Source organism: Bacteroides sp. BFG-606, assembly GCF_024788145.1.
Taxonomy (GTDB): Bacteria; Bacteroidota; Bacteroidia; order Bacteroidales; family Bacteroidaceae; genus Bacteroides; species Bacteroides vicugnae.
The window spans coordinates 2,250,143-2,307,813 of the sequence record NZ_JANUIL010000001.1 but is presented as its reverse complement, the minus strand read 5'-3'; the positions used below and the strand labels follow the sequence as shown (position 1 = coordinate 2,307,813).

Annotated in this window: 39 protein-coding genes, 2 tRNA genes and 2 pseudogenes (2 of these 43 running past the window's edge); 18 read left to right on the top strand and 25 right to left on the bottom strand. The window is 43.0% G+C overall.

Going from position 1 to position 57,671, the window contains the following annotated elements:
* The 8 genes from NXV01_RS08235 to NXV01_RS08200 all read left to right on the top strand — a co-directional run.
* Positions 1-1,655 carry the 3' portion of a DUF4962 domain-containing protein gene (locus NXV01_RS08235; RefSeq protein WP_409012924.1) on the top strand. Its footprint begins 910 nt before the window's first position, so the window shows 1,655 of its 2,565 coding nt (coding positions 911-2,565); its start codon lies off the left edge, out of view; its stop codon occupies positions 1,653-1,655.
* Positions 1,656-1,670: 15 nt separating this feature from the next.
* On the top strand, positions 1,671-2,501 hold the full coding sequence (locus NXV01_RS08230; RefSeq protein ID WP_229118797.1) for a DUF1961 family protein: 831 nt from the start codon (positions 1,671-1,673) through the stop codon (positions 2,499-2,501).
* 9 nt (positions 2,502-2,510) lie between these two features.
* Entirely contained in the window at positions 2,511-3,386 is an 876-nt protein-coding gene (locus tag NXV01_RS08225; protein ID WP_259022145.1) for a YesU family protein, read from the top strand.
* 474 nt (positions 3,387-3,860) lie between these two features.
* Positions 3,861-5,054 carry a hypothetical protein gene (locus NXV01_RS08220; protein WP_259022144.1) on the top strand — a complete coding sequence of 398 codons (1,194 nt, stop codon included), beginning with the start codon at positions 3,861-3,863 and terminating at the stop codon, positions 5,052-5,054.
* Positions 5,009-6,256: a polysaccharide lyase family 8 super-sandwich domain-containing protein gene (locus NXV01_RS08215; RefSeq protein ID WP_259022143.1), complete on the top strand. Its 1,248-nt coding sequence runs from the start codon at positions 5,009-5,011 to the stop codon at positions 6,254-6,256. The genes NXV01_RS08220 and NXV01_RS08215 overlap by 46 nt, the downstream gene beginning before the upstream one ends.
* A complete protein-coding gene (locus NXV01_RS08210; RefSeq protein WP_259022142.1) occupies positions 6,249-6,776 on the top strand; it encodes a polysaccharide lyase beta-sandwich domain-containing protein in 528 nt (175 codons plus the stop codon). The genes NXV01_RS08215 and NXV01_RS08210 overlap by 8 nt, the downstream gene beginning before the upstream one ends.
* 150 nt (positions 6,777-6,926) lie before the next feature.
* Positions 6,927-8,144 (top strand): glycoside hydrolase family 88 protein, encoded by a 1,218-nt coding sequence (locus tag NXV01_RS08205; protein WP_259022141.1) that lies wholly within the window; start codon positions 6,927-6,929, stop codon positions 8,142-8,144.
* A 118-nt stretch (positions 8,145-8,262) separates the two neighbouring features.
* Positions 8,263-12,366, top strand: a complete 4,104-nt coding sequence (locus NXV01_RS08200; protein WP_259022140.1) for a hybrid sensor histidine kinase/response regulator transcription factor — start codon at positions 8,263-8,265, stop codon at positions 12,364-12,366.
* Positions 12,367-12,393: 27 nt separating this feature from the next.
* Here NXV01_RS08200 and NXV01_RS08195 read toward each other — a convergent pair whose 3' ends face one another.
* The 14 genes and pseudogenes from NXV01_RS08195 to yaaA form a co-directional block, all read right to left on the bottom strand.
* The gene (locus NXV01_RS08195; protein WP_259022139.1) at positions 12,394-15,162 is read right to left on the bottom strand and encodes a DUF4962 domain-containing protein; all 2,769 of its coding nucleotides are present in this window, start codon (positions 15,160-15,162) and stop codon (positions 12,394-12,396) included.
* A gap of 42 nt (positions 15,163-15,204) precedes the next feature.
* Positions 15,205-16,605: a sulfatase gene (locus NXV01_RS08190; protein ID WP_259022138.1), complete on the bottom strand. Its 1,401-nt coding sequence runs from the start codon at positions 16,603-16,605 to the stop codon at positions 15,205-15,207.
* 18 nt (positions 16,606-16,623) lie between these two features.
* Positions 16,624-18,033: an alpha-L-fucosidase gene (locus tag NXV01_RS08185; protein WP_217721408.1), complete on the bottom strand. Its 1,410-nt coding sequence runs from the start codon at positions 18,031-18,033 to the stop codon at positions 16,624-16,626.
* Positions 18,034-18,068: 35 nt separating this feature from the next.
* Positions 18,069-18,833: a hypothetical protein gene (locus NXV01_RS08180; protein ID WP_259022137.1), complete on the bottom strand. Its 765-nt coding sequence runs from the start codon at positions 18,831-18,833 to the stop codon at positions 18,069-18,071.
* A 158-nt stretch (positions 18,834-18,991) separates the two neighbouring features.
* Positions 18,992-21,594 (bottom strand): annotated as a pseudogene (locus NXV01_RS08175) (DUF4962 domain-containing protein).
* Between the two features lie 59 nt (positions 21,595-21,653).
* Positions 21,654-22,853, bottom strand: coding sequence for a glycoside hydrolase family 88 protein (locus NXV01_RS08170; protein ID WP_259023440.1), 1,200 nt, complete (start codon positions 22,851-22,853; stop codon positions 21,654-21,656).
* A gap of 250 nt (positions 22,854-23,103) precedes the next feature.
* Entirely contained in the window at positions 23,104-23,595 is a 492-nt protein-coding gene (locus NXV01_RS08165; RefSeq protein ID WP_195648648.1) for a DUF4488 domain-containing protein, read from the bottom strand.
* Positions 23,596-23,734: 139 nt separating this feature from the next.
* Positions 23,735-25,138, bottom strand: coding sequence for an asparagine--tRNA ligase (gene asnS, locus NXV01_RS08160; protein ID WP_148366576.1), 1,404 nt, complete (start codon positions 25,136-25,138; stop codon positions 23,735-23,737).
* A 105-nt stretch (positions 25,139-25,243) separates the two neighbouring features.
* Positions 25,244-26,721: pseudogene (locus NXV01_RS08155) on the bottom strand (pseudouridine synthase).
* Between the two features lie 74 nt (positions 26,722-26,795).
* Complete coding sequence (purB, locus tag NXV01_RS08150) at positions 26,796-28,142, bottom strand: adenylosuccinate lyase (RefSeq protein WP_195648650.1); 1,347 nt, start codon at positions 28,140-28,142, stop codon at positions 26,796-26,798.
* A 141-nt stretch (positions 28,143-28,283) separates the two neighbouring features.
* A tRNA-Val gene (locus NXV01_RS08145) sits at positions 28,284-28,358 on the bottom strand.
* Positions 28,359-28,393: 35 nt separating this feature from the next.
* Positions 28,394-28,468, bottom strand: a tRNA-Val gene (locus NXV01_RS08140).
* 187 nt (positions 28,469-28,655) lie between these two features.
* Positions 28,656-29,201, bottom strand: a complete 546-nt coding sequence (locus tag NXV01_RS08135) for a sugar O-acetyltransferase (RefSeq protein WP_148366579.1) — start codon at positions 29,199-29,201, stop codon at positions 28,656-28,658.
* 3 nt (positions 29,202-29,204) lie between these two features.
* Positions 29,205-29,978, bottom strand: coding sequence for a peroxide stress protein YaaA (gene yaaA, locus NXV01_RS08130; RefSeq protein WP_259022136.1), 774 nt, complete (start codon positions 29,976-29,978; stop codon positions 29,205-29,207).
* Positions 29,979-30,123: 145 nt separating this feature from the next.
* Here yaaA and NXV01_RS08125 point away from each other — a divergent pair, with 145 nt between their 5' ends.
* Complete coding sequence (locus tag NXV01_RS08125; RefSeq protein WP_255518787.1) at positions 30,124-30,255, top strand: hypothetical protein; 132 nt, start codon at positions 30,124-30,126, stop codon at positions 30,253-30,255.
* Between the two features lie 196 nt (positions 30,256-30,451).
* On the opposite strand, the gene carB is transcribed toward NXV01_RS08125, so the two are convergent.
* Together carB and NXV01_RS08115 are read right to left on the bottom strand one after the other, a co-directional pair.
* On the bottom strand, positions 30,452-33,673 hold the full coding sequence (carB, locus tag NXV01_RS08120) for a carbamoyl-phosphate synthase (glutamine-hydrolyzing) large subunit (protein WP_148366581.1): 3,222 nt from the start codon (positions 33,671-33,673) through the stop codon (positions 30,452-30,454).
* Between the two features lie 274 nt (positions 33,674-33,947).
* Positions 33,948-34,532, bottom strand: coding sequence for a hypothetical protein (locus NXV01_RS08115; RefSeq protein WP_259022135.1), 585 nt, complete (start codon positions 34,530-34,532; stop codon positions 33,948-33,950).
* A 198-nt stretch (positions 34,533-34,730) separates the two neighbouring features.
* Between NXV01_RS08115 and trpS the strand changes: the two genes are divergently transcribed.
* Positions 34,731-35,825: a tryptophan--tRNA ligase gene (gene trpS, locus NXV01_RS08110; protein WP_004297181.1), complete on the top strand. Its 1,095-nt coding sequence runs from the start codon at positions 34,731-34,733 to the stop codon at positions 35,823-35,825.
* Positions 35,826-35,915: 90 nt separating this feature from the next.
* Here the strand turns inward: trpS and NXV01_RS08105 are convergent, their stop codons facing one another.
* The 9 genes from NXV01_RS08105 to guaB all read right to left on the bottom strand — a co-directional run bounded on the left by NXV01_RS08105 (position 35,916) and on the right by guaB (position 49,593).
* The gene (locus NXV01_RS08105; protein WP_259022134.1) at positions 35,916-38,303 is read right to left on the bottom strand and encodes a DUF2339 domain-containing protein; all 2,388 of its coding nucleotides are present in this window, start codon (positions 38,301-38,303) and stop codon (positions 35,916-35,918) included.
* Between the two features lie 658 nt (positions 38,304-38,961).
* Positions 38,962-40,149, bottom strand: a complete 1,188-nt coding sequence (locus NXV01_RS08100; protein WP_148366583.1) for an OmpA family protein — start codon at positions 40,147-40,149, stop codon at positions 38,962-38,964.
* A 103-nt stretch (positions 40,150-40,252) separates the two neighbouring features.
* Complete coding sequence (gene mutL, locus NXV01_RS08095) at positions 40,253-42,148, bottom strand: DNA mismatch repair endonuclease MutL (protein WP_148366584.1); 1,896 nt, start codon at positions 42,146-42,148, stop codon at positions 40,253-40,255.
* Positions 42,149-42,165: 17 nt separating this feature from the next.
* Positions 42,166-42,465: a hypothetical protein gene (locus NXV01_RS08090; protein ID WP_004297174.1), complete on the bottom strand. Its 300-nt coding sequence runs from the start codon at positions 42,463-42,465 to the stop codon at positions 42,166-42,168.
* A gap of 1 nt (position 42,466) precedes the next feature.
* Positions 42,467-44,116: an OstA-like protein gene (locus tag NXV01_RS08085; protein ID WP_148366585.1), complete on the bottom strand. Its 1,650-nt coding sequence runs from the start codon at positions 44,114-44,116 to the stop codon at positions 42,467-42,469.
* Positions 44,117-44,138: 22 nt separating this feature from the next.
* Positions 44,139-45,521 carry a peptidylprolyl isomerase gene (locus tag NXV01_RS08080; RefSeq protein ID WP_122138585.1) on the bottom strand — a complete coding sequence of 461 codons (1,383 nt, stop codon included), beginning with the start codon at positions 45,519-45,521 and terminating at the stop codon, positions 44,139-44,141.
* Positions 45,522-45,530: 9 nt separating this feature from the next.
* On the bottom strand, positions 45,531-46,376 hold the full coding sequence (locus NXV01_RS08075; RefSeq protein WP_148366586.1) for a peptidyl-prolyl cis-trans isomerase: 846 nt from the start codon (positions 46,374-46,376) through the stop codon (positions 45,531-45,533).
* Between the two features lie 54 nt (positions 46,377-46,430).
* On the bottom strand, positions 46,431-47,975 hold the full coding sequence (locus tag NXV01_RS08070; protein WP_234132385.1) for a peptidylprolyl isomerase: 1,545 nt from the start codon (positions 47,973-47,975) through the stop codon (positions 46,431-46,433).
* A 139-nt stretch (positions 47,976-48,114) separates the two neighbouring features.
* On the bottom strand, positions 48,115-49,593 hold the full coding sequence (gene guaB / locus NXV01_RS08065; RefSeq protein WP_148366587.1) for an IMP dehydrogenase: 1,479 nt from the start codon (positions 49,591-49,593) through the stop codon (positions 48,115-48,117).
* 175 nt (positions 49,594-49,768) lie between these two features.
* On the opposite strand from guaB, the gene NXV01_RS08060 reads away from it, so the two are divergent.
* The 8 genes from NXV01_RS08060 to NXV01_RS08025 all read left to right on the top strand — a co-directional run.
* Entirely contained in the window at positions 49,769-51,562 is a 1,794-nt protein-coding gene (locus NXV01_RS08060; RefSeq protein WP_008771052.1) for a site-specific integrase, read from the top strand.
* A gap of 238 nt (positions 51,563-51,800) precedes the next feature.
* Complete coding sequence (locus NXV01_RS08055; RefSeq protein ID WP_138301798.1) at positions 51,801-51,980, top strand: hypothetical protein; 180 nt, start codon at positions 51,801-51,803, stop codon at positions 51,978-51,980.
* Positions 51,981-52,416: 436 nt separating this feature from the next.
* Positions 52,417-53,229: a hypothetical protein gene (locus NXV01_RS08050; RefSeq protein ID WP_008016159.1), complete on the top strand. Its 813-nt coding sequence runs from the start codon at positions 52,417-52,419 to the stop codon at positions 53,227-53,229.
* Positions 53,230-53,816: 587 nt separating this feature from the next.
* Complete coding sequence (locus NXV01_RS08045; protein ID WP_217728449.1) at positions 53,817-54,833, top strand: DUF3871 family protein; 1,017 nt, start codon at positions 53,817-53,819, stop codon at positions 54,831-54,833.
* A 290-nt stretch (positions 54,834-55,123) separates the two neighbouring features.
* Positions 55,124-55,396, top strand: a complete 273-nt coding sequence (locus tag NXV01_RS08040; RefSeq protein ID WP_151937210.1) for a hypothetical protein — start codon at positions 55,124-55,126, stop codon at positions 55,394-55,396.
* A 154-nt stretch (positions 55,397-55,550) separates the two neighbouring features.
* Positions 55,551-56,138 carry a tyrosine-type recombinase/integrase gene (locus NXV01_RS08035; RefSeq protein ID WP_195211086.1) on the top strand — a complete coding sequence of 196 codons (588 nt, stop codon included), beginning with the start codon at positions 55,551-55,553 and terminating at the stop codon, positions 56,136-56,138.
* Positions 56,139-57,170: 1,032 nt separating this feature from the next.
* Positions 57,171-57,644 (top strand): hypothetical protein, encoded by a 474-nt coding sequence (locus NXV01_RS08030; protein ID WP_004296542.1) that lies wholly within the window; start codon positions 57,171-57,173, stop codon positions 57,642-57,644.
* A gap of 24 nt (positions 57,645-57,668) precedes the next feature.
* Positions 57,669-57,671, top strand: the start of a protein-coding gene (locus NXV01_RS08025; RefSeq protein WP_004323044.1) for a hypothetical protein. It continues 327 nt past the right edge of the window; only the first 3 of its 330 coding nucleotides appear in the window; its start codon is at positions 57,669-57,671; its stop codon lies off the right edge, out of view.

The window sequence follows — 57,671 nt, the reverse complement described above, 5'->3', positions numbered from 1 at the left end:
CAAACTGCGGAAGACAGGAAAACCATATTTTCGATAACCACTTCTGGCAACACAATATGCGCATATTGTTCCAGGCTTGCTTCATCCTTTACGATAAAGCAGCCTATGCGGACGAAATTCTCCCGATGCTGGAATACTATTATGAAATATGGAGTGCCCGCGCACCGGCTTCGGGGTTCAACCGGGACGGAATATGGCATAACGGAACGGGCTATATCGCCACCAACATAAAGACACTGTATTATATTCCTTCCCTCTTCTCGCACATCACGCGAAGTGATTTCCTGAAACATCCGTGGTATCTGAACGCAGGGAAAGCACTGGTCTATACCAGTCCACCCCACTCCAAAAGCATCGGATTCGGTGACGGAAGCGAGAGCGGAGAAGAGCCGAGCCGGGTATTAGCCGCTTTTGCCGACTTTCTGGCTAAAGAGAACGCCGACCCGTATTCGGGCTGGTATGCCGGCCAATGCAAGGAGTTGGTACAGCAAGACTATGAGTTCAGGCTCTACCGCATGGTACGCACTCAAAGCTATGTCACCGAACTGCCATCGAACACTCCCAAGCTCATCTGGTATAAAGATGCGGGAGAAGTTGCCATACATACCCATCTGGCGAATCCGGAACAGGATATGGCTATCGGCTTCCGTTCCAGCACCTTTGCTTCGGGCAGCCATACGGTAGCCAATCAAAACAGTTTCAATCTCCTTTACAAAGGAGTGGATGTGTACCGCAGCAGCGGATACTACCAGAACTTCAGCGACGCGCACAACTTGATGTCTTACCGCCATACCCGCGCCCACAACACTATTTTAGTCAACGGCATCGGCCAGCCTTATTCCTTGAAAGGATACGGCAACATCACCCGTGCCATGGGCGGCGACCACATTTCCTATTGTCTCGGAGATGCCTCCCACGCTTATAGCGGCATCAGCGACGACCCGATGTGGGTGACCGCCTTTGCAGCCGCAGGCATCACCCAAACCCCGGAAAACGGATTCGGCAAAACTCCGCTTACCAAATACCTGCGCCACCTGTTGTTGCTGCATCCTTATACCGTAGTCATCTACGACGAACTGGAGGCTTCCGAAGCTGTCCGCTGGGACTGGCTCCTGCACAGCCCCACGCAATTCCAACTAGACAAGGACAGGAACATGAGTGTCACCGAAAACACGACGAAAGGATTCAAAACCGTTGTTCGGCAATTCAGCAATTCTTCTTTTGAATACTCGCAAACCGACCAGTTTGTTGTACCGCCTGCCACCCCCGCTCCTGCCCAATGGCATCTGACTGCAACCTACAGTCCTTGCGCCCAAAACCGTATCCTGACTATTATTCAGATTACGCCGGATTCGGAACAGACTCCGGCAATCGTACGTACCGGAGACAGTTTCCAATGTGACGACTGGAGCATCCAAGCCGTCCTAAGTCCCTCCCAACCGGCCGAACTGATAGTCACCAACCGGACAAACAGCGCGCTATTCAGCTATTCGGCAGACAACCCGGTCATCGACGGAAGTATGTATCTCCGGAAGTCTCCCCGTTCTTCTTTACTCTACGACCAATCGAACGGCAGATATGGCGTGACGGAACAAACGGATTATATCCCGGCTTCCACACGGGCTGTCGACTATGAACATAAAACAAATCCCTAATTGACTATTATGAATATGAAACAAGTATCTATCTTTCTAATTCTACTGTTCGCTTATTGCGGCGCTTACTCTCAAAGCTCCAAAGAAACCATATCGGCTTTTTACACTTTCGACAACGAAGAAGAAATTGCCGACTGGCTGGTGGAAGGAGAAGGCAAAGCGTATATCGAAAACGGAAAGCTGATTCTGGAACCTCTGTTCTTTCCACTTATGGAAACGTTGATGAAAGCCGGAGCTATCTCCGACGACAACCGCATGAAAGAATACGAGCCCTATCTCTATGCAGCCATGAAAGCCAAATACGGAAAGGACGTCAGAAACTATTTTCTTTTAGGAAAAGGAAAGCCCGTATTCATGGGCGGACATTTCAACGTATGGAACCGCCGCATCCGGACATCCGATAACTTTGCCATCGAATTTGATTTCACCCCGCTTTCACCCGCTCCCTTGCACATGCTGATGTTCTGCGGCTCCGGCTTGGAAGGAGAAAGCGTTTTCGATGCTTCCCTGCCCGCACGCTACGGAGTGGAAGACGAAACGATGTACGACATGGCAATGTATCGCGTCTCATTCTTCCATAAATCACGCCGGAAGGCTAACTTGCGCCGTGCCCCCGGCAAGATTATGGTTGCGCAGGGAGCAGATGTGGTGGTTTCGGAAGACTGGACGACAACCAGCCGTTGCCGGGTGGAAAGAATCGATGGGACAGTGCGATTCCTGATAAACGGAAAAGAAAGTTTCTCCTTCAAGGACGAGCAGCCGTTGAAAGGCGACAACTGGGGATTCAGACTAATGGCTTGTGCCAAAGGAGCGTATGACAATATTAAAGTACTCACAATTAAATAAGGTATCCTTATGCATATCAGACAGACATTTATATGGCTGCTTTTACTGCTCGCTTATAGCAGCATTCATGCGCAAATTCCGAAGGAAGCCGTAAATCCGAAAGAAGCCATAAATCCGAAAGAAACCGTATCCGCGACCTACACGTTCGATACGGAAGAAGAGCTTGCCGACTGGTTGGTGGAAGGAGAGGGCAAAGCATCCATAGAAAACGGGAAACTGATTTTGGAACCTCTGTATTTCCCGCTTATGGACTCTTTGATGAAAGCCGGAGTAATCTCCGAAGATAACATCATGGAAGAATACAACCCCTATCTCTATACGGCAATGAAAGCCAAATATGGAAAAGACATCGCCAGGTATTTCCTGCGGGGAAAGGAAGAAGCGATATTTACAGGCGGACACTTCAATATCTGGAACCGGAAAATCAAAACAGCCGAAAACTTCGCCATCGAATTTGATTTCACTCCCCTTTCGCCCGCCCCCTTGCACATGGTTCTGTTTTGTGCTTCCGGACTGAAAGAAGAAAGCATCTTTGCTCCTTCCCTGCCCGCACGCTACGGTCTGGGCGAAGAACTGATGTATGACATGAAAACCTACCGCCTTTCATTCTTTCATCAGTCACGCCGGAAAGCCAATTTGCGCCGGGCTCCGGGCAAAGTCATGATTGCCCAAGGAACAGATGTAGTTACTTCGGAAGACTGGCGTACAACCAGCCATTGCCGGGTGGAAAGAATCGACGGAACCATACGCTTTCTGATTAATGGAAAAGAAAGTTTCTCCTATAAAGACAAGGAACCATTGAAAGGCAACAACTGGGGATTCAGACTAATGGCTTGTGCGAAAGGAGCGTATGACAATATACGGATTATCACAATCTATCAATAGCCAACTCCAGTCGGCTATGTGGTCAAGTAGAGTTGTCTATTCAGCCAACTACTGTCAGCTATGTGGCCGACTGCATTTGGCTAACCCCATCTTACCTGTTTCCACCCGGTATTCAATCGTATTCGCTTTCTTATGTCCTTTCAGATTAAGGAAGCACCTACACTTTTGTCTTAACCGGGACTTCTTTCTTAAAAGTGTGAACAGAGTGAAGGGTGTGAAAGGCTAAAAAGAGAGCCTTAAATCACAGTATACATCTGTCATACTACAACTTACGGATTGGTGAAACTTGTGAAAAGCAAAAGTGAATTATAAAACCAGAATGAATCAGAATCAGTTTTGATTTCGTCTTTTACAGCTTATTGTCAGAAAATGAAATTCTTTAAATAGAATCTGAAAGTCATTTAATGTCCAGTTACCTATCTTTGCCCCCATGATAAGCATAATCAGCGTTAAAGAATTAAATAACACAATACCATGAAAAAAGATTTTCTACCTTTTTTAATTGCATGTTTCATCTGTTCATGCATCAGTTTTCAGGCATACGCACAGGAAAAAGTGTTTGCCACTTATTTTGATATTCCTGTCAATAGCCCGGAAGGAACGGAAGTTACCGGACGCATTCATCTGGAAAGGAATAAAGATGTACTGACTTCTCCTATCCCCAAGGGATATAAGTTCGAGATTGTCACACAGCCTGCGGAAGCACTGTTCAAGATAGAAACCCGCTACGATTTATCCCAGCGTATCATGGGAATATTGAGCGTTGACAAAAAGAAAAAGACCGGCCCCAAAGCCATCTCCTATCCCATGACAATCGCCCTGAAAGACGGGAACAGGGAAATAGAGAAATTCGATATTACGGTTCATATCGCTAAAAGCACTTTATGGACGTTATTATACGACCGCTACCTTCCCCATGCCATCGGCAACAGCCGCTTGTATGGCCGGATGAAATACTCAGACAAAGAAGTAGCGGAGATAATAGATGAATTAGAAAAGAATAACGGACGTTTCAGCGGATTCAGATGTTATACTGCCCGTCCACAGGATTATAAAGCGGAATTCAATCCTAAGAACGACCATCTCAACACAAAAACCATTGAATATGACTGGGAAAAAGTAGCCAACCGGATTGGAGGACTCGGCTATGCGTATGCCACATCGAAAGTCTATGGTCCGGAAGGTTTGCCGGAGAAAAGGAAAGAATTGCGCGATGCTTTATACAAAGCAATATTAGCCTATACCCTGTCTGTTCCAGTGGAAGGGAAAGAGGTGGAAATAAACGGGAAGCCTATCGGCAATTGCACCGGCGACGCTTTCAGCCTGCTTCAAGCCAACAAGCTGTCGGGCGTTCAGATACCGACTCATCAGTGGGTGCTGACAGACCCGTTGGTGGTGCCTGCACTCTACCTTATGCCTGACATTCTGAAAGGGATGCAGGAAAATGACGAGACCTGCCTCAAAGTGCATAATGCACTGGTACGTTATAATCAGTTATTTATGTCCATCATAAAGGGGCGCAGAGCTATTGACAACCCCAAAGAACGCTGGGGGAAATACAGGATACTCTTTATTCATCCGGAGCGTGGACAGATGCCAATCTGGGACATCGCTCGCGCACCATGTTGGCTCTCCCGCTTATCTGGGCGGACTACAACCGTCCGCTGACGTACGTACAATACTGGTATAGCGACTTCTATAAGGATAAGCCTTTCAAGAATTTCAGTTTCTCTCCCGGATGGAGTCCGCAAGGAGTGATAGCCGACGTCAGCCGATGGATGACGAAATACAATATTCCCGCACACAAGTATATCCAGTCGGGATTTCAACCGGATGGCACCATATCCCACCACATTGGCCGTGCTACTGACGCAGCTATGGTAGCCTACGGCTTTGAATGGCTGACGGATTGCAACGTGGGATACCAATATTTCAAGAACACGCCCTTCAAAGTAGCTGCCCCGCAGTATCAGTTCCAGTTAGACCATTTATTGAATGTATATCCCAAGTTAATCTATAAGCAGCACATGGACTTCCTCGTCGCCGGACGTTCTTATCTGGACGATTTGAAAGGATTTGCAACCAAGAGCTATCCCAGAGCGGTCAATGAAATGCTGAAAGCCCGAAGCAAAGATACCCAATTGAGTGGAGTGGAAGAATTGCAGACAGTAATCAAAGCAATCAAAGCGAATACTCATGAATATTCGGGTACGGATGCTTATTGGGTGAATGAATATCTCGTGCACCGCCAGGGCGAAAACGAACCTGCGTTCTATGCGTCCCTGAAACTGAAATCGGAACGTACGGTAGGAGCCGAAGATTTCAGCAAGGTACGCAAGTCCTGGCATCTGGGATATGGCATCCTGCAACTTAAAGTACGCGGAGATGAATACGCCAGCCGCGTTTTGAAGAATTATGACTGGCACGCCGTGCCGGGACTGACGGAAGAATGGCGTACCGACGCCCTGCCCGCCGAAGGTGGCGCACAGGCTTCTTTGCCCGGATTAAACAAAATATCCGGTGTACTGGCCGACGGCAAAACGGGTATGGGAATCTACCACCATCTGCCGAAAGAGAAATACAGTTCCTCAACCGCATTCAAAACGTACCATTTCATCGAGGATAAAATCATCGCACTGGGAAGCGGCATCTCCCGTCTCCGTCCGGGACAGGGAAAGGATATCACCACATTCCTCGACCAGTCTGCCTTCAACCGCGAACTGACCTGGTGCGTCAACAGTAAAGAGCAAACTGTGAATCCGGGTGAATCGGTGAATATCACCGAAAATATAGAATCTGTCTGCTGGCTTCACCAAGGAGAGAAAGGGATATATCATTCTGCCGAAAAAGAGGCTGCAACTGGTGATTAAAACCGGAAAAGAAATCAATATCACCGACCGGGCAATAGCCGACAAACAGCCTAACTTTATTATCGCCCTCAATCACGGAGTCACTCCGGGAAGCGGTCTGGATGATAGTTATGCCTATTACCTGATACCCAATATCGGCAAAGAGGGGATGAAAGCCCGCGTGGCAAACCTGCAAAAAGAGATTACGACCGTAGAAAACACGGCTTCCGCCCATGCGGTATATTCCGCTGCCGACAAGACCTGGCAATATGCTTTCTTCAAGCCCGGAACGATTTCCGCAGGAAAGACTGAAGTGACTTCCGACGATGTGGCATTAATCATGCTGCGCGATAACGGTGACAGTTGGACTTTATCTGCTTCCAATCCGATGCCGGACGGCAAAAAACAGAGACTGACTTTCCGTGTCAGCACTCCTCTGGCGGCAGGCACTTATACCTACCGGACAAAAGGTGTTTATCCGCTGGAAGGAGAAACCGTGACTGTTTCTCCGGATAAAGGGGGGTGCAAAGGTGGTGGTTGAGCTGCCGGACATCAGAGATGAGAAACAGTACAATTATCAGTCCGACTTATATGCGGCAACCCCGATTGTAGTTACTATTCCTAAATAAATCGTTTTCAATATAATACACCAGCATCATAAGAAGATGCACTTATCATCATTGGTTGAGATATGAAATCACTTCAAAAAAGAAATATACTTATTCTTCTACTCCTGACCGCCTGTTTCTGCGGAAACTCGCAGAGTTTTGCCGCCGAACCGGGAAAGAAGGTTCCGCAATGGGTTCAACACGCTTTTTCCGTGATTGAGAAACAGGCACAGAAGATGTCTGCCAAAGTAGAAAAAACATCTTGCCTTCCCCGTTCCATCCAACGGGGAATGGTAAGTCCGACCGACTGGACCAGCGGCTTTTTTCCGGGAATGTTGTGGTATGTGTACGAATATACCGGAAAAGAAGAATGGAAAGCGCGTGCCGAACGTGCCACTGCCTTACTGGAAATGGAACAGTTCAATGCTTTCGACCACGACATAGGTTTCAAAATGTATTGCAGCTACGGTAACGGATGGCGGCTGACCCGGAATCCGGACTATAGCAAAATTATTTTCCGTTCTGCCAAGACTTTAAGTTCACGCTATTCATACAAGACAGGGCTTATCATGTCTTGGGAAGAAGACAGCACACGTGACTGGCAGTTCCCGGTTATTATCGACAACATGATGAATCTGGAATTACTGATGGAAGCCTATAAATTATCCGGAGACACCACATTGCGCCACATCGCCCTTTCCCATGCCGACAAAACAATGAAATGCCAATACCGCGAAAACTATTCATGCCCCCATGTGGTAGACTATGATGCGGAAACGGGCGAAGTCCGCAAATTCGACTGGAACAACGGCTCCGATGATGTCCGTGTTTCGACCTGGGCACGCGGACAGGCATGGGGACTTTATGGGTTCACGATGATGTACAGGGAAACAAAGAACCCGAAATACCTGCGCCATGCCGAACATATCGCCGACTTTCTCATACAGCATCCCAACCTGCCGGCAGACGGAATTCCTTATTGGGACTATTCCGGCAGCCAGGTTTCAACGATACGGGATGCTTCCGCCGCTTCCGTGATGGCATCGGCGTTCATTGAGCTAAGCACCTACTCTCCCCATAAAGGCTACTTCAAAACCGGAGAAAAAATGCTGAAAAGTCTCTCTTCCGATGCGTATCTCGCCAAACCGGGAAAACATTCTTTCTTTATTATAAAGCAGGCTATCGGGAATTATCTCCGAAACAGCGAACTGGAAGGTGGATTGTCATACGCCGACTACTACTATGTGGAAGGGTTGCTGCGCTACTTAAAACAAATCAACCCATCCATGGAACAGAAGTAAAAACATCGAATAGGCTGGAAATGTGAGATGAATAATCCGAAAGTATATTTGGCTATTGAATGAAAGATGATTATCTTTACCTTACATTTGTAGTATTCACATTTATCATTCAGCACACATGAGAAACCGATATTTGCAAACAAGCCTCATCTCCGGCCTCTTCCTCTGTTTACTATCCGTTTCGTTCTGCCATGCGGCGACCGGCGGATCGGAACACATTCATTTCCGGCGTCTGTCGGTCAATAACGGAATGTCGCAAAATACGGTTCTCGCCCTCACGCAAGACCATAACGGTAAAATCTGGGTGGGAACCATGGATGGTCTGAACTGGTATGACGGATACCGTTTCGCTCTCCTCTACAAGAATCTGAACGACAGCACCAGTTTATCCAACAATCATGTTTACTCACTCTGTACCGACGCAGAAGGTACTGTATGGGTAGGCACTTTAACCGGACTATCCAGATATAACATTGTAGGAAACAACTTCACCAATTTCTACTTACCCGGAAAATTACCCATACAAATATTCGCCATAGAAGACCTGAACGACAAGAACCAGCTCTTATTGGGAACCAATAGCGGGCTTGTTGTCTTTGATAAAAAAACGGGGTACATGAACCTGCATCCCCTTCTGCGGAAAGTCAACGTTTATTCCATTTGTAAAATAAAAGATGAAGTGTTGCTTGGAACTTCATCCGGTCTCTACCATTACCATCCCCATGACAATTCTGCCGTGCAACTGCTTCCGGAATTGAAAGAAGAAGTGTTCTCGTCCATTCTCCACGACCCGAGAAAACAGGTCAGCTGGCTGGGGTCGCTGACCAACGGAGTCTATTGCATAGATGAAAAATTCCGGATAAAGAAACATTATTATGACAAAAGCCCGCAGCAACTAGCTGAAAAGGCCGTCCGCACATTGGCACAGGATGACAAGGGAAGAATCTGGATCGGTACCATAAATGCCTTATTCATATTGGAACCTGAAACCGAAAAAATACAGAGACACGCCTTCTCCCATGAGGATCAAAATTCATTGGGACATAACTCTGTACGTTCCATTCTAAAAGATAATCAGGGAGGAATGTGGGTAGGTACTTTCTATGGCGGACTGAACTATCATCATCCCATGGCTCCGGCATTCGGGACGTTAGTTTATTCAGCCTACAAAAATTCCATCAGCGACAACACGGTCAGTTGCATCGTCGAAGACCCGCATACCGGCAATCTCTGGATAGGAACCAACGATGGCGGGCTGAACGAGTATGACCGTAAGAACAACCATTTCTCGGTTTACCGGGCCAATCATCACAACGCCCGCGCATTGCAATCGGACAATATCAAATGTGTATTGCCCGACGCGGACGGCATTTATATAGGAAGCCACGGCGGTGGATTGAGTTATTTATCCGCCCGCACCAAGCAAATTGAGAACTATACTTTCCCCGAAGCTGTCTCTTTCAGCAACAGTTGTTACTCTTTACTGGACGGACAGGACGGAACACTTTGGGTAGGTTCCATCATCGGATTGTACCGTTTCGATAAAAAGACCGGGCAGCTATCCCTGCATCCTCTGGCACAAGAATATCCCCGGCTGAACTCCATCCTCATATCCGTCCTATACCGCGATTCGGCAAACCGGATATGGATTGGAACGGAAGAAAGCTTGTTCGTATATGCCAACGGCAAACTGGAAGAATGGAAAGACGGCACATCCGGCGTTCCGGCTCTGATACAGGCTTTCTGCATACAGGAAGACAGCAATCATCGTATCTGGATAGGCTCCTCCGACGGCCTGTATAAGTCGGATGACGGAAGTGTCGGACAGCAAGTCCGCTATTCTACACAGAACGGATTGCCTAACAATTTCATCTATGGCATACTGGAAGACGGACGGGGACGGCTCTGGCTCACGACCAACCGAGGTTTATCCTGTTTTGACCCTGCCGAAGAGACGTTCCTCAATTATACCGTACAAGACGGATTGAGCCACGGGCAGTTTAACACTTACGGAGCGTGTAAGACCAAGGACGGCATCTTCTTTCTGGGAAGCCTGCAAGGAATTACCTATTTCAATCCGTATGAGTTTGTAGACAATCCGTATTCTCCGAATGCTGTCATTACGGGAGCCAGCATCCAGAACCAGCCTGTGGCAAAAATAAAAGATGGCGTTTCCAAGTTTTTCCAGGCAGATGACGGGAAACTATTAGGAATGTCCTTTCCTTCCAACCGCAAGTTATTCAGCGTCCATTTCTCCGTAATCAATTATCTTTCCGGCAGACGGAATCTGTTTGCCTACAAACTGGAAGGATTTGATGAGGACTGGATTTATTCGAGGCAGATTGTTCCGTCGAGAGGTGTCGCCTATTCCAATCTGCCGCCGGGGAAATATGTATTCAAGGTAAAAGCCTGCAACAACAATGGCCGCTGGAGTATTACTCCGACCGAATTCTTTGTACATATCACTCCTATGTGGTATCAGACATGGTGGGCAAAGATGCTCTATGTCTTATTTACATTGGGCGGACTTACTTTCATCTTCTATTTCTTCATTGCCCGCGCGAAGATGAAAATGCAGATGCAGATTGAACATCTGGAACGCAATAAGATTGAAGAAATCAGCCAAGAGAAAGTACGCTTCTACATCAATATGTCCCACGAACTGCGTACTCCGTTGAGCTTAATATTGGCTCCTCTGGAAGAACTGGTAGAAGAGAAGAATAAGTTTGACGACCGGATTCAGCAGAAACTTTCGTATGTGTACAGAAACGGACGCAAATTACTTCACCTTGTCAACCAGTTACTGGATTTCAGAAGGGCAGAGTCGGGAGCGCTTCCCATTCATGTTGCCATGAATAACGTGGATGAACTGGCCGGAAATGTCTTTACGATGTTCAAGGAGAACGCGCAAAAAAGAAACATTGCCTATCAGTACCGGTCGGAACTGGATGCGAGCCTGCTCCCGATAGACAGAACATATGTGGAGATGATACTAACCAACCTACTTTCCAATGCGTTCAAATTCACTCCGGACGGTGGAGAGATAACGCTCTCTGTCTGGAAGAAAGAGAATTGTTTCGGATTCACGGTCAAAGATACCGGCGTCGGAATCGCGCCGGAGAAATTAGCACGCATCTTCGAGCGTTTCTATCAGGCGAGCGAAGGCAGGAAGGGAAGCGGAATCGGACTTTCATTAGTCAAATGCCTGGTCGAAAAGCATCACGGAAGTATCAGTGTGGAGAGTAAGCCGAACCAAGGCAGTGAATTCCGTATCGAGTTGCCGTCCGATCTGTCAGTATATGCTCCGGAAGAAATAGAGAACCCACATGAACAGCATATCCCCGAACTACAAACGGCTTCATTAGCCACTGAAACAATGGTGGAGGACGGAGAGTTCCGGGCAATAGAGCAATCTGCCGCACCGACGGAAAATGAGTCATCGGATGAGATTACAGAAACAATCCTGCTGGTGGATGATAATAAAGAGATGGTGGACTATTTGAAGAATAACTTTAAATCCAAATACATCACATTGACCGCCGGAAACGGGGAAGAGGCACTGGCCATCCTGAAAGAACAGAAAGTGGACATTGTATTGTCCGATGTCATGATGCCGGGTATTGACGGGATAAAGTTGTGCGAACTGATAAAAAAGAATATGCAGACCTGCCATATTCCTGTCATTCTCTTATCGGCCAAAGGTAGTATCGAAGCCCAGACAACCGGTATCCAGACCGGTGCGGATGACTATATCCCCAAACCTTTCTCGATGAGTCTGCTAAAAGGTAAAATCAGTAATATACTGAAAGCAAAGCAGCGGTTGAGGCACTACTATTCCAACACGATTGACATTGATACGGCGAAAATAACGTCCAATGCGCTGGATGAAGAGTTTATGAGCAAAGCGATACAGATAGTCGAGGAAAATATTGACGATGAAAATTTCACGGCGGATGATTTGGCGGAGAAACTTTGCATGAGCCGTTCTTCCTTGTACCTCAAGATGAACTCGATATCAGGGGAACCGCCGGCTAACTTTATCCGTCGTATCCGTTTTAATAAAGCCTGCAAATTATTGCTGGAAGGAAGGTATTCGATTTCCGAAATCAGTAACAAGGTCGGCTTTAGCTCGCCCTCCTATTTCTCTACCAGTTTCAAGAAACACATGGGTTGTCTGCCTTCCGACTATGTGAAAAACCAAGGAAAGAGAGAGGCTGAATAATATTCAGCCCTCTCTCCTGTTTCATTTTTAATATCCTTTCTGACAAGGTACCATCAAAGGGTAACGGTCGATTGTCTCCTGACAACCGGAAGTCTTATTAATCAATAAAGTGCTATGCGAGAACTTCCGTCCTTTCGCTTTTACTGCTCCGTTGGCAGGGCCATAAAGCAGGTATTCTCCCGTCGTCTTGTTTTCAATTTCCAGACGGGCTTCCTGACTGGTGTCCATCTGCGCTTTGATACGATAGTTGCCGATGACAATTGTGTTATCTGCATCCGGCTTCGCATCAGCAAATGACATGGAGTTGGATTCGTCTACCTGAATAACTGCCAGGAATCTCATATCCTTGCATTTACGGACGTTCTCGAATTTACCGTGATATTGATTTTTTTCAAACTCGATTGCTTTTCTTCCACGCTGCGGGTTCAGCCAGTCGAACGGTTTGACGTACGACGTATCAACCAGGGAAGTAGTCAATTCGGAACTTCCGAAAATCCGGGCAAGCACATCACAATTATCCGTATCGGCTATCAGTGAATTCCCGGCATCGCCAATCTTCATGCCTGCACGTTCAAGCCCATTAAGCTGAAAAGTCCAGGTTACTTCTTTTTCCGCTTCCAGTTCATCATATAGTACGATGATATTAGGACGCAACATCACCAAGTGACGACGGAATTTACGGACTTGCGGATTATCATTATCATCCAGTATAAAACCGTTTTCGGAGGTGTAAGCCTGTGCATTCTTCAACACAGTAGTCCAGTTGAGGGCACTTTGGTCAAAAGGTATATATGCGTTTGAAGCATCGCCCAAAGCATAGGTAATATCGTTGCCGTCCAGATAACGGGCAATCCATCCGTAACCGCTATGCGAATAGGCCTGCGTCTTTCCGTCTACGGTAATGGTATTACGCGCCCGGCTATGCTTGTGTGCCAGCAAGTAATGCTTGTCTTGTGTCGTCACTTTATATCCTGTAGGATAAAATATCGGTTTTCCTTTGTAGGACACATTGAAACTGTTTTGCTCTGCCATTCCGTGAGAACCGGATCCGAAAGGTGAACTGCGGAACGAGACAAACAGATTGTCCGAAGCATTCAGCACATCGGTATTCATGACGACGATACCGGTTTGAGGAAATACGGCAGACTGGGGAATGTTCGCCAGATTCACAGCCTCTACCTTCCGCGGACGATGCTGCAAACGATAGGTGTCAAAGTCCGTTTTCTTAAAAGCGAATGGAGCGGCAGGCGATTGGCCGGACAGCTCATAAGCGTAATGGATAGCAAACGGATTATTCAACTCTTGCCCCAGAATGTATGCAAACTCTGCCCGGAGCCGGTTTACTTCATAGACCTTGTCGCTCCCGTCACCGAAGCCGTCACCGGCAGAATGTACAGGCATCGTGTAAGCCAATGCATTGGCACAATTGGCATACCATGGATGCTTGAAGATATTCACGTTGAAAAGATTACGAAACAAGATGAAGTTATTCACCATCGATTCCATATTCACATGGATATAGCCCATGTTTCCGTTAGGCCAGACACCGTCCGACAAGAAGCCGCCGCCCGGTGAACGTGATAACCAGATGTCATAAAGCATACCGAACCACTTCTCTGCCTGTACATCATGGCCTTTCATGACGATAGCGGAAGTAAATGCGTTATAAAAGGTATGCTGAAAGAAATGGGCGCATAGTATGCCATCCGCCGACCCGACATTTTCCTGCATGGCATCGTCTATAATCAGCCCTATGACGGTCGTGATGAAGTGCTTATAATTCTTTTTCTGTTGTTCGTTCAGATAGGCATAGGCCACGTCATAGGTCATACTCAAGGCGGACATGGACTTGGCGCCCGTAAAGTCGGCAGCCGCATACATTGCAGCCGGTTCTTTTGCCGCGATGTAATCTGCCAAGGCTACAGCTTTATCGAGATATTCCTTGTTCGAAATCAGCCGATAGCCATTCAACAAATGTTCAATATCTCTATTGATTCCTTCTACTTCGTATCTCAAACGGAATTGCATGATTTGCTTTCGTTCTACTTCAGAAGCCGTTGCAGGTATGGGGTCGCCTTTCACCTTATAACTCGCCACCTCTTTATTCAAAGCCGCATTCGCAGCTCTCCGGTAAGATGCCCTTAATTGTTTCTGATCGGCTGTCAGCACTTTGCCGGATATGGCCTCTCCGAAAATACGAGGATGCTTCTCCGGTATCATATCATATGCTTCTTCGGCATTCGGTGACTGAAATTTAGGAAGATTTTCGGGGATATTCACTTCGTATACCTTCGACCAGGATTTCCCTGACACCCGATAGCGCCAATACCACGTACCCGGTTTGAGAGGCTTGTGGTTATTATAAAAGGCCAGTTTCAACCCTGTACGGGTAAGTACATCTTTATCTGAAAAGTTTCTTGTACGTCCCATTTGGAAGTCATACTGCAAACAGCGATCCGTTTTTCCGCTTACTTTTTTTACAGGAAAGACTTTAGGATACTCGTAATCAGCCATCGGCCAAGTGAAAACCGGCGGATTGGTGATAACCTCGTGCCCCTTCACCGGGTAAGGAAACTCCCGGTTTCCCTTTTGCCGGATGCATCCCATAGTCAATGGGGTAATGCCACTCTTACTATCATCCGCCTCCTCTTCATTCACCTTGAAACCGTCGGCAAACCGATGGAAACCGCTGAATACCTGCTGAACCGTTCCATCCGACTGCGCGAATACTGACTGCACGGAAACGGACATTACCGCCACCGTTGCGCCAAGCCATACTTTGATTTTATTCTTCATGATACTCTTAACTATCTATCTGCTATAAATTCTTTTTTATATTTATTGAATACATTCCGCCATCTTTACCTGAAAATCATTCATCATGGCAGCCATTTTTTGTGCTATCTCCGGATATTGCCCAACCAAATCTACAGTCTCTTCGGGGTCTTTCTCCAAATCGAAAAGCGCAAGACCGGTTTTGCCTCCCCTTGCAAGCTGCACGCCCGGCAGACCATCCTTGCCCGGTTCTGTCACGATGCGATATTCGTGAGGAGCCACACATTTCCATTTCCCGTCTCTCACCGCTTCTACTTTACCGTCATATAAGAAGTAAAACGGTTTATGACTCTGTGCTTGTCCGGTAAGTGTCATCCATACGTTCTCACCATCGAACTCGTTCATCCGCGGCATTTGTGAACCGGTCAGTTCTACAATGGTAGGGGTAATGTCCAAAGCCGACAGGAACTGCTCGGAAACTTTACCTGCCGGAATACGACCGGGCATCCGGGCTATGAACGGCACACGCTGCCCACCTTCAAAAGTGGTACCTTTTCCCTCACGAAGTCCGCCTGTAGAACCGCCGTGATTGCCGTAACTCAGCCACGGACCGTTGTCGGATGTAAACAATACCAGGGTATTATCGTCCAAACCGTTTTCTTTCAATGTTTTCATTATTTCACCTACCGACCAGTCTATCTCCATAATTACATCAGCATATAGCCCTTCTCCGGATTTTCCTTTGAACTTATCCGATACGCCCAGAGGAACATGAGGCTGTGTATAAGGAACATAAAGCAGGAAAGGTTCATTCTTATGCTTGTCAATGAATGCCGTTGCACGTTCTGTGATACGGGTAGTCATGTGATTCACTGTAGGATTATATTCCACCACGCGCTCATTGTCGTAAAGCGGCAATGCCCGGTACGGATGTCCCGGCTGAGGATGGAAAGGCCACATATCATTGGAATAAGGCAAACCGAAAAACTCATTGAAACCGTGTCGGAGCGGTAGGTGTTCGGGAAGACATCCCAAATGCCATTTGCCGAAAATGCCGGTAGCATAATTATTCTGTTTCAGGTAGTCGGCAAGGGTAAATTCATCGCTTTCCAATCCGTTTACGGACAGGTCGTCTACAACTCCCTGTAAGCCTGCCCGTTCGGCATATCGCCCTGTCAGTAAGGCGGCACGCGATGGAGTGGAGGCTGCCGCACCTGCATAAAAGTTAGTGAAACGGATACCCTCCGCCGCCAGTTGGTCCAGATTGGGAGTTTGCAAACGAGAGTTGCCGTAACACTTCATGTCTCCATAGCCTTGGTCGTCAGTCAGTATAATAACGATGTTGGGCTTTTCTGCAGCGTTGCTTCTTGAAGAAGCATTCGCTGTTTCAGATGATTTTGAGTTTGAACCGTTGCAGGCGGATAATCCTGCAACAGCCAAACATAAGACTGATAAATTATTCATAAAACTTACTGTAAACTATCATTTTTTTACTTTAAAGCTAAAGGCTAACGGTTCATTCTTCAACCCTTTGGGCAGAGTAACAGTCACCTTGCCATCCTTACAGGAATACTTCACGCTCTTGCCGTTTTGCAACAGAGTCATTCTGCCTGTCGGCTCGTTACCTTCCCACTCAATGGTGGCAGGCAATGTCTCTTTTTCGGGCAGGGCGTAGATGGCATATAATGTTTTACCGTCTTTATTGGCAGTAAACCATACTTTACCGCAGTTATAGTTTGGTGTAGTACGGGTGGCGTAGATAGCCGCACCATTCTGCTTCAACCAATCACCAACTTCTTTCAAGCGGTCGATAGCGCCTTGCTCAATCTCTCCTTCCGGAGTAGGTCCGATGTTCAATGCCAGGTTTCCGCCTTTGGCTACAATTTCAGCCAGCATATTGATTACCCATGAACAGGATTTGTATTCAGAGTCCGGACTCCAGCCCCAAGTTTTAGCCAAAGGGATACAAGTTTCCCAGGGGTTGTTTATCTGTTTTTCAGGAATGACACGTTCCGGTGTCTGGTAGTTCTCGTTACGTCCCGGCACGGTTCTGTCCGCCACGATAAGACCCGGTTGTTTCCGGCGTGCTTTGTCTACGATTTCATCCATCTTGATATCCTGTTCCGGTTTACGCACCCATCCTCCATCAAGCCACAAAATGTCGACATTGCCGTAATTGCTCATCAGTTCGTCAATCTGGTTGGCGGTAAACTTCTGGAAGTTCGCCCATTTCTTATGGTATTTCTTTACGTCATAGTTTACGTTACGTGTGGGAGTAGCCCAAAACGGATCCCAATAATCTTTGTGATGCCAATCCGGTTTGGAAAAGTAAGTACCAATCATGAAACCTTTCTGCCGGAAAGCATCGAACAGGTGCTTGGTGACATCACTGTATTTTCCATTCTTATACGGCCCTTTTGTAATGCCGTAATCCGTGTATTTAGAGTCGTACATACAGAATCCATCATGATGCTTAGTGGTGAAGACAAGGTATTTGCATCCGGCATCTGCCGCAATGTCTGCCCAACGGGAAGGTTCGAACTTGACCGGATTGAATGAATCCGCCAATCCCCAGTACCATTTTTTAAATTCGTCGTAAGGTTTGTCCGGAGCTACTCTCTCTCTGCGCTTGGTAAAGCGGTCTTCCGAACAAAGCAACCATGATTCCGTAATACCCGGCACTGAGTAAATGCCCCAGTGGTACATGATACCGAATTTCACGTCTTGCCATTTATCCAGTTTTTCCAGTACTTTCGCATCCGTAGGCCATTCATAGCTTTCCGAACTTTCGTGTATCAGTTCTCCGTCTTTCGTTCCGAAAACTTTTTTGTTTTGCGCATTCAGTGCCAGCGACAGACCGATACACGCAACGAGTGATAAAACTTTTTTCATAAATAATTCTTGTTATTGCATTAGTAATAGATATTTTAGTTCTTTGAGTCAGAAACGCTTTCTATAAAAGCAGGTTCGCCCTGCAATTGCTTCACGATATTTTCCGCTTTCTCAACTTCTGCTTTTGTGCCGCAAATTAGTAATGACACGCCACCTTCAGCACCGTCCACACCACCTTTCGCCGTGACGTGAACATCTACATCGGCAAATTCTTTCATGGCTTCGATTTCAGTATAGATATTGCCTTGCGTTACATTGAGACGCACTGTACCCTTACCGCGTTGTATATCACCATTTGTTATCTTCTGAATTTCAAACAGGTCTTGCGTTGTTTCTTTTTCGAGGCCTACCGGCACAATCCAGCGTCCTTTACCTTCATCTGTGTATTTGCGCAGCTTCGCTACAGTGCCTCCGTCGGGTGCTCCTACACATACGGCTGCCTGACGTTTGGCGTAGTTCACCATGTTAGCACCTTTAAACACGATGTCCTTCGCATTCATACGTGCTAAAGCATCGGCATAAGATATGTCAGCAGGCTTCCCTTTCATTAATACTATTTCCGACTGACGTTTCATCCCTCTAGCAAAATCTTCTTTCGAACTCGGGAAGATTCGTCCTGTGACGAAACTCCCCCGGGGAGCTGACAGTCCGGCAAGTTCTTCTGCAAGATAAGTATTAGTTGTTCCCAAAGTTATGATGACAATGCCGTTCTCCAATCTGTCCTTGACATCTTTATTTGCCGCAATACCCTTAGCTATCAGACGTTTGCTTTCACTGACCGTCAACCGTGCGGTTGTCATATACTCATATGCTTTCTGCGGAATAGTTCCCGCCGCTTCTTTTTTTCTTTAAGTTGCTGCATACAGCTACTGAATGAAAGTGCTATCGCAGTTAGTAGGATATAGTTGATTGCTTTCATATTTAATGTTTTTACCTGATATTTAATGTCTTTATCTGATTAGATTTCCAGTTCGGGTACTTTATCAACCAAGACTTTTTCAGTACCGTTTTCTTTGACAATGGTAGCTTTACCTTTATAGTCGATGCTTACGTTCTCACCTTTCTTCGTATTGCGAACGAAGAAAGAGGGAGCACCTTTAGAGGATAAATTAACCTTGATATTCCAGTCACCTATCTCAATACAGCCATCTTTCAACATTCGTGGCTGCGCGGTGGGGGTCAGTTTGGCATGAGTATCGATAATTGTAGCAAAACGATATACTTTCTGCTTGTCTGACGTAGCTGTGAAATGCCAATGATTTGCGTACGTTTTAAAATTACCTTTCTCGTCAGCAATCAGCCAATTGACGGCAGGCGTAAAGAATTGACTGGTCGTATCGGTTTTCAATACTCCGGTGGAAAAAAGGTAAGCATCAGAGATTCCTTCTTTGTTGGTAGCCTGTACGTGTACCCAATCCGGATTGCTTTTATCCACATTCATCGGATTAGTAACCGTATGCAGCAAGTAACTCCAAGTGACAGGCTGTTCAGCTTCCAATTCGTCATAGATAAAGGTAAGACCTGTTTTTCCGAGTTCCACGATATGACGGCGGTAAGTTTTCAGTCCGACTTCGTCCCAACCATTCTCAGGGGTATATTCCAGCCCGGCAACTTTGCCACGTTCTATCCAAAGCGGAGAGATTACTTTTCCATATGCATTAGACGCATCCCCTACCACATAACCTATGTTTTCACTTATATAATGACGGGGAATCCATCCGTAACCTTCGGTACCGATACGCTGTCCCATACCATTAACCAGTATCGTATTGTGAGCACGAGTTGCACGGTAACAATAAACAGAATGTTTATCAATAAAAGAAGTACCATGACCTGAGCTATAAAAGAGCGACTGTCCGCCCCAAAAGGTATTGAACGCATTCTGATTGGTCAGTGCATGGGATGTGCCACCGTAAGGACTGCTACGAAAACTAATCATGGCACTGTTTTCTGTCTGCGATAAACGGGTGGAGAATGAAGCCAGACCGGATTGCGGGAAAACGTGTCCCATAGGCAGGTCGGCAAGACCAGCCCCCACAGGCAATGGTTTGTCACACTGCAAACGGAACCATGCCAGTCCGCCTGCTTTGGACGTACTGCCTTCATTCAAAATGTTCGGCTGACGTGCCCGGATAGTACGCACATAATCAGCAGCATACGTATTGCCTGTCATCCGGGCGACAGCATCCGCATAACCGACTCTTACTCCTCTGGGCGTTAACACCTTTTCATGGGAACTACCATTTCCGCCCGATTTTGAAAATGGGGGTTGCTGATAGATAGTGTACAACACCGAACCTTGATACCAGGGATCAGAGAAGAAATCAAATCCGGTCAGCCTGCTGTAAAAATAAGGAACTTCTATCAATGTACGTGTGTTTACAGTGAAATAAGAGTCACCATTATGCCATGCACCATCCTTATTCAGACCGGGGAAACGGGCAAGCCACACGTTATAGCAGTAATCTACCCAAGTATCAGCCTCGGGCAGTTCACCGTAAACAGTGAAGGCCGCCATTGTAAGAATCCGGAGCGTCATTTGCCAGACGTGATTCTCGGCGATATGATTTTCCAGATAATTATTATAATGGTCATACATCTTGTTTCCATACTTCCGGATGCAAGCAAGCAGGTCTTTTCGGGTATCTTCATCCAGAAGGTCATAGAGAGCATCATAAGCCAATGTGCCAAGTGATACGAAAGTAGCGTCATTAAAATCGCCTTTCACATTATCACTTTCCCCCAAGTGATAATTTCCTTGATACGCTTGATGGCTTCATCGGCATAGCGACGTTCTTTAGTCAGCATATAAGCACGTATGATAACATCCAGGTTCGACTCTTCTCTGTCAACAATACGGCGACTTTCACGAGTAAGCATTGCGTTGCGCTCCATTTCGCTGTTCAAATTTGCGAGCAGCTTGGTGTTGACGTCATTGATAGACTTCATAGGTGTCTTCATCGCCTTGTTGGCAGCCGAGATATAAATCTTGCGTTCCGGAGTGGAAATGCTACGACGGATAAAGTGCTCCCACTCTTTTTTATCAAGCCAGACGCGGGGATGTTCATGCGGAACTTTGGCGAGGACTTCTTTCAGGGAAGGCGGACAGAACTTGTCAGGATTGGTTTCAACCGTAAATTGCTGAACCGTAGCCCATTTTGTCTTGCCATCCTTTACGTTGCCATATTGCCAGTACCACACGCCGGGTGTCAAGTCTTTCTCCGGATTGTAAAAAGGCCAACGGGTTTCCACCTGTACCACCCCGGTCTTGAAAGTGGGATCTTGAGAGTAGCGCAAGCTATAACGGACTTTACTCTTGTCAACCTTATGCTTAGTATCCAGCCCGTCCAGCCCGCTCTCTACCACATAAAGCCCTTCCTGCAACGGCCATTGAAAAGAAACGATACGGTCGGCAACCACTGCTTTGTCCGACGGCGAGGGAGTAGCACGCATTTCGTGCATCAAAGTGACATCTTTCAGCCGGATATTAACAGGCGACTGTTGAGCATACAGTCCGGATGCCAATAAACAAATTGTAAAAGTATATAAAGTAAGTTTCATGGTTATTTGTTATTTATAATCTAGCAGTTAAGCGTTTTTCATTCTATATTCATTCTTGTTTAGCCGAACTTCTTCAATTCTTTATATCGTCTTAATGCTTCCAGATAATAATAATCCGCATAGTTTAACGGTACATCCACCTCGCTATCATGTGGAAAACTACCCACCGAGTGTTTCAGAATGAATCCTTTATTCTCATTCTCCTTCGCCAGATAATCCGGTGAAGAAAGCTGTTTTAATATATTTTCCGCATACTCCATATAACTGTTACTTAGATTCTTATCATCTGTATATCCGCATAGTTCGAGCAAAGCGGAAGCGGTAACAGCCGCGGCGGAAGCATCATGCGGGGCGTTCGGAATATCCGGTGCATCATAATCCCAGTAAGGAATATAATCATTTTCCGAAGGACGGTTCTCCATTATAAATCGGGCAATCTTATGCGCAGCTTCCAGATAAGCGGAATTTTTCGTAAAGCGGTAACACATCGTGTAACCATACACTCCCCATGCTTGTCCGCGTGCCCAGGCGGAAGAATCGGAATATCCTTGGAAAGTTCCTTTAGACTCCACTTTCCCGCTAGGTACGGAATAGCTGACTACATGATAGGAAGTCATGTTCTCACGAAAATGATTCTTCAAGGTTTTGTCAGCGTGAGCCATCGCAATATCACGATATTTAGAATTTCCGGTTTGTTCGGATGCCCAGAAAAGCATCTCAAGATTCATCATATTATCAATAATCACCGGGTAACTCCAATCCCCAAAATCCCAGGAACGAATCAAGCCGACTTCCGGACTGAAACGTGTACAAAGGCTCTCGGAAGAATTCACCAAAACCTGTTTATCTTTCGGTTCCGGTTTCAAACGAAACGCCTGTCCGTAGCTACAATACATCATAAAGCCAATATCATGGTTTCCTGTATAATATTGAATATCTTCCAGACGGTTCGTATATTTACGGGCCTCCTTCGCCAACGCCTCATCCCCTGTCATCTCATAGGCCAGCCACATGGAACCGGGATAAAAACCACTTGTCCAGTCTTTGGCATTTTCCAGACGGTAACTTCCATCCGCCTTGGTAGAACGTGGAAAACAAACTGTGTCAGGTACATTTTTCAACTGATCCGCCATATAAAGTAACTGATGACCGGATGTTTTCACCGCAGTTTCAAACCATTCCGGCGTACCCGCTTTAGGAATATCACAAGCGGTCAGCAGACCTATTCCCAAAACCGCCATATACAACTCTCTTTTCATTTCCATATTTATAGTTTTAATGATTTATTTTAGATTTAATGTCTCATCTTTACCGATAGCAAAATTAGGGATTGCCGAAAAGAAAGGCTTTATATATCTATTTTTTCATCCTTGATTCCATATGCGTCAATGTAGATTTCGTCCAAAACACTTTTGTTTTTGTCTATTCTCATATAATCATACAAAAATTGCGCACACCTTCTTTAAAAAAGAGGATGTGCGCAATTTTGTTTCAGTCTGCGAACCTTGCTTATCTCACAATATCTTCCGGAAATTTAGCCGGCATCTCCACCCGTTTCCAAGTTTCATAATACCAGGTATTCAACTCGTTTCCATTCAAATCATTCTTGATGAAATATTTCAGACACAGATAATCATTGTCTTTTATTTCAAATTCGAGGATATTATCCTGATTATCCAACATTGGCAGATGAATATTCTTCTCGATACTTTCTTTATAAGAATCATCCGTCAGTTGTTTCCACATTCCATATCCTGTAATGATGGCATCCGAACCGGGGATAATGGTAAAGTTCACGATCCGTCCGTCATCACTCAACACTTTAAATGTATTACTGGGTTTCAATGCTCCCGGAACATCGGGAGATTCCGACACATAGTGGCAGAGCTGCCAAATACCTTTTAAATCGGCCGCTTTGAATTTTGTTTTCTTCTGGGCCATCGCACCTGTTACCGCTAACAACATCATTGAAAGCATGGTAAAGAAAAAGAGCTTTTTCATTGTCGTATGATTTTAGTTAACACTCTCGAAGGCGTATGTCCAAATATAAATATTTATTTTGAGAATATAACTATCAAAGACATAAAAAAACTCGCATAACCCAAAGATTATGCGAGTTTTACATAAATATACCGAAATATTAGAAATCAGCATTTCTCGGTGTACGCGGGAACGGTATCACGTCACGGATGTTCGCCATACCTGTAACGAATAATAACAGACGTTCAAAACCAAGTCCGAAACCGGAATGAGGACACGTACCAAACTTACGGGTATCCAGATACCACCACATATCTTTCATCGGGATGTGCATTTCTTCAATACGGGTCAGCAGCTTGTCATAGTCCGCTTCACGTTCGGAACCACCGATAATTTCACCGATCTTCGGGAAAAGAACGTCCATTGCACGTACAGTCTTACCATCTTCGTTCTGCTTCATATAGAAGGCTTTGATTTCTTTCGGATAGTCAGTCAGAATCACCGGACGTTTGAAGTGTTCTTCCACCAGGAAGCGTTCGTGTTCAGAAGCCAAATCCACGCCCCAGTAAACCGGGAACTCGAACTTATGGCCTTTCGCAACAGCTTCTTCCAGAATCTTGATACCGTCTGTATAAGGCAGACGTACGAACTCATCTTTCAATACACCTTGCAGACGTTCAATCAAGCCCTTGTCGAACATATCGTTGAGGAACTTCACATCATCCGCACAGTTATCCAACGCCCATTTCACACAATATTTGATGAACTCTTCCGCCAAGTCCATATTGTCTGTAATATCGTTGAAAGCAACTTCCGGCTCAACCATCCAGAACTCTGCCAAGTGGCGGGGAGTGTTGGAGTTTTCGGCACGGAACGTAGGACCGAATGTGTAGATAGCTCCCAAAGCAGTAGCAGCCAACTCACCTTCCAGCTGACCGGAAACGGTCAAACTTGCCTGCTTACCGAAGAAATCATCTTCATAAGAGATAGAGCCTCTCTCGTCTTTCTTCAAGTCATACAGGTTCATGGTAGTCACCTGGAACATCTGTCCGGCACCTTCACAATCGGAAGCCGTAATGATCGGTGTATGGAAATAGAAGAAGCCCTTTTCATGGAAGAACTTGTGAATAGCAATCGCCATGTTGTGACGGATGCGGAACACAGCACCAAACGTATTCGTACGCGGACGCAAGTGAGCAATCTCGCGCAGGAACTCCATAGAGTGACCTTTCTTCTGCAATGGATATGTATTATCACAAGTACCCAGCACTTCGATTTCACGAGCCTGTACTTCCACTTTCTGACCGGAACCTACTGACTCTACCATTTCTCCGTTCACGCTAATACAAGCGCCGGTAGTAATCAGTTTCAGCATCTCTTCATCGAAATTAGCCAAATCTACTACGACCTGCAAATTATTTATTGTAGAACCGTCATTCAGTGCGATAAAGTTTACTTGTTTGCTACCTCTGCGGGTGCGAACCCATCCTTTCACATTGACCATCGCGCCAATATCTGTGCGCTTCAACAGATCAACAATTTTTGTTCTACCAATCTTTTCCATTTAACTTTTTCTTTTTAGATACAAGAAGACGAGGTTTCAATTACAGGGTTCATTCTTTCCTGCTCTCTTTCCTCGTCCTCTGTCAAGTTGTTATTTATTGACTTATTATTCAAACGATCCCATACGGAGGTAGTTTACTTCTGCTTCCGACAGGTAACGCCAGTCTCCGCGACGCAGCCCTTTTTTGGTCAGTCCGGCGAAGAACACACGGTCGAGTTTCACTACTTTGTAACCCAGTGATTCGAAAATACGGCGAACGATACGATTCTTACCGGAGTGAATTTCGATACCTACCTGGTCTTTTTGAAATCATCTGTATAGCTGATTGCATCTGCATGGATTTCGCCATCTTCCAACTGGATACCAGCTGCAATCTGATCCATATCCGCTTTTGTCAGGTTCTTGTCCAGATGAACATGATATATTTTCTTCTTCAGGAATTTCGGGTGTGTCAGCTTGGAAGCCAGATCACCGTCATTCGTCAGCAAGAGTACACCAGTCGTGTTACGGTCAAGACGTCCTACGGGATAAATACGTTCGTTGCAAGCGCCTTTTACCAGATCCATTACCGTACGGCGTTCCTGCGGATCATCCGATGTAGTAACCGTATCTTTCGGCTTATTCAACAATACGTATACCTTACGTTCGATGCTTACCGGTTCATCGTGGAACTTAACCACATCCGAACGTTTGATCTTTGTACCCAATTCCGTTACTATTTCACCGTTTACAGAAACCACACCTGCCGTGATAAATTCATCAGCCTCGCGACGTGAACAAACACCGGCATTAGCCAGGAACTTATTCAGACGGATCGGTTCATTCGGATCAATAAACTGTTCCTTGTACTCGATCTGTTTCTTTACGCTATACTTAGCATTCGGATCATAATCGCCGGTACGCGGACGAGGACGATAGCCTCCTTGTGAACGGTCATTGTTGTATCTCGGACGATAGCCGCCACCACCGTTGTTGCTACGATAGCCACCACCTTCACCGTTGTTGAAACGGGGACGATACGGACGGTCACCACCTTCACGGTTGTAAGAAGGACGTTGAGGACGGTCGCTACCTTCGCCGTTATTGAAACGGGGACGGTACGGACGGTCACTACCTTCACGGTTGTAAGAAGGACGTTGAGGACGGTCACCACCTTCGCCGCTATTGAAACGGGGACGCTGGGGACGGTCATAAGAACCACCTTCACGATTGTAGGAAGGACGTTGGGGACGGTCATAAGAACCACCTTCGCGGTTGTAAGAACGTTGCGGGCGTTCGCCTCCTTCATTATTGTTATTGAAGCGAGGACGATACGGACGATCGCCACCTTCACGATTGTAAGAAGGACGTTGGGGACGATCGCCATAAGAGCGGTCACCATACGAACGCTGCGGGCGTTCGCCTCCTTCATTGTTGGCATTAAATCGCGGGCGATACGGACGATCCCCGCCTTCACGGTTGTAAGAAGGACGATACGGACGTTCTCCACCTTCTCTGTTGTAAGACCTGTTACCATCACGGCCGGCACCTGTATTCTCTTCATTGAAAGAATTTTCGCGCCATTCTTCGTTTTCTGTGCTCATTTTTTTTATTCGAATAAAATTAGACTTTGGCCTCACGGCCTATTTAAAAACACGTTTATTATATAAGTAAACAATTAAAGCCCCGTATAAGTATGGGGAGTGATTGCTCTTAACTCTTTTTTAATATCTTCGCTTACATTCAATTCTTCGATAAACTCTTTAATAGAACTTTCTGTAATAGCCTGATTGGTCCGGGTTAAAGCTTTCAAAGCTTCATACGGATGCGGATAAGCCTCACGGCGGAGAATGGTCTGAATAGCTTCTGCCACTACGCTCCAGCAGTTATCCAAGTCACGATAGATAGCCGGTTCGTTCAGCAACAGTTTACGCAATCCCTTCAAAGAACTCTGAATGGCAATCACGATATGACCGAAAGGCACACCTACATTACGCAGCACTGTCGAGTCTGTCAAGTCGCGCTGCAAACGGGAAACAGGAAGTTTCACAGCCAAGTGTTCCAGGATAGACGTTGCTATACCCAGGTTACCTTCCGCATTTTCAAAGTCAATCGGATTCACTTTATGCGGCATGGCGCTTGAGCCCACTTCTCCGGCTTTGATCTTCTGTTTAAAGTACTCCATAGAGATATACTGCCAGAAGTCACGATTCATATCGACCATAATTGTATTGATACGCTTCATGCTATCAAAAACAGCAGAGAGGTTATCATAGTTCGAAATCTGCGTAGTATATTCTTCACGTTCCAGCCCCAGTTTTTCTGCAACAAACCGATTACCGAATTGTTTCCAGTCATATTGAGGATAAGCTACATGATGCGCATTGTAATTTCCGGTAGCACCACCAAACTTAGCGGTAATCGGACATGCTTTCAACATGGCCAGCTGACGTTCGAGACGGTAAACGAATACCATCACTTCCTTGCCTAAACGAGTAGGAGAAGCCGGTTGACCGTGAGTTTTGGCAAGCATCGGAATGTTAGCCCATTCTGTTGCATAAGTTTTCAACTGCGCAATCAACTCTTCAATCAACGGATAGTAAACCTGTTCCAATGCTTCTTTGATAGAAAGAGGAACAGACGTATTGTTAATATCCTGAGAAGTCAGTCCGAAGTGGATGAATTCTTTATAGTCATCCATTCCGCCCATCTTGTCAAATTCTTCTTTCAGGAAGTATTCTACGGCCTTCACGTCGTGGTTAGTTACACTTTCGATATCTTTAATGCGCTGTGCGTCTGCTTCAGAGAAGTTACGGTAGATATTCCGTAAAGTTTCAAACACGTTGCTATCGATTCCTTTTAATTGCGGCAAAGGGAGTTCGCACAAGGTGATAAAGTATTCCACCTCTACCTGTACACGGTATTTAATCAGTGCAAATTCAGAGAAATAAGCTGCCAAAGCTTTAGTTTTGCCTCTATATCGACCATCAATCGGAGATATGGCCGTCAATACATCAAGTTCCATACGTTTTCTTAGATAATTATCAGACTGCAAAATTAACTCTTTTTCCTGAGTTATAAGGTAAAAGGAGAAAGAAAGTTTGTATAAAAGAGGTAAGAAATAAAAAAAAGTCTCACGAATTCATCCGTAAGACTTCTTTTTGTGTGGGCGTTGACGGATTCGAACCGCCGACCCTCTGCTTGTAAGGCAGATGCTCTGAACCAGCTGAGCTAAACGCCCTTGTTAATGAGCCGGAAGTGCTTCGTTTTTTTGTGTGGGCGTTGACGGATTCGAACCGCCGACCCTCTGCTTGTAAGGCAGATGCTCTGAACCAGCTGAGCTAAACGCCCTTACACTTCCGTTTCAAAAGCGATGCAAAGGTACGGCATTTTTTGAATTCTGCAAACATTTCATGTATTATTTTTCAAGAAAGTTTTTGTCTAATAAAGGAAAGCTCTGATTATCAACAAATAATACAAAAAAGTTTTTTTTCTTGCAACTTTCACTTCGTCCAGTCCTTCTAATAGATAAAGCAACCTATTTACGAATCACACGTGCCGGATTCCCGACTGCAACACTGTCGTCGGGAATATCTTTCGTCACAACGCTCCCCGCTCCTATCACACAACGATTACCGATCGTCACACCGGGACAGATAATAGCGCCGCCGCCAATCCAGCAGTCTTCACCAATCGTCACCGGATAAGCATATTCCTTAGAGCCTCTTCTTTCCTGATAATCCATTGGATGATGCGGCGTATAAATTTGCACGCAAGGGCCGACCAGTGTGTGAGCACCAATCGTGATATATCCTCCATCGAGGAAAGTGCAATTGGCATTAACAAACACATGTTCACCCAACTTAATTCCGTCTCCGTGGTCGCAATGGAAAGGCGGGCATATAATAGAAGTTTCAGGAATCCCCGGCACCAACTTTTCCAATAATTCCCTATACCCCGCATCGTATGTACTCATTCCCCGCATACGTGCCAATAGTTTTTTGGCATGTTCAAAACGTACCTGCAATTCCGGTGCAGACATATCAGCCAACTGGCTACTACGCATCTTCTCAACTTCCGTCATACTTTATACTTCTTTACCGTTAGTAAATACAAACATCTTTTCATTCGAAAGAGATTCGTTAAACTCAAATCCTTCCCAAGAGAAGCCTTTCAGATCCTCCGGATTTTCAACTCGATTCTTCAGAATGAATCGTGTCATTTCACCACGGGACATTTTGATATATATCACTATTGAAGCCAATTTTCCATTCTTCCAGACCTGAAATTCGGGAGTGATGACACGCACCTCTTTTTCTACCCGCTTCCAATCAAACAAACTCTTCATCTCGTCACTGGCCAAATTGCAAAGTATGCCGCCGGCTTTCTTTATATCTTCTATGAACACATCCGTCAGGCGAGACTGCCAATAAGAGAACATCGTCTGATTGCCCAGTTCAGGCAACACTATATCTCCTTCCAACCGATAGGAACGAATGACATCCAAAGGCCTCAACAACCCATAACAAAAGGAAGTCAGCCGCAGGTGTTCCTGTGCATATTCAAATTCTTCTTTCGAGAAATCTTTTGCATTCAGCCGTTTGAACACAATTCCGGTATAAGCCAATAAAGCTGGCAGTTCCGGTGTACCCTCTGCATGAAAAGCCTGATAACGCTTGTAATTTTCCACAGCTATCTTAGCATTCACACGCAACAGACGCTCCAGTTCGTCCACCGAAAACTGTGACATTTGCAAAGCAACCCCGGAAGCTTCTTTTTGAAATCGTGGAACCGTCTTCAAAGGAACTTTTACCTTTGAAGTTTCACTCATAGTCTTGGCACAAGATAGAAGTACTAACATTGCTAAATCTGATTTTATCTTTTCAAGAAACAAAAGTAAATAATAAAAAGCAAAAAAACATTCTACTAGAGATTTTAAATATTACAAGTTGCTGTCATCCGTCACCCAAAGCCTAATAATGCATTGACTATAAACAAGTAAGACTGTGACAGCAAGACGTGATGGCATGGTGACAGCACCATTTTCCGTCACCATGCCGTCACACTTTATCAATGCATCCTTCCGCTATAAGACTTTCATCCCTTCGGATGATGAAATCAAGGAAGCCTTAGTTTAGTTAGTTTCCAGCCACTGAAACTTTAGTTTCTCACTGGTGAAACTCCAGTTTCTCACCGATGAAACTTTAGTTTCACACCGACGAAACTCTAGTTTCACAGTGCGGAACTACCAGTAGCAAGGCACATAAAAAAGAACCCTCTCTTTGAACAAGCCAAAGAAAGAGTTCTTTTTCTTAAATAAACGACTAAAACAGTTTATTTATATTCCTGCCAGCTCTTGATCTGAATATCACCCAATTTCAATTCGCAGAATGCTTCGATAAAGGCACTTGCCAGACGAGCATTTGTAATCAATGGAATGTTGTGATCAATCGCACCGCGACGGATACGATAGCCGTTCGTCAATTCACGCTTACTATGATTCTTCGGAATGTTAACGATCAAATCAAACTTATGGTCAGCAATCATCTTCATCACGTTGTTCTCTGCACCCGGTTTTTCATCCGGCCAATAAACCGGAATTGTGTCTACTCCATGAGCGTTCAGGAAAGCTGCAGTTCCGGCAGTAGCATAAATCTGATATCCCTTAGCAAACAACATACGGCTAGCATCCAGCAAATCCACCTTCGACTTCATGGCACCGGAAGAGAACATAACCGCTTTTTCAGGAATCTTGAATCCGGTAGCAATCATCGAATTCAGTAATGCTTCAGAGAAATCGTCCCCAATACATCCAACTTCACCCGTAGAAGACATATCCACACCCAATACCGGGTCGGCATTGTGCAGACGAGAGAAAGAAAATTGAGAAGCTTTTACACCAATCCAGTCGATATCAAACGCAGATTTGTCCGGACGTGAGTACGGAGCATCCAGCATGATACGGGTAGCTGTTTCGATGAAGTTACGTTTCAGAACTTTAGACACAAACGGGAAGCTACGAGAAGCACGCAAGTTACATTCGATAACTTTCACTTCGTTGTTACGAGCCAGGAACTGGATATTGAACGGACCGGAGATATTGAGTTCTTTGGCAATCTGACGGCTGATCTTCTTGATACGGCGTGCCGTTGCAAAGTAAATCTTCTGTGCCGGGAATACCAGTGTAGCGTCACCGGAGTGAACACCGGCAAATTCCACGTGTTCGGAAATTGCGTATTCCACCACTTCACCATTCTGGGCAACAGCGTCAAATTCAATTTCTTTTGTATTTTCAAGGAATTGAGAAACAACTACCGGGTATTCTTTAGAAACTTCGGCAGCCATCTTCAGGAAGTTCTCCAATTCTTCATCATCGTAGCAAACATTCATTGCAGCTCCCGAAAGAACATAAGAAGGACGAACCAATACCGGATAGCCTACTTTTTCTACGAATCCTTTCACCTCTTCGAGACTGGTAAGTTCCATCCATGCCGGTTGGTCGATACCTAGTTGGTCGAGCATAGCGGAGAACTTGTTACGGTTTTCAGCACGGTCGATAGAGATCGGAGAAGTACCTAGTACAGGAACCGACTGGCGGTAAAGTTTCATAGCCAGGTTGTTCGGAATCTGTCCACCTACAGAGACAATCACACCGCGAGGTTGTTCAAGGTCGATTACGTCGAGTACACGTTCGAACGAAAGTTCGTCGAAGTACAGACGGTCGCACATATCATAGTCAGTAGAAACCGTTTCAGGGTTGTAGTTGATCATGATTGACTTGTAACCCAACTTGCGGGCTGTCTGAACGGCATTTACCGAACACCAGTCAAACTCAACCGAGCTACCGATGCGGTAAGCACCCGAACCCAGTACCACTACTGATTTTTCATTCTTATAATAGTTTACATCATAACCTTCTACTGCATAAGTCATATACAGGTAGTTAGTCAGTTCCGGATGTTCGGAAGCGACGGTATTGATACGTTTCACAGCCGGAAGAATACCCAAAGCTTTTCGATGAGCACGTACAGCCAAGTTTTCTTTCTCCATATTTCCAGTCGGGTTCAAGACGAAGCGGGCAATCTGGAAGTCAGAGAAACCTAAGATCTTCGCTTCACGCATCACGTCAGCCGGAATATCTTCTACCTTATTATAAGCAGACAATTTAGCTTTGTAGTCTACGATATTTTTCAGTTTGCCAAGGAACCAGGGATCGATCTTAGTCAGGTCGTGGATACGTTCGATAGTGTAACCTTCTTCCATGGCCTGTGCGATAGAGAAGATACGTAAGTCAGTCGGACAGGAAAGTTCTTTATCCAAATCGTCAAAGTGCAGTTCGTCGTTACCTACGAAACCGTGCATCCCCTGACCAATCATACGAAGTCCTTTCTGGATGATTTCTTCGAAAGAACGACCGATAGACATAATTTCACCTACCGACTTCATGCTTGAACCGATCTCACGAGATACACCGGCAAACTTAGTCAAGTCCCAACGAGGAATCTTACAGATGTAATAGTCAAGTTCAGGAGCTGAATATGCTGAATTCGGAGTACCCATTTCACCGATCTGGTCGAGTGTATAGCCGAGTGCTACTTTAGCAGCAACGAATGCCAACGGATAACCGGTAGCTTTAGACGCCAATGCAGAAGAACGGCTCAAACGGGCATTTACTTCAATCACACGGTAGTCGTCCGTATCAGAGTTGAAAGCATACTGAATGTTACACTCACCCACGATACCGAGGTGACGGATACATTTAGTAGAAAGTTCTTTCAACAGAGTCAATTCTTTATCATCCAGTGAACAGGTAGGAGCCACTACGATGGATTCACCGGTATGGATACCCAGCGGGTCAAAGTTTTCCATGCTGGCTACTGTGAAGCAATGGTCGTTAGCGTCACGGATCACTTCAAATTCGATTTCTTTCCAGCCTTTCAAAGATTCTTCTACCAGAATTTGTTTAGAGAAAGCAAAGGAACTTTCAGCCAGTTTCAGGAATTCTTCTTCGTCGGCACAGATACCGCTACCAAGACCACCCAATGCATAAGCAGAACGTACCATGACAGGATAACCTATTCTGCGTGCAGCAGCGATGGCATCTTCCATGTTTTCTACTGCCTGGCTAACCGGAGTCTTCATCTCGATTTCGTTCAGTTTCTTCACGAACAAATCACGGTCTTCTGTATACATGATAGCTTCTACCGATGTACCAAGCACCTTTACTCCGTATTTATCAAGAATACCCTGTGTGTAGAGTTCCGCACCGCAGTTCAACGCAGTCTGTCCGCCGAATGCCAGCAAGATACCATCAGGACGTTCTTTCTTGATAATTTCTTCTACAAAATAAGTATTTACGGGAAGGAAATACACTTTATCGGCAATACCTTCAGAAGTCTGAATGGTTGCGATGTTCGGGTTTACCAATACTGAGCTGATACCTTCTTCTTTCAAAGCTTTCAGTGCTTGTGAGCCTGAGTAGTCGAACTCTCCGGCTTGTCCGATTTTGAGTGCTCCAGAACCCAAAACGAGAACTTTCTTGATTTCCTTTTCCATTTCTTTTGTTGTTATAATAAGTTGTTATTTCTAAGTTCGTCCATAAAAAAAATGCGTTACCCTCAAAAAAGGATTAACGCATTACCAAAGAACTAAAATATCGTTTTTGGAGAAAAGAGAAGAAGTCTGCCGTTTCCGGGTGCAAAACATCCGAATGTAGATAATACTTACTTCTGATTTCCTGTTGATTCATTGTCGATTTCAAAATTTGTGCAAAGTAACGACATATTTTGCACATGACAAAAAGAAACGTTCACTTTTTTACTGAAATAGTTTACCGCGTCAATGAAACGGTTGTTTTTCCATTGGCTTTTTTAATGAATACTTTCTTGTATGGTTCGTCGTCGTCCGAGTAAACATGTACGCCATTATATTTCCAAGATATTATTTTTGCCCAATATTTACCGCCAACAACGTCTCTATCCGTATATTTATAGGTGATTTCCATTGCATCCTTTTCATCATTTACATAAATTGGAAAAGAATAAGTGCTCTGTCTTTCATCTCCATAAGCGCTCACTGTGCAATAGTAGAGTTTTTCCTCTTCGTCATAAAGAATCCAGTTATGGTTACCGTTATAATTGCCATGTTCCTGGAGATCTTCCGTACGTTCTATCGGATTTTCTATTTCTTCTCTCCATGATACAGGAAAAGTTTCTTTATTCTCCGGATTTATCAGACTGTTTCCATTCTCATCTATATAGTAAAATTGCACCGTGTTACCTCTCGAAAAGAAATTTCCATCCGGGATGCTATCATACCAGCCTTCTTCCTCATCAGTCATTTCATCATTACAACCTATCAGGCTGAATGTACCTAAAACGAATAGCAACATTCCTAGTAGTTTTCCCGTTTTCATAATATAAAAGTTTTTAGATACCGACAAAGATATTGAATTAATCCGGTAAACAGAATATTTTCTTTAATAATTTTCTGATAGATAGCTCATTTTCAAGACTAACAGTAGTAAGCATTAATCATGAAGTAGCTACATTTTGATGTATCTTTCAGTTTTTATCCTTATCTTTGTTGCCATTATATAATAAGGTAATAAAATATGGGAAAAGAAAAAATCATATTGACGGGCGACCGTCCTACCGGAAGACTTCATATCGGTCACTATGTAGGTTCGTTGAAACGCAGAGTTGACCTGCAAAACGCAGGTGATTATAGCAAGATGTTTATCTTCATTGCCGATTCGCAAGCATTGACAGACAATATAGACAATCCGGAAAAGGTGCGTCAGAATGTAATTGAAGTAGCCCTTGACTATCTGGCTTGTGGCATAGATCCGTCTAAAGCTACCATCTTCATACAGTCGCAAATTCCGGAATTATGCGAGCTTAGCTTCTATTATATGGACCTTGTAAGCGTATCCCGCCTGCAACGTAACCCGACTGTGAAATCGGAAATCCAGATGCGTAACTTTGAAGCTAGTATTCCCGTAGGTTTCTTCACTTATCCTATCAGCCAGGCAGCGGACATCACAGCATTCCGTGCAACAACTGTCCCTGTGGGTGAAGACCAGGAACCAATGCTCGAACAGGCTCGTGAAATCGTTCGCCGTTTCAACTATATATATGGTGAGACATTGGTAGAACCGGAAATCCTGTTGCCGGACAATGCAGCCTGCCTGCGTCTTCCGGGAACTGACGGTAAAGCTAAAATGAGTAAATCACTCGGAAACTGTATCTACCTTTCGGAAGAACCGGAAGAAATCCAGAAGAAGATTATGAGTATGTATACCGATCCGGGACATCTCCGTGTACAAGACCCGGGAAAGATTGAAGGTAACACCGTATTCACTTACCTTGACGCTTTCTGCCTTCCCGAACATTTCGAACGCTACTTACCGGATTATCCGAATCTGGCAGAATTGAAAGCACATTATCAACGCGGCGGACTGGGCGACGTAAAAGTGAAACGTTTCCTAAACTCTATTATGCAAGAAATACTCGAACCGATTCGTAATCGTCGTAAAGAGTTCAGCAAAGATATTCCGGCTATCTATGACATGCTTCAGCAAGGATGCGAAGTAGCCAGAGCTGCTGCTGCCGAGACTTTGGCAGATGTGAAAAAAGCAATGAAGATCAATTATTTCGATGACAAGGAGTTAATCGAGGAACAGGTAAAACGTTTCTCACAGGAATAAGGAAGTTTGCATAAAAACGTATCATATAAAGTAAAGGCTGCCTACTCTAAGAAAGAATGGCAGCCTTTATTATAATATACAATTTAAGATTTAGCTAACTTCATCTTCGTCATTCTTGAATAATACATCCTTTAGTTTCTGATAAAGGAATGAAAGTATCAGTAATATCAGTCCGAGAATGATGAACACAATGATTTTACCAATAGTAGGCATTGCCCACAAATCGTCAAATACAAGTTTAAGCAGAACGATTCCGAAAGTCGAAAGGCTTATCATGCGCATGACTTTCTGATGCAAACGCATCCCTAGTCCCATCTGAACAAATCCGGCAATACTTAATGAAAGCGAAAGACCGGCACTGAAATCATCCACTCCTACCTGCCAGAGGAAAGAGCGCACCATTGTCACCCAAAGAAGAGTGACCAGAATATTGAGATAAATAGTGAAACGACTCTTGATGCCGATTAATAGATAGTATTGGCGTGCCACATAATAGATATTCGCTATTACAAAGGCTGCCGTGAACCATCGCAGTACAACAGGCACAAAAGCCATGTTCTCCCATTGGTCTCCCCATATATTTATGATGTATACAAGCGAATTTACCCCAATAGCCAGCATATAGAAAGTCAGATATCGGGTGATCGGGAATCTTTTTCTGAAAGCATAACAAACACTCGAAATGGCAATGGCAGTAAACAAGAACATTGCTCCGCTCCTCGTAGCTCCCTCAAAATGCAGGTGGAACTCCATCATAAATGTATAATAGAGTATAGCTACAGAGACAAAAAGCATGAAAGGATTCCAGAAACCATATTTCAGTTGACGGGCTGTAGAGAAGAATGAGCTATAATGTCCTATCAACAAAGCAAATGCTCCGGTAGCCAGCCCTACAAACAAAGAGGTGGCAAATGAACTGTTCAGGAAAATAGTGCCGACAACATGATGTTCATACATTACTACATTATATATATCCATCAGGTAAGAAATAAAGGTGAGTCCCACCAGTATCTTTGCCGCATATTCATATACCCGGATTCTCGACTTGATATAAAGCCATAACAATAACACCATTTCTGACGCCCAAACTAATGTTATATAATTTCCATCCAACTGAATCGGAACAGTAATAGAGACAAATGTCAACACAAGTCCCAAAGTGGTATACACCAAGAATTTATAGTCCTTCCGGCTCTTCCATAACCAAAGCACCAGCCCTAAATTAACAAGAGCGATAAACAGGCTCAACAAACCGCTTGCTTTGAAAGACCATCCCATATTCCGCAAGAACAAAGCTCCCGAAAGCAAATAAATAAAATTATTCGTTATAATGACGAATACCAGTCCCCGACTCATTGTTCGCATATCTTCCCCACGAAGAATGGAGAACACCGGAAGCAGAAAGATAAAATAAAACAGAGTGGTAAACAAAAACAAGTGCCCCGAAATAACTGTAGAACTGGAGGTATAGCTAAATAAAAGAAAGATTCCCATTATCAGCCAGGTAAAGACAAATGAGATAATCGGAAGCTCACCCCACTTCTTATAAATGGAAAGTCCGAACATACCGAGATTCAGGATACTTACATAAGTGAACAGTACCAGATAACTTCCCTCTCCACTGCTTACGATGAAAGGTGCAAGAAATCCTCCGACAAGTGAAATGATAGCCAGTTCGCGCCGATTGTACACCACAGACAGAACAGACATAAATACAGTGACGCCTATCAGAATGATAAACGCCATAGTCTGCGAGAAGATATGATAATAATGGAATGCAATGGCAACCGTAAGATAGAATACAGCAAAAGCGCCACCCGCAAGTAGCGAGCTAAATGTACGATATTTCTTTTGCAACCGTTCGGCAACGGCCAGCAATACAGCTCCCGTCAGGAAACCAAGTACGGTACGGAAAGTCTCATTGATCCAATTCTTATCAATAGCATACTTCACAAAGAAACCTACACCGATGACGAATATAAGGATACCGATCTTTCCGAAGAGATTCTCACCGATGAACCTCTCGTAATTCACTTGCTTCTTTTGTCTTGAAACAGCCGGAGCAACCGGGATAACCGGAACAGTCGGAGATTTAGCAGATTCTTTTCGAACAGCCTCAATACAAACTTCTTCCAGTTCTGTTTCAACCGTCTTTTCTAGTGTCTCACGTACTGTTTCAACAACCGATTCTTGTTTTTCCGGAACAACTTTCCCTTGTTGTGCAGCCTTTATTACCGTAACATGCTCTGTCATTTGAGAGATCAAAGGGACATCTTCTGTTTCTTTTACAACTATTTCCTCTTTAGGTTTATGCTCTTCAGTAGCAGCCTTTTGCTGAAGTTTGAGATAATCGTCCATTCGTTTCTTTATCTCATTCAATTCTCTCTCTACTTTCCCGAAGCGATTATCCAACCTACTCAATAGCACAAATAGCATAACTAAAACAAGTAGCGCATATACAGTATTAAAATCGTCCATAATATTCCAGATTTGAGTTCGATATCACAAATATAGATAATAATTAATAGTCTCAATCAATTGTTATTAAATTATTTGGATTATCGCAACAATGTAAGTTTACATCAATTACACAAATCAGACTACAGATCTCAAAGTCTGAAGATAGCAATCGCCCTTTACCTTTATCCCAGGCCCCCGATGAATAAAGAGTTGGCGGGTGAATGGCGACTCTTACACCAGCTTTTTCACTTTGCTTTGCATGCAATATCATTATAGCTAATCAGAATATCATTATAGCTAACAGGAATATGCTAATAGCAAAAACAAATATGCTAATAGATTATTTTTTTCATTGGGATGATTAAAAAAAACATTGCAGTGTTTTCTCCAATTAATACAAGGATTTTAGAAAACACTGTAATGACATTTTTTCGATATGTAATGTGATGAATACAGTAATGAAAAGGACTTCCTTCACCCGCAAACAGTGTATTCATCGAGAGTTCAGAAAAAAGGTGAAGGGGATGGGAAAATTACAACTCGCATTCACATTCTCTACCAAACTAATAAAAAGGCAGCTGAAAGCGAAAATACCTTATTTCAGGATTCGCTTTCAGCCGCCTTCTCTCTTTCAGCAGGCGATCACAAAGAATCGCCGGATACTGAAATTATATGATTACTGTGCTGATTCGACCAATACTACACGGTTCAGAATCGGTTGACCGAATTTGTCAACACCACCACCGGCTGCAACTTTCAATCTATCGGCAGAGATGCCATACTTTTTAACGAGCAGGTCTTTAACAACTTGCGCACGTTCCAAGCTCAACTTCTGGTTGAAAGCCGGAGTACCTGTTGCAGAGTCTGCATATCCGTTGATTGTGTATGTAGCATTCGGAGTATCTTTTATCTTGCTGGCAAGATATGACAAGTTCATTTCTTCCTGCGGAGATAATTTATCAGAACCAATCTTGAAGAATACAGTACGCGGAGCAATGTTAGTATCTGTTATAACAACTTCTTCAGTATCTTCTACTTCAACCGGTTGTTGTGCATTTGCCAACTGCTGTTGTAATTGCATATTAGCTGCTGCCATTGCATTCATCTGATTACGCATCTGGTTCAATTCGAGTTCAGAGATAATCTGTGGAACCGGACGTTGGAATCCGCGAGTTGGGAAATAATAAGTTACACCAATAGTAGCACCTAAGATACCATCGTAATCAGGTTTACTTCCGTGTTCGCCGTCAAACTTGCCTTCCAGACCTGTTGCACTCAATTCCAAGTTCAAGTCAACAGCATTCGACAAACGGAAGCGGTTGATAATACCTGCATTGAAAGTAGCGGAGTTAGTGTGAGGACGAGAATAAGCATGAGCCCAACCAGCACCAATATAAGGGATAATTTCATATACACGGTTCGGATTGTATCCACCGAAAAGTGCGTTCAGGTTAATCATCAAATCACCATGCAAGTTCATGTAGTCCCATCTTTGTTTGTAAGAGCCATCTTCTCTCGGACCGCCAACCACATAATTAGCAGTTTCGCTGGTGGTGAATCCTTTGGCCTGTAGACCGCTGTACTGCAAACGCAATCCGAATCCCGGAGTTACCCATTTACCAACAGACACGTTGAATGTAGGAGCGACACGATCTCTGAACTTACCGATATGGTCATTGTTTCCATACAATACCTGAGCACCTCCTCCTACAGAGAAGAACCAGTTACTCCAGAAAGGATTAGTTATTACTTGATATTTATCTTGCACCTGAATCACTTCGTATTCAGTTACAGTCATTGTCTGCTGCGCAGAAGCGACAGACGCAACGCCGGCAAATGCCAGCAACATCAGAATCTTTTTCATATACCTAATAGTTAAGTGGTTATTTAAATCTTTTTCTTTGTTGAACTATTTAAATAACACGAACTGGACTAAAAGGTTTTAGGAAAAGATGAATTTATTTGTTTTATTTGAATAATCTTTCGATGTCCTCCTCCTTAATAGTTGTCAAAACGATTTTCCCGTCGGGTGTGTAATTCGGTGAGGGACAGGCAAAAAGGTTGTCTACAAGGCTTACCATTTCTTCATTACTCAACACCTGTCCGTAGACAATAGCCGCTGCCCGCGCCAATGTAATTGCCAGAATACTTTGAATCTCTTCTTTAACGTCACTTCCTTTTTCCATCGCTGTATGTAGCATATTACGCACCAGCTCGACCGGATTCAGTCCTTCAATACCCGAAGGAATACCATTAATGGCATAACTACCGCCTCCCAGATTGCTCAAATCGAAGCCGACTGCCGACAAATCATCCATAATACTTTGAAGAACAGCAGCTTCCGAAGCCGGTAATTGTAATATTTCCGGAAAAAGAACGCCCTGCGATACTCCCTGTTTCTGCTGTATCTGTATCATATAGCGATCAAAAAGCACCCGTATGTGTGCCCGGTGTTGGTCGATTAACATTAAACCGGATTTAACTGAAGTCAGAATAAACCGCCCTTTGAACTGTAAATGCTGATTCCCCTTTTCCATCACCGGTTCATTGGCATACAAAGTAGAAGAAGCAGCGGATGTCATCGTCTCTATCTTTTCTTCCACAAAGGCCGATTCGCCTCCAATAGAAGAATCCGCCCAATCCATTTCGGGTTCCGGCTGCGGATTATTCATCTTACTGGCTTTTGTCAGCCCTCCGTACAAATCCTCCCATTCTACTTTCGAACGGCTATACGATCCGCCGCCACCGGTAGAGACTTTAAACGGATTATATTCTGTATTATAATGTACCTTCGGAGGTTCGGAAGATATCTTTTCCTCAAATGCCGGAATGTCAGGCATATCCTCCGTATCAAAATCAATGGAAGGGATAGCACTGAACTTACCCAACGATTCCTTAACGGATGCTGAAAGTATCTGCCAGATGGCCTGCTCATTCTCAAACTTGATTTCGGTCTTTGTCGGATGAATATTTACGTCAATATTGGCCGGATCCACATCAAAATAGATAAAATAAGAAATCTGTTCGCCGACGGGAATCAACTGCTCATAAGCCTCCATGACTGCCTTATGGAAATAAGGATGGCGCATATAGCGTCCGTTGACAAAGAAATACTGATGGGCTCCTTTCTTACGGGCAGTCTCCGGTTTGGCTACGTATCCGGAGATTTTCACCATGGTAGTATTCACGTCTATATTCAGTAATTGCTGGTTGAGCTTCTTACCGAAAATAGCAAGAATACGCTGACGCAACTGTGATACCGGAAGATTGAAAAGTTCCGAATCATTACTATAAAGCGAAAAGGCAACTTCCGGATGCACCAAAGCGATACGCTCAAATTCGGCAAGGATGTTACTCAATTCAGTGGAATTAGCCTTTAGAAATTTACGACGGGCAGGCACATTAAAGAACAGGTTCTTTACAGAGAAGTTGCTTCCTTTAGAACAGGATATAGCCTCCTGACTCTCCACTTGAGAACCTGCAATCACCAGCTTCGTTCCCAGTTCTTCCGATTCCGGGCGCGTCTTTAGTTCTACCTGCGCCACTGCTGCGATGGATGCCAATGCTTCTCCGCGAAATCCCATGGTACGCAAAGCAAACAAGTCCGCAGCTTCCCGTATCTTGGAAGTAGCATGCCGCTCAAAAGAGAGACGGGCATCCGTTTCGGACATTCCTTTTCCATCGTCAATCACCTGAATACAGGTTTTACCCGCATCAGTCACTAACACATGTATATTTTGCGCATCTGCATCAATCGCATTCTCCACTAGCTCCTTGATAACAGATGCCGGACGTTGTATTACTTCACCGGCAGCAATCTGGTTAGCTACCGAATCAGGTAACAAATGAATGATATCGCTCATACTTCGTAAATTAACAATTAAAAACTCCAGCTTCCTGTTGCTAAATAATGCCACAGATAGAGAAGGAAGGCTATGATTATCAGTATGATTCCGAAAGAGACTGGTTTGCGGCCACTTGCTTTTCTTCTTTTCAAATGTGTAGTACCTTCGACGAATTTACCGCGAATATCTTCCGGATTAAATTCTTTCTCCGGCAGCATTCCCAAGTCACGTTTGGCGTTCTCCTCCATCTTAGCGAGCTTTTCTTTCCGCTCGTCCACATAAATGTATTGATGATTAAAGCCCCGGGGCTTTCTCATTGAGTTAAACATTCCCATACTACTTCATATTTATTAAGTTTCGCTTTTCTGTCTTTGGTCGCCGGTCGGTAGTCGGCTTCAATGTTTCTCCCGCACGCTTGCTGCGCCAGTTGAAAATATCGTCCTTATTCAGCGGACGGACATAGTCGAACCAGGCAAAAGTGGGAAGACGCAGTTTATCAGGCGGTATCTGGTCCATCGGATACATCGTTCCGTTGGATTTGCCGATAAAGAGTCCTTTTTCCATTTTCTTATCCTTCATATAAAGATGGAGCATACTACCTTCCAGACAATTAAATCCGGTCATCGTACTGTCTTTCTCTTCAGGATAAAAAGCTGTCAATACATTACCGATCACCTCAATATGGCGCATATCTCCATTAACGAAATAGGCTTTCATCTCCTTGCCGGACACTTGATTATAGTGAATAGAGTCTTTCATCTCTACTGTCAATGCCTGGTTGATAATGTGCGCCCAGTCAATCGTACTGTCATTCATATAAATCTTGATCTGCTCACCAAGCAGTTGCTGTCCGTCATTCCAAAGAATAGGGTCAGTATACATGGTCATACAGGAATCTTTCGAATTATAAACCAGTGAGTCACATACTCCCTGAACATCTGTACGATACATACGTACTTTATGGTAAGCCTTCATCAACCGATACAAAGAATCGGTATTCAGATTATAGGACACCATCTGCAAAGTATCTCCATGCAGATAAAGACTGTCTCCCTGTGAATAATCGATAGCAACAGCGCGTTTTGTTGCAAATGCGGAGTCCGTCAATTCATTATAGAAACAATAATCACCCGTCAGCATATTCTTATTAATGGAATCTGTCATCTTCACATTATCGAATGCTTCTCCGTAACCGATTATCCGGTCATAGAAGAGACTGTCGCCTACAAGTTTCTTCCCCTGATTGGTCAGGACCGAACGGTCCAACAATTCCGCTTGTTCGGTCAATGTGTTATAGAATCCCCGTTCCGAATAGATATGATTATTATCACTGACGATATTGGAAGGTCCGAGAATCACTGCTATTTTGTTCTCCGTATTATACCTCAATGTATCGGAGGTCAACACAAACTTAGGATTCACCAGCTTCACATCATGGTTGAATACCGACTGTTTCGTTGCAGGACTATATTCACCCCAGTCAGAAGTCAGTACATTCTCTTCATCCATCAAAGTTCCTCCCTCGAAATAATATCCGAGGTCGTAGAGACGGTCATAGTTCAAACTGTCCGTCAGCAAAGTAGTGTTCCGGTTAATCATCTTCACATTTTCACGAAGTTGCGCAATTTGCGTCATTCCGTCATAATAAAGATAATCACCATAGATGAACAAGGTATCTCCCTGTTCCATACGCACATTACTGAAGGCTTCTACGGAGTTGGTTTTCTCAAAAATCAGTGCACTGTCACAGTACATATACATACTGTCATGGCGCAACTTCACGTTACCAATCAACACCTGCACATCCGGACGTGCCAGCTTATCCGCCTGTCCTTCGTCAGCATGAAGCAAGTAAACTTTGGTCTTTTTATTCTCCGGTTGCTTCTTGTTGTCTTGCGCAAGACATACACCAAACAGGCATAGAAAGCCTATAAGGAGCCATCTATGCCTGTCTTGTTGTTTATTTTTCTTATTCTTTTTCAGCATATAAAGTCAAAGCAAGGTTATATCAGTCATTCTTGACCCAACCCGGATACTTGAAGTCACACTTCTGCCAGTTTTCGTTGATGCGTACATAAGTGTGTTTTTGCTTGTTCAGAATCCATTTCTGCAACACCTCTTCGCGACGCTTATCCATTACGATTTCTTTCAGATCCTGATAGTCTTCCGCGATGGTTGCTTTATGACCATTGATTTTCGTTTTCAATTTCACGATAGCGCATACTTCTTTTCCATCTTTCTCATTAATCATTGTAAAAGCTTTGGAAATCTCGCCAACATTCATCTTATCCACTACCTTAGCAACGTCTTGAGGAAGATCCTGCATCTGGAACTTAGAGGTAGTGATACCTGAATGTTCATTGATGTTCACCATGATACCATGATTGTTACGGGTATCCTTATCTTGTGAGATAACGGCAGCCGCATCATCAAATGTGAATTTGTTAGCACGAATATCATCTGCAATAGAATCCAGACGGGCACAAGCCTCGGTCAGTTCTTTTTCCGATACTTTCGGACGCAACAGGATATGGCGAGTATTAACACGGTCACCACGCTTCTCAATCAACTGGATAATATGGAAACCAAATTCCGATTCTACAATTTTGGAAACTTTCTTCGGGTCCTGCAAGCTGAATGCCACATTCGCATAAGCGGGGTCCATCATACCACGTCCCATAAATCCACATTCACCACCTTTAATGGCAGAAGCCTTGTCTTCAGAATACAAACGTGCCAATGTGGAGAAGTCGATTTCTCCTTTTGTCACACGATCCGTATAATCACGCAGTGTCTTCTTTACATCCTCGATTTCCGAAACGGGTATTTTGGGTTGCAAAGTAATAATCTGCACTTCCACCTGTGTAGGAATGTAAGGGATACTATCCTGTGGAAGGTCTTTGAAATAACGGCGTACTTCTGCCGGAGTCACTTTGATATCTCCTGCCAGTTTCTGCTGCATCTTCTGAACCGTCAATCCGTCACGTGCATTATCACGCAAAGTCTCACGAATCTGGGTGGATGTTTTATTGAAATACTCCTCCATTTTCTCTCTGGAACCGATCTGCTGGATGTACATATTGGTCATCATATCCACACGCTGAATGATTTCCGCTTCGGAAACCTCGATACTGTCCAACTTTGCCTGATGCAGGAATAACTTCTGCACAGCAATCTCTTCAGGAATTACACAATAAGGATCGCCTTCGAATCTGCGTCCATTATACAAGGCATCCATACGGGCCTCTTCTACATCTGATTTTAAAATAGCTTCGTCACCTACAACCCAAACTACTTCATCAACCACATTATCTTGTGCATAGGTTGCCACATTAGCAAATATTGCCAGGACAAGGGTAACAACAAATCTAAAGTTCACAAACTTCTTCATTCTTTGTATTTAATAATTATATATAATCTTCTTCTTACTTACCGCCTGCTGATACAAGTCGTTCTTTACCTGTTCCATAAAGCTCACCCGTTTCTGATTCACCAGTAAGTCTTTCACTTCCGACCGGGCAAATTCATACGGTTTCTCCTCACCAACTCCACGATAATCACTCACATTCAGGAAATAATAATAAGCCGTATCTTTCAATTCTACCTGACGGTGTTTGTTTACGTACTCTTCCGGTGCCTCTACTTTCAACGGAATCATGTCCAGGACATCGGTCACAGACACCCATTTATCATAGAAATATTCATATTTCACCGCATTCTGCAAACTATATTTTTCCAGACTCTCAATAGCATCCTGTTTTTCCGACTTATACCATCTGCGCACATTGTTCAACTGCGGAGCTGTCAACGGCACTTTAATAAACAATCCCTTAATCAACGGGCTTTCCAGTTTAAACAATTCCTTGTTTTTGCCGTAATACTCTGCTATCTCGTGTTCGGAAATATCATTCGTCAACTTCTGGTTAATCAACTCCTGCTGATAAGTATGCATGATCAACGCTTTCCGATAATTCTCCACCAGTTTGTCTACATCCACATTATCTGGGATATTGTTCGCAGCTTTCTCATACAATAAAATCTCTTCCGCCCAACTACGAATATAGTGCTCGGCGAAGAGAATGCTATCATCTTTTGACAATCCGACCGGAAGCACGGACATCAAATCTTCTTTATATAAAAAGTTACCGTCCACCTCTACCAAAGGAGTCTTTCCTTTGTGGTCGCGCTGTTCCTTGCACGCTCCACAACCAAGAAGGGTAATCAGTAAGAGGACTAATATTCGCATCGGCAACTAAAATCTACTTATTTAAGGTACGAAGATAGTGAATAATCGGTTACATCAGTTATTATTAACTGTTTTTAAAACCTCTTGGTTTATTTCAACCTTACCGGACTCACTCAATTCCCGCATCCAGCACGTGTCAAGATAGCTTCGATAATCCTTTCGAACCCGATCAATTACTTCCCGATAATCCTCCGGACCTTTCATTTTTTTGCCTACAACAATAGTAAAAGGATAAGACACCAAAGGGTCAAAATCACCCTTCTTAAAAACCAGTTTATCTATATATTTATTGTCTCCGTCGGCAAAAATTCCTTGTTCAACTTGTATCTTTTCCTCCCCGGATGTATTAAAAGTTTGCCGAAGCTTTTCCGCCCACTCTTTTTCCGGCACTTTCTTCAGCATTTTTTTGGCTTGCTTTGCCGTCTTTTTATCAACGCAATGAAGCACGACTCCTCTATACCGGGGACTCTCCCACCGATAATCCGACGAATGAAATTTAAAATAAGTAGCCAATCCCGCGCGGTCATTGGCTGCGGGCAAATCTATTTTCTGACGTGTTATCTCTTCCACCAAATAGTTTTCATCAGATTCCCGCAAGGCATAAGGTATTTCAGGATGCTTTTTATCGATGTTCCGGCTTTCATAATCCAGCAATGACTTGGCTATAAATCCTTCCAACTGCCGTTTGACAGCTTGAGGATGGGAAGAGGCAAAATGAGTGAACATAGTTCCGGTGTACGCTTGTCCGTCAATCGTAAACAGGGTTTGTTCTGTACGGCCTTTCGCCAGCAATTCTTCCATTGCCGCCTGATTGGGAATATACTGCCATGCTTTTTTCAATCGCTCGAGCACCGCACCTGTACCTTTGTCCAAAATTTCCTTGCGCCGTAACCGTTCCATTAATCTGACACTGACATTTTCATAAGCAGCCGTTTCCTCCCGATCGACCACTTTCAAGATATGAATCCCTTCAGGAGTGAAAAAAGGCTGGGATACCATACCTTTTGCCAAAGAGAAAGCAACATTCTCAAACTCACTCGTTGTTTCCAGACATTCAATCCATCTACTTTGCTTATCATCCGAGTATATTTCGACCAAACGGTTAAAATTCAAATCCGGCTGATTCTGTATCACCCGGTATATAGAATCCATCCGCGTTTTTTCTTCTTCTAAATGCCTGGAAGTGATTATCTGCGGCAAACGTTTGAAAATCTGCATCACCTGTACCCTGCCGCTACGTGCCTTCAGTCCCATTTTCTGATAGATAGCACGGGCACAGCTATCCATCACTTGCCTGTCTATCAGATAAGATTCCACCAATTCGGTCCGGCATTTCTCCTGTTGTTTACGAAAAACAGAAGTCGTATCAAGTCCGGCAGCCCTGGCAGCTTCCACTTTCAATTTCGATTGAGCGAAAAGTGCTGCATACTCTTTCGGTGAAAGTTCGACATTTGAACGTTCCGCATAACGGTGGTACGCATATTCAAATTCCGAACGGAGTATCTCTCTTCCGTTCACACGCATCAATACGGGATCTTCCCGCGCAAAGGCCACGACTACAAAAAGAGAAATACATCCCAACAACAGGCTTCTTTTCATCATCTATTTTATTTTCCAATCAATTAAACAACAAGCATCATGACAATAACAGATAAATAACAAACGGTGAGCAGTGAACACCCTGCTGACAACACAGCCTGTTCACCGTTCACCGTTACTAGTTCACCGTATTTATCTATTACTCCGGACGGCTATAGTTCGGCGATTCACTAGTAATCGTCACGTCGTGCGGATGACTTTCCATTACACCTGCATTGGTAATGCGGGTAAATTTAGCGTCATGAAGTTTCTCAATATTGGCAGCACCGCAGTATCCCATACCTGCACGCAAACCACCACTCAGTTGATAAACAACTTCGAAAAGCGTACCTTTATAAGGAACACGGGCAGCGATTCCTTCCGGAACAAGCTTCTTCACATCAGCAGTTCCACTCTGGAAGTAGCGGTCTTTCGAACCATTCTCCATTGCTTCCAACGAACCCATACCACGATAGGATTTGAATTTACGACCATTGAAGATAATAGTGTCACCCGGAGATTCCTCTGTTCCGGCAACTAATGATCCGATCATTACGCAATATCCTCCAGCGGCCAACGCTTTCACCACGTCGCCCGAATAACGCAAACCACCATCGGCAATCAAAGGAATACCTGTACCCTTCAACGCTTTTGCAACATCATAGACAGCAGATAACTGCGGAACACCTACACCGGCAACCACACGAGTTGTACAGATAGAACCCGGACCGATACCTACTTTCACAGCATCCGCACCAGCTTCCACCAAAGCTTTGGCAGCTTCTCCGGTAGCAATGTTACCTACCACAATATCAATATTCGGGAAGCGTTTCTTTGCTTCTTTCAGTTTTTCAATCACAAATTTAGAGTGTCCGTGAGCTGTATCAATCACGATTGCGTCCGCACCGGCATCCACCAATGCTTGCATACGCTCCAATGTATCGGCAGTAACACCTACACCGGCAGCTACACGCAGACGACCTTTGGCATCTTTACAAGCCATCGGTTTATCTTTTGCTTTTGTAATATCTTTATAAGTGACAAGACCGATCAACTTTCCATCCATTCCGACAATCGGAAGTTTCTCAATCTTATGTTTCTGAAGAATCTGTGCAGCAGATTCCAAGTCTGTAGACTGGTTGGTAGTCACCAATCTTTCTTTCGGAGTCATGACAAGATCAATATGTTTTGCCATGTCTCTTTCGAAACGCAAATCTCTGTTGGTAACAATACCCACCAGATAACCTTCATCATCTACCACAGGAATACCACCGATTTTATATTCTGCCATAATGTCCAGTGCATCCTGAACAGTAGAACCTCTTTTGATCGTTACAGGGTCATAAATCATACCATTTTCGGCACGCTTTACGATAGCAACTTGTCTTGCCTGTTCTTCGATAGACATATTTTTGTGAATCACACCGATACCACCTTCACGGGCAATGGCAATAGCCATTTTCGCTTCGGTAACCGTATCCATGGCAGCCGTCACAAAAGGTATTTTTAACTCAATGTTTTTTGAAAACTTTGTCGAGAGATCGACAGTGCGCGGTAAAACTTCAGAATAAGCGGGGATCAACAATACATCATCGTAAGTCAACCCATCCATTACAATCTTATCAGCAATAAATGACATAGGGCTATGCGTTTAAAATTTATTGCGTGCAAATATACGGTTTTTATTCAAAATGCGCAAACTGTGTACCAGAATATTTAATGAAGGGGGACTAATTAATACTTATCAGAAAGAATTGCCTTAAAAGAACACATTCAAAGAACCGAATTAAAGAACAACTTTAAAGAACAAGATTATGGAAAGGCAGATTTTTATTAATGAGATGCAAGCTCGTTTCAATTTAAGAAAACCACGTAGCGAGAAGCCAACCAATCTCTATTTAGTATGCAGAATAAACAACAAACAGGTTAAACTATCTACAGGGGTAAAGATATATCCAGACCACTGGAATGAAAAAAGACAAGAAGCATATATCAGCGTACGCCTATCAGAGTTAGATAATATAAATAACACTATAGTGAACAAGAAAATCACAAAACTAAAAGAATATTTCATCGAATTTAAGCATTATCTTTGTATGCATCCAGACGAGATTGGAGAAAGTATGAAACTATTAAAACAACACATATATAAAGATAGGATGAAGAAAGAATTACAGAAACCCGCAACTTTTATAATGAAACAAATTATAGAAGCAAAGACTTGTGCAGAAAGCAGCAAGAAACAATATCGTTCTAACATAGACAAATTCGAGCGTTTTCTCAAAGAGAATGAAATCCCCAATACATGGGAGAGCATGAATTTAGATACCATTAATCGCTACCAAAAGCAAATCATAAAAGAAAATCCATTACATCCTCATAACACTTTGCGTAACATAATTAAAGGAACTATTTTTAATTTACTAGGAATAGCAGATAAAAGACTGGATATTCCTTTCAAATGGTCTGACAGCAATTTAAACAGTTTTGAGTTCGTGAAAGATAAATCCAACAAAGAATTAGCAGACAACAAAAAAGTTTCATTAACAGAAGAGCAACTGAATAAATTCTACAAGCATATCATAACAGGAACAGAAAGACAAATAAAGAAATACACAGAAATCAGAGACTTATTCATACTACAATGTTTAGTTGGGCAACGAATTGGAGATATGCAAAAATTCTTTAATGGAGATAATGAAATGGACGAAGAAGCAGGAACCATCTCCATTATACAACAAAAGACAAAAGCCAGAGCTATAATTCCACTATTGCCATTAGCCAAAGAAATTATATCCAAATATGAGAATAAAGAATTATTATATTATAAAGAAAGAAAGTCCATTGTCAATGAAGCCTTAAAAGAAGTAGCAGAACAAGCAGGATTAGATGAGCCTATCACTTATGAAGAAAACGGGATTAAACAAACCCAACCTCTTTATAAATTACTGCATACACATACAGCAAGGCATACTTTTATCACAATATTGTGTAGAAAAGGCATCCCCAAGGAAACTGTTATTATAGCGACAGGACATGAAGATACAAAAATGATAGACAAAGTTTATTCTCATTTAAACAGTAAAGATAAAGCAAAGAAAGTCTCTAATGCTTTCAAAAGTTTAAATAATGGCATTTTCAATATGGGCAAGGTGGAAACATATTCTCTCAATGAAGCGAAGCCTATGAATGATGTGACTAATAATATCACCTTCGATACTCTGTTGGACACTCAATTTTTTGCGTCTAAAATCAATAAGGCTGCTGAACTACAATCACAGGTAGGTCATTTGAAAAATGGGAAACTGTGTAGTTATGACAATGAAATCACGTCTCTTATAAGCGAGATAGAAAAATTCTCCCAATCTTCCACTTCTGATTCTGATGTGGCAAAACAATATGTGAAACAGTTATCTGTCTGGAAGCAGTCTGATTTGTATGACAGTTTTAGAGAAATGATTATCAAGTGTGTCAAGATTGGTATCAGTAAGGATGCAATTATGCAGTTTATCAATAAGGCATTGGAAATAGGCTTGTTGGATAAGGAAAGATTCACCAATATAAAAGAAATCACTACAGCCTTATTGGATAAAAGGAATCAGGGCTGACGAGCTTTTTAGGAAATCAAGGCTTCTGGTAAGCCTGAACATCATATTCTCCCCGAACAGCTACAGCTATGGGGAGAATTTTTGCTTTATCGCATCCTCAACTCAAATATTCCACAATTTCGACTTGTCGTTTGGTGATGCGGTCGGGACTTTATACCTTTGCAACGTGATTGAAAGTCAGAAATGACCGAGTTTCTCATCACCCAGATTCACCACTACAAACCTAAATCTACTCCAAATGAAAGAACTGACCTACGCAGACATTCGTAAAATGGCACTGGAGCACGGTATCAAGGACACAAGGCTACATATTGGACTTTGGGCTTCTGACCGATACGTCAAGAAGAGAAAAATGATACAAGGCAAGACTTACACAATCTATCTGCCATATCATAAGCCGGAGCAGAAACAGTTTTAAGTCCTAGACCTACTTTCAACTATTAAACAGAGTACACCATTGTCAACTAATCATCTAATTAGTATCACTATCTACTAATGTGCTTACTAATACAGCAAAGTTGTGTGCTGAAGTATTGATATTACCAGATTATAAAGGTGTGCTTATTCCCCCCTTTAGCGGTGTGCTTAATCCCCTTTTGGAGCGTGCTTATTCACCCCCTGTCTACACTCCTAGATACTACACTCCATACAGCCATACTGTAAAGTTCTGACGAACTTTCAGTAGGTGGGATAAGTAGGATATATAAATCAATAATATATGTGGCATTATAATAATAATTTATATGAGAAACTAAGCGAACTAAGGAAAGTGAACAGACTAAGTTCCACTAAAATGAGATTCTTGTTAAAGACCAATCAGATTATCTTGATTAACCATATTGAGCGTTTGCCTTATGAAAGACACGAAACTTCCATTCAAGGAGTACACAGTAATGAGTAATAATCTGATTCAGAATCTAAACTGTTCAGATGTGTACAGGACTTATACCTTGCTACTGACAGCAGATAAAGATTCTTTGGAAACTAATACTACATTAAAACAGCTTGCAGGGTTTGTAGGGGAAGAACTGGATAATTACAAGAAGAGTAAGAGTACATTATCCTTCAATGACAAATTAAGGGCTACAGGCGAGGTTGTTATACGTGATATAGATTCCAAACAGAAGGACAGACATTGGACTATGTACAGATTCAACCAAGTAGAGCCAGGCAATTATAGAAGAATTGGCAGAGAGTTCTACGATACTTACAATACTTTAGATTTGAAGTTAAGAGGATTCATATTAAAGCTATTCAGTGTAACAGAGCCGCATAGCCATGTTATCAAATTATCACCCATAAGGAAATTGGAGAAGCGTATTCACATGGGACATGATACTATTAGTCGGTACATAGAGCAGTTAAAGGATTTGGATTTATTGGATGAAATTGGTGACTGTCTGATTCTAAAGGTCAAAGGCTTAATAATAGACCAGCCTAAAGATAAGCAAGTAAAGAAACTAATTGCCATGTTCGACCACATGATAGAGTTCAACGAAGGCAATAACAAACCATTATCCAGAGAATGTATGATTTATAAGAAGTATAAGGAGAATGGATTTAAAGATGTCAAGAATATCCACGCTTTTATGAAGTCAATACAAGCAGGTACAGTAGGAAGAAAGCGACCTGTTAAGGAAGATATACCTTATGAGATTATTCTGTAGTTAGTTTGTAAGCAATAAAGCTCCAGACCATTAAACGGGTTTGGGGCTTTTTATGTATATCCCCCACCCAAGAATATAGGTACTTGAAATTCATACCCCCGCCCCTTTTCTTGAGGAAGTGTTTCTATTTAGACTTTATGCTTTGATAGAGTGAAATATTTGATTTGTCAGTAAGCGTATCAGATGTATATTGTGCATAAGCCCCTTCTATTACCCAATAATCCCCTCACCAATCATTAGGAAAAATGAAAGGATAACATGAATTGCTATTCAGCCCACAAACGCTTTGAACTTCTGAAATGTGCGGACTTATCAACGATTTGTATATGTCTACATATAAAGATGCACAGAGGAAAGTGATAAGAAAGAACTTCATGTCAAGCCCTCATTTTGTCCTTAAATACACTATTTACTAATCTATTATTATGCGTATGGAGAATTTAAAGATTTTATTGACGTTTGGAATAATTCTAATTGTGCCAGTAGTCTTAATGCCACAGTTCTTTATTGGATTATTAATACTGATTGTGGCTTGGTTAGCTTTCAGACAGAGGAATTTCTAATATTAACTAAATAAATTACAGATTATGGAATCAACATTACAGATTATGCCAGTACAAAGAACTAGTAGAAACTTTGGTGAATATGCAGAAGAAGCGGTAATAATTGAAGAGCCTGTTATTAAGCAGAAGCGACCTCTATTCATTGAAGCTAATACAATTGAAGCCAGTTTGGAGCATCTAAGGAATGATTGCATTATACCCGTATTCGCAAAGGACAACGAAGCTACATTATCTCATGTGGCTTTCATTGAATCGGTACAGGATGCAACTAATACATTCTTTAGTGGTGAACAAATTGAATCGCCAGATATTCGTGTTTCTCATGTAATCAAAGGTAGGATTCCCGAAGCGATACACAAACCAGCCAATCAGTTATTAGAAAGTGACAAGACTATCTACTACGAAAGGTGCGCTTTTGTTATTGAAGTTCCTACTATCTATGAGACAGTACACGGTAACAGGCTAATTCTTACTATTGGTGGTGTCAGAGCTTATAACCACACCAATCTTTATTCAAAGAAAGGTGCGGAGCGGTTCAAAGTGTTTATTGGCTTTACTTGTAAGGTTTGTACAAATCTATGTGTATCTACGGACGGTTATCTTAGTTGCTTGGAAGTTACCAATACAAGGGATTTATATCAAGCGGTATTGGAAATGTTTCACAAATACGATGCAGCCAAACACATACATTTGATGCAGTCTTTAGGCAATACCAGTATGACGGAGCATCAGTTCTGCCAACTACTTGGAAGAATGAGGCTTTATCAGTCATTACCGCAAGGCTATCAGAAAGATATACCTAAAATGTTGCTTACTGATACACAGGTTAACAATGTGGCTAAAGCGTATATCAATGATGAGAACTTTGGTAGCTTGGGGAATGATTTGTCTATGTGGAAGTTCTACAACTTGCTCACAGGTGCAAATAAGAGTAGCTATATAGATTCATTCTTGGATAGAGCCTATAATGCTACAGAACTTGCAACGGGTATATGTTCCGCTTTACATGGTGATGACAAGTATCAATGGTTTCTTAGTTAGTGGTATTACAGAGTACTTAAAAGGGGCATCCATATAATAAGGGTGTCCCTTGATTATTCATTACCTATTAATACTCAAAAGATTATGTTACAAGCGTTACTAGTCGTTATATCTTGGATTATCTTGTTACTTGTTATGTGTGCAATTTCACCTGTTGTATTCTTCTTGATGATTATTTGGACTATATACAAGATTATTACGATGAAGTAGTACATGAAGAACTAATAAGGGTATCTATATACTATATATAGGTACTCTTTCTATTTATAAACCTCTTAAATATTTGGAATATGGTAATAGAAGGCAGTCGCGAATACAAGGCAGCGCAAGAACTTGAAAGAGCCTTGAACGATTATAGTTGGAATCCTAAAAGATTTGCTGAAAGTACAAGGTGTTATCACCGTACACTACAGCAGGAATTAATGAAAACCATAGTGGAGATTATTCGCATGGTTGGTAGTAAGGACTATGGTACAGACCTTAGGAATCAGGCATCGCACGAACTTTGCAAACGGATAGTTGACAGTGGTGTGTTGGATGAAGCTCACCTACCTTTTATATAGGTTGAATGAAGTAAGGGCATTATTTACTTAGTGTCCTTGCTTCATAATATTCACTTTGTTAATTAGTGAATGTTTATCTAATAATCAGCAAGTTAGATATTCCAACTCAAAATTAATATTCACTTTTATTAGTTTCACTATAAAACAGAACATTATGTCACTTAAATATTCAAGTACAACAGCAGATTATCTGCAATGGAGCGAAGCAATGAACTTAATAAGAAAGTTGGCAAGGGATAGTAATTATAAGATGTCACTTCTTGTCGCTTTGGGTTGCTTCACAGGTCTTAGAATTTCTGATATTCTTGCTTTAAGGTGGAATCAGATATTAGATGCAGAAGAATTTACCATTATAGAGATTAAGACAGGGAAGCAAAGGACAATTAGGATTAATATGCAGCTACAACAACATATCAGAGATTGTTATGAGCATATAAATCCAGTTGGCATAAATGCTCCTGTATTGATAAGTCAGAAGGGAACAGTGTACACAGTTCAGAGAATCAATGTCATGCTGAAAGAGATTAAGAAGAAGTACAGGTTACATATAGGCAATTTCAGTTGTCATTCTCTTAGAAAGACTTTTGGCAGACAGGTTTATAATATGAATAACGATAATTCGGAGCTTGCACTTGTTAAGCTCATGGAGCTATTCAATCATTCCAGTGTATCAATTACTAAAAGATACTTAGGATTGAGACAGGAAGAACTATTAAATACCTATGACTGTCTTAGCTTCTGATAATTGAGATTTGAGACAGAATGAATCGGAGTTTACTTATTTATGCTCTGAATAGTTCTGTCTCAATTTATGGATATTCAGAGTAGAAATAGCTCTCAACTCTCATTTTAACAGATACATTTAATTGCAGAATAAAATACCTTTCATTATCTTTGTGCCAATCCTAGAAATAGGAGGACATATTAACGAAAGGCATTTTGTTATTGTCTCTATTCATCGAATCTTGCAAATTTGAAACCATACAGAGACAGTAACAACAATGCCCGTGCTGATGTTTACTTTCTACTCCAATAGAGTAGCCTGTAATATTATTGGCATGGGTAACTGTTGTTATATCTTGTATGGTAGGTTTTGCAAGAACCTGATGAATGAGGTGTACAATGGTTCCCATGCCTTTCTGTATGTAGAATTGTATCTATTGGGAACTAGGTACAACTAATAATAGACTATGGAACAGGCATATTTACAACTAGCTCCTACCTCTCAAACAGTATGTAGACAGTTAAAATCTTCACTAAATCCAGAGATTAGGCATTTTTATATTAAAATCTTTGGGTAAATAAACTAAGTAATTATTATATTTGTGACAAGATAAAGTATTATAGCAACCAATTATATGCTATCAGTTCTCTAATACTTTAAATACTATGATTAACTACTTTCTTGGGGAGAATTGGGAAGTATAAATCAATATCTATAAGAAGCAGACATACTACTTATTTATCTATTCAGTTCTATTATCAGATAGTAGAATGAATCCACAGAATTATATTCAACCTTTTAACAAGGATTATTTAGATTATATACCCTTCACTATGAAAGGTTGAATAGCAACTAACATACAGAACTATTAAAATTTAAGATTATGTATTCATTGATAATTTTATTAAGCAGAGGTAGGATGTCAGACTATGCAGATTTTAACAGTAACGGTAGTGTGGCATTACATATAATAGTCATACTTGTTATTGCAGGTTTCTTCTTATATGCCTGCATAAAGAATAAATAGGACAAACATAAATAAATGGAATTATGTATCGCAAATTAATGGTAACTTTAAAAGGAAGTGACATAATAATCAATCTGGAAGAGGGAAATGTAATAGACAGTGTCATAACATCACGTTTCAGACATCCAGACTTTCTGCCGCAACAAAATATATTAATTGGCATACCGCATACCAATACCCAAGAATTTATAACAGATATTAGTCAGCAAGTTACTTTCTTAAATGAGAAGCAAGGAGATGTAACTGCCATGACTATTTTGGATGCAATATTTAATTCATGCCAAAAGCATATAAGGCAATATTATAGGCTTATAGATACGGATATGTACACCTATATTGATGCCGCTATGCACATTATGGATGCTTGTCACTTCTTTAATGAGAAACAAATGCAAGAATATTATCAATTCTGTGCTTCCCAAACTATTAATAGATTTTCTTATGCCTTATGGCTTAATACTGGTGACGAATTAGTAAAATTAACTGATTTGAAGTAACTATAATCGTAAATGAATGAGAGTATG

What these genes read in the sequence shown, in the direction of transcription:
- NXV01_RS08230 (WP_229118797.1), top strand. Translation starts at nt 1,671, where the DNA reads ATGAAACAAGTATCTATCTTTCTAATTCTACTGTTCGCTTATTGCGGC.
- NXV01_RS08225 (WP_259022145.1), top strand. Translation starts at nt 2,511, where the DNA reads ATGCATATCAGACAGACATTTATATGGCTGCTTTTACTGCTCGCTTAT.
- NXV01_RS08220 (WP_259022144.1), top strand. Translation starts at nt 3,861, where the DNA reads ATGAAAAAAGATTTTCTACCTTTTTTAATTGCATGTTTCATCTGTTCA.
- NXV01_RS08215 (WP_259022143.1), top strand. Translation starts at nt 5,009, where the DNA reads ATGTTGGCTCTCCCGCTTATCTGGGCGGACTACAACCGTCCGCTGACG.
- NXV01_RS08205 (WP_259022141.1), top strand. Translation starts at nt 6,927, where the DNA reads ATGAAATCACTTCAAAAAAGAAATATACTTATTCTTCTACTCCTGACC.
- NXV01_RS08200 (WP_259022140.1), top strand. Translation starts at nt 8,263, where the DNA reads ATGAGAAACCGATATTTGCAAACAAGCCTCATCTCCGGCCTCTTCCTC.
- NXV01_RS08195 (WP_259022139.1), bottom strand. Translation starts at nt 15,162, where the DNA reads ATGAAGAATAAAATCAAAGTATGGCTTGGCGCAACGGTGGCGGTAATG.
- NXV01_RS08190 (WP_259022138.1), bottom strand. Translation starts at nt 16,605, where the DNA reads ATGAATAATTTATCAGTCTTATGTTTGGCTGTTGCAGGATTATCCGCC.
- NXV01_RS08185 (WP_217721408.1), bottom strand. Translation starts at nt 18,033, where the DNA reads ATGAAAAAAGTTTTATCACTCGTTGCGTGTATCGGTCTGTCGCTGGCA.
- NXV01_RS08180 (WP_259022137.1), bottom strand. Translation starts at nt 18,833, where the DNA reads ATGACAACCGCACGGTTGACGGTCAGTGAAAGCAAACGTCTGATAGCT.
- NXV01_RS08170 (WP_259023440.1), bottom strand. Translation starts at nt 22,853, where the DNA reads ATGAAAAGAGAGTTGTATATGGCGGTTTTGGGAATAGGTCTGCTGACC.
- NXV01_RS08165 (WP_195648648.1), bottom strand. Translation starts at nt 23,595, where the DNA reads ATGAAAAAGCTCTTTTTCTTTACCATGCTTTCAATGATGTTGTTAGCG.
- asnS (WP_148366576.1), bottom strand. Translation starts at nt 25,138, where the DNA reads ATGGAAAAGATTGGTAGAACAAAAATTGTTGATCTGTTGAAGCGCACA.
- purB (WP_195648650.1), bottom strand. Translation starts at nt 28,142, where the DNA reads ATGGAACTTGATGTATTGACGGCCATATCTCCGATTGATGGTCGATAT.
- NXV01_RS08135 (WP_148366579.1), bottom strand. Translation starts at nt 29,201, where the DNA reads ATGACGGAAGTTGAGAAGATGCGTAGTAGCCAGTTGGCTGATATGTCT.
- yaaA (WP_259022136.1), bottom strand. Translation starts at nt 29,978, where the DNA reads ATGTTAGTACTTCTATCTTGTGCCAAGACTATGAGTGAAACTTCAAAG.
- carB (WP_148366581.1), bottom strand. Translation starts at nt 33,673, where the DNA reads ATGGAAAAGGAAATCAAGAAAGTTCTCGTTTTGGGTTCTGGAGCACTC.
- NXV01_RS08115 (WP_259022135.1), bottom strand. Translation starts at nt 34,532, where the DNA reads ATGAAAACGGGAAAACTACTAGGAATGTTGCTATTCGTTTTAGGTACA.
- trpS (WP_004297181.1), top strand. Translation starts at nt 34,731, where the DNA reads ATGGGAAAAGAAAAAATCATATTGACGGGCGACCGTCCTACCGGAAGA.
- NXV01_RS08105 (WP_259022134.1), bottom strand. Translation starts at nt 38,303, where the DNA reads ATGGACGATTTTAATACTGTATATGCGCTACTTGTTTTAGTTATGCTA.
- NXV01_RS08100 (WP_148366583.1), bottom strand. Translation starts at nt 40,149, where the DNA reads ATGAAAAAGATTCTGATGTTGCTGGCATTTGCCGGCGTTGCGTCTGTC.
- mutL (WP_148366584.1), bottom strand. Translation starts at nt 42,148, where the DNA reads ATGAGCGATATCATTCATTTGTTACCTGATTCGGTAGCTAACCAGATT.
- NXV01_RS08090 (WP_004297174.1), bottom strand. Translation starts at nt 42,465, where the DNA reads ATGGGAATGTTTAACTCAATGAGAAAGCCCCGGGGCTTTAATCATCAA.
- NXV01_RS08085 (WP_148366585.1), bottom strand. Translation starts at nt 44,116, where the DNA reads ATGCTGAAAAAGAATAAGAAAAATAAACAACAAGACAGGCATAGATGG.
- NXV01_RS08080 (WP_122138585.1), bottom strand. Translation starts at nt 45,521, where the DNA reads ATGAAGAAGTTTGTGAACTTTAGATTTGTTGTTACCCTTGTCCTGGCA.
- NXV01_RS08075 (WP_148366586.1), bottom strand. Translation starts at nt 46,376, where the DNA reads ATGCGAATATTAGTCCTCTTACTGATTACCCTTCTTGGTTGTGGAGCG.
- NXV01_RS08070 (WP_234132385.1), bottom strand. Translation starts at nt 47,975, where the DNA reads ATGAAAAGAAGCCTGTTGTTGGGATGTATTTCTCTTTTTGTAGTCGTG.
- guaB (WP_148366587.1), bottom strand. Translation starts at nt 49,593, where the DNA reads ATGTCATTTATTGCTGATAAGATTGTAATGGATGGGTTGACTTACGAT.
- NXV01_RS08060 (WP_008771052.1), top strand. Translation starts at nt 49,769, where the DNA reads ATGGAAAGGCAGATTTTTATTAATGAGATGCAAGCTCGTTTCAATTTA.
- NXV01_RS08055 (WP_138301798.1), top strand. Translation starts at nt 51,801, where the DNA reads ATGAAAGAACTGACCTACGCAGACATTCGTAAAATGGCACTGGAGCAC.
- NXV01_RS08050 (WP_008016159.1), top strand. Translation starts at nt 52,417, where the DNA reads ATGAAAGACACGAAACTTCCATTCAAGGAGTACACAGTAATGAGTAAT.
- NXV01_RS08045 (WP_217728449.1), top strand. Translation starts at nt 53,817, where the DNA reads ATGGAATCAACATTACAGATTATGCCAGTACAAAGAACTAGTAGAAAC.
- NXV01_RS08040 (WP_151937210.1), top strand. Translation starts at nt 55,124, where the DNA reads ATGGTAATAGAAGGCAGTCGCGAATACAAGGCAGCGCAAGAACTTGAA.
- NXV01_RS08035 (WP_195211086.1), top strand. Translation starts at nt 55,551, where the DNA reads ATGTCACTTAAATATTCAAGTACAACAGCAGATTATCTGCAATGGAGC.
- NXV01_RS08030 (WP_004296542.1), top strand. Translation starts at nt 57,171, where the DNA reads ATGTATCGCAAATTAATGGTAACTTTAAAAGGAAGTGACATAATAATC.